This is a genomic window from Pseudomonas sp. ITEM 17296 (genome assembly GCF_028895205.1).
GTDB lineage: Bacteria > Pseudomonadota > Gammaproteobacteria > Pseudomonadales > Pseudomonadaceae > Aquipseudomonas > Aquipseudomonas kermanshahensis.
In genome coordinates this window covers 1-54,654 of the sequence record NZ_WJRS01000021.1, presented here as the reverse complement: position 1 = coordinate 54,654, position 54,654 = coordinate 1, and the positions used below count along the sequence as shown (strand labels likewise).

The window sequence follows — 54,654 nt, the reverse complement described above, 5'->3', positions numbered from 1 at the left end:
CCGCCTGTTTCTCGCCCATATGCCCAATGAATACCTGGGCACCCTGTACCTGGACGTCGACACCTACGCCTTCGGCAGCCGCTTCCTCGACCGCGCCGGCATCACCCTGTTCAACGGCTTCGCCCGCAGCCTGGTGCTGACCGGGATCCTGCTGGCGCTGTTCTACATGATGCTGACCAAACCGCTGGTGACCGTGATTGGCGCGCTCAGCGGCAGCGACCCACGCAAGCCGCGGCAAACCCGGCTGGAATGCCCCCATGGCCACGAACACGACGAGATCGGCGTGCTGGTCAAAGTCGCCAACCAGCAGTTCATCAGCATGGCCACCGAGATCGAGCAGCGGCGTAACGCCGAAAACCGCCTGACCCAGTACCTGAACGAGCTGGAAGACATCGTGTCGGCGCGCACCGACCAGCTCAAGGCCAGCAACAGCAGCTTGAGCCTGTCCAACCAAGAGCTCGAAGAAGCCCGGCGCCGGGCCCTGGACATGGCCCAGGCGCGCGCGGCCTTCCTGGCCAACATGAGCCACGAGATCCGCACCCCGCTCAACGGCATGCTCGGCATGATCGCCCTGGCCTTGGACAGCCCGCTGCCCAGCGAGCAGCGCCAACAGATGACCATCGCCCACGACTCAGGCAAGGTACTGGTGGAGCTGCTGAACGATATTCTCGACCTGTCCAAGTTCGATGCCGGCCAGCTGGAGCTCGAACGCATTGCCTTCGACATGGGCTCGATGGTCGAGGACACCGCCAACCTGCTGTCGCAGAACACCGCGCAAAGCGTCGAGCTGACCTGCCTGATCGCCCGCGACTTCCCCAGCAGCGTGCTCGGCGACCCGACACGGGTGCGCCAGATCGTCAGCAACCTGTTGTCCAACGCGCTCAAGTTCACCCGCTTCGGCCGCGTCGACATCCGCTTGGTGACGATTGTCGGCGGAGTGCGCCTGGAAGTGCGCGATACCGGCATCGGCATCCCCGAGGAGGCGCAGGCGCGGATTTTCCAGCCCTTCACCCAGGCTGGCGCTGGCATCACCCGCCAGTACGGCGGCACCGGCCTGGGCCTGGCACTGACGCGCAACCTGTGCAAGGCGATGCAGGGGCACCTGCATATCCAGTCCGAACCAGGCTTTGGCAGCCGCTTCAGCGCAGAGCTGCCACTGGCCGTGCACACTGAAGCCATCCCGCCGGCGCCGCTGCAGGGCCGCGTGGTGGCCCTGAGCGATGCCAGCAGCGGGCTGCATGAGCTGCTGCAAGACCTGCTGCCCGCCTGGGGCCTGGCGTACCAACGCCACGACAGCAGCGCAGGCCTGCACACTGCGACGTTCGACCTGCTGATCACCGACGACCTGGAGCACCTGCTGGCGCTGCGCCCTGCACTGAAAACGCCCATCCTGCTGGTGACGGCCTACGGCAATTTCCTGCCCAATGAGCAATCCATCAACCTTGCGCCGCTGCATCAACTGGCCCGGCCACTGGCGCGCAATGCGCTGTACCAGACGCTACGGCGCATCCTGCAAGGCCACGAGCCCGAGCACCCGCTGGCCAACCCGCACACCTCCCCGGAAGAAGGCCGTGCACGGATTCTGCTGGTGGAGGACAACCCGGTGAACCAACTGGTGGCCAAGGGCATGCTGGCCAAGCTCGGCTGCCAGGTACAGCTGGCCACCCAGGGCGCCGAGGCCCTGGCGTGGCTAGAACAAGAGGATTTCGACCTGGTGCTGATGGACTGCAACATGCCGGTGATGGACGGCTACGAAGCCAGCCGGCGTATCCGCCAGAGCGGCCGCTGGCCAGACTTGCCGATCGTCGCGCTCACCGCCAATGCCATGCCCGAAGAGCGCGAACGCTGCCGGGCGGCGGGCATGAACGACTACCTGGCCAAGCCGTTCCGCCGCGAAGAGCTGCTGGCGCTGGTCGAGCACTGGGTGCCGATCAGCGGCTGAGCAGGCGCTCGATGTCTGCTTCCAGTGCCTGCGGTTTGGTGGTCGGCGCATAGCGCGTGACCTGGCCACTGGCAGGGTCTACCAGGAACTTGGTGAAGTTCCACTTGATCTTCTGGCTGCCCAGCAGGCCGGGGGCGCGCTGTTTGAGCTCGACGAACAGCGGGTGAGCACCCGGCCCATTGACCTCGACCTTGCGAAACAGCGGGAAGCTCACGCCGAAATTGCGCTCGCAAAACTGCGCGATGTCCCGCGCTTCGCCCGGCTCTTGCTTGCCAAACTGGTTGCAAGGGAAGCCCAGCACCACCAGGCCGCGCTCGCGGTAGGCCTGCCACAACTGCTCCAGGCCTTTGTATTGCGGGGTAAAGCCGCACTGGCTGGCGGTGTTGACCACCAACAGGACTTTGCCTGGGAAGTCACCGAGCTTCTTGTGCTCGCCCCCCAGGGTCACGCAGGGGATGTCCAGCATCGATCCAGCCATGTTCAGGCTCCGGTCAGTCACGTGGTCGAAGGTCGATGCACACCGAGTTGATGCAATAGCGCAGGCCGGTCGGGGGTGGCCCGTCGGGGAACACGTGGCCCAGGTGCGCATCGCAGCGGGCGCAGGTGACTTCGGTGCGGATCATGCCGTGGGTGGTGTCGCGAATCTCGATCATCGCGCTGTCTTCGATCGGCGCGTAGAAGCTCGGCCAGCCGCAGCCAGAATCGAACTTGGTTTGCGCATCGAACAGCGGCAGGCCGCAGCAGATGCAATGGTAGATACCATCACGACGCTCGCTGTTGTACTTGCCGCTGAACGGCCGCTCGGTGCCTTTGAGGCGGCACACCTGGTACTGCTCGGGGTCGAGCATCGACCGCCATTGTTCAAGTGTCTTCTCGATCTTTTGCATGTAGGGACCTCGACAGGCTTAATTTCACCCCGCGCCGTCTTTTCCGTAACGCGGGTGGCACGTATATTAGTTGGCTTCGTGTGCCAGGCGTTCAGTCTGGCACCCGCTTCCTGCCCTTTCAAACCTTTCGAAAGGGCGCGGTGCGTATTCTCAACCGGGACCCCATCATGCAGTTCAGCAAATCGAACAAGCTCGCCAATGTCTGCTACGACATTCGCGGCCCAGTGCTCAAGCACGCCAAACGCCTGGAGGAGGAAGGCCACCGCATCCTCAAGCTGAACATCGGCAACCCGGCGCCGTTTGGCTTCGAGGCGCCGGACGAAATCCTCCAGGATGTGATCCGCAACCTGCCCACCGCGCAGGGCTACAGCGACTCCAAAGGGCTGTTCAGCGCGCGCAAGGCGGTGATGCAGTACTGCCAGCAGAAGGAAATCGAAGGCGTCACCATCGAGGACATCTACCTCGGTAACGGCGTGTCCGAGCTGATCGTCATGTCGATGCAGGCGCTGCTCAACAACGGCGACGAAGTGCTGATCCCGGCCCCCGACTACCCGCTGTGGACCGCCGCAGTGAGCCTGGCTGGCGGCAAGCCGGTGCACTACCTGTGCGACGAACAGGCCGACTGGTTCCCTGACCTTGAAGACATCAAGGCCAAGATCACCCCGAACACCAAGGCCCTGGTGATCATCAACCCGAACAACCCGACCGGCGCGGTGTACTCCGAGGAGCTGCTGCTGGGCATGCTGGAGCTGGCGCGCCAGCACAACCTGGTGGTGTTCTCCGACGAGATATACGACAAGATCCTCTACGACGAAGCCGTGCACATCAGCACCGCCTCGCTGGCCCCCGACCTGCTGTGCCTGACCTTCAACGGCCTGTCCAAGTCGTACCGGGTGGCGGGTTTCCGTTCCGGCTGGCTGATCATCTCGGGGCCCAAGCACCACGCCCAGAGCTACATCGAAGGCATCGACATGCTGGCCAACATGCGCCTGTGCGCCAACGTGCCGGCCCAGCATGCCATCCAGACCGCCCTGGGCGGCTACCAGAGCATCAACGACCTGGTGCTGCCACAAGGCCGCCTGCTGGAGCAGCGCAACCGCACCTACGAGCTGCTCAACGACATCCCGGGCGTGAGCTGCGTGAAGCCGATGGGCGCGCTGTATGCGTTCCCGCGGATCGACCCGAAGGTCTGCCCGATCCTCAATGACGAGAAGTTCGCGCTAGACCTGCTGCTGTCGGAAAAACTGCTGATCGTGCAAGGTACAGCGTTCAACTGGCCATGGCCGGACCACTTCCGCGTGGTGACCTTGCCGCGGGTGGACGACCTGGAAGCGGCGATCGGGCGGATCGGGAATTTCCTGCGGACTTATTCGCAGTAACTGAAGGCCTCTTCGCAGCACAAGGCTGCTCCTACAGGTGTATGCGTTCTCCTGTAGGAGCAGCCTTGCGCTGCGAATGGGCTGCAAAGCAGCCCCAAATGTTTCTTACATCCTGCAACGCTCTACCTCACAGCCCCCACCGCATCCTCTGCCATACTCCGCCGTACACAGTTTGAAATAGTCGCCCGATTGAATCGGCACGGCTTGCACCTTATATACCCCGCAGTAAGCAACACACTCATCCGTCAGGAGAACGTAACAACCATGATGCGCATTCTGTTGTTTGTAGCCACCAACCTCGCGGTGGTGCTGGTTGCAAGCATTACCCTGAGCCTGTTCGGTTTCAACGGGTTCATGGCCGCCAACGGGGTCGACCTCAACCTCAGCAGCCTGCTGGTGTTCTGCGCCGTGTTCGGCTTTGCCGGCTCCCTTGTCTCGCTGTTCATCTCCAAGTGGATGGCGAAGATGACCACCGGCACCCAGATCATCTCGCAGCCGCGCACCCGCCACGAACAGTGGCTGCTGCAAACGGTCGAGGAGCTGTCGCGCGAGGCCGGCATCAAGATGCCCGAAGTGGGTATCTTCCCGGCCTACGAGGCCAACGCCTTCGCCACCGGCTGGAACCGCAACGACGCCCTGGTAGCGGTGTCCCAGGGTCTGCTGGAGCGTTTCTCGCCCGATGAAGTGCGTGCCGTGCTGGCCCACGAGATCGGCCACGTGGCCAACGGTGACATGGTCACCCTGGCGCTGGTGCAGGGCGTGGTGAACACCTTCGTGATGTTCTTTGCCCGCATCATCGGCAACTTCGTCGACAAGGTCATCTTCAAGAACGAAGAAGGCCAGGGTATTGCCTACTACGTCGCGACCATCGTTGCCGAGCTGATCCTGGGCATCCTGGCCAGCATGATCGTCATGTGGTTCTCGCGCCGCCGCGAGTACCGTGCCGACGAAGCCGGCGCACAACTGGCCGGCACAGCCGCGATGATCGGCGCCCTGCAGCGCCTGCGTGTGGAGCAAGGCCTGCCAGTCCATATGCCGGACACCATGAAGGCCTTTGGCATCAATGGCGGCCTCAAGCACGGCCTGGCCGGGCTGCTGATGAGCCACCCGCCGCTGGAAGACCGTATCGAGGCGCTGCGCCGTCGCGGTTGATCCACCCGGCAAAAACAAGAAAGGGCGACTTCGGTCGCCCTTTTTTGTGGGTGGTCCCCTTCAGAGGCCTATGCGATACACCCGCTCCAGCAGGCTGGTAGCACCGGCCTGGGCAAATTTCGGGCTCTGCTCGATGATTTCCAGCACCTCCAGCGGCTCCACCTGCCGACCGGCAAACCCGTGCCGCACCTCATCATCGGCCACCGAAAACGGCGGGCCAGCCAACAGCGCCTGGTCATAATCCAGCGTTACCAACAGCCCTTGGCTCCCCGCTGGCAGCACGTCAGCCAACAGCCGCATGTAGTGCAGGCGCATCTCGGGCGGTAAAGCAATCAACGCCGCACGGTCATAGAACCCCGCGCAATCGGCCACATCCTGGGCCTGCAAGGCAAAGAAGTCCCCGCACCACAGCTCTACCTCGGCGCTGCGCCAAACCTCGAACGCGCCCTTCTGCGTAACCTCTGCCTCAAGCCCGTGCTCTTGGAAAAAGCCCTCCACTGCCCGCCGCGACAGCTCCACCCCCAGCACCCGATGCCCCTGCCCTGCCAGCCAGGCCAGGTCCAGGCTCTTGCCACACAACGGCACCAGCACACGGCTGCCAGCCGGCAGCGCCAGCGCTGGCCAGTGCGCTTGCAGGTAGGGGTTGACCTGCGCTTGATGGAAGCCGATCTGGTTGTCGGCCCATCGTTTGTGCCAGAACGCTGGCTCCATGGTTGCTCCTGTACTTATCAAGCGCTTCGATACATAGCGCAGAAAACTTGGTTTGGATTTCGATCGGTAACTGATCGAAGATGACTGCATCTTAACCCTCAGGACATCGCCATGCTGCCCAGCCTGTTCATTTCCCATGGTTCCCCCATGCTTGCCCTGCAGCCAGGCGCCAGCGGGCCGGCCCTCGCCGGGTTGGCCAACGCCCTGCCGCAACCCAAGGCGATCGTGGTGGTGTCGGCGCACTGGGAAAGCCGTGAGCTGCTGGTGACCGGCAGCCAGCAGCCCGAGACCTGGCACGACTTCCACGGCTTCCCCCAGGCGCTGTATGCCGTGCAGTACCCGGCACCGGGTGCCCCTGCGCTGGCCGAGCAGGTGTGCGCGTTGCTGGGCGCTGCCGGCTTGCCGGCGCGCACCGATGCGCACCGGCCGTTCGACCATGGCGCCTGGGTGCCGTTATCGCTGATGTACCCGGGCGCCAATATCCCGGTGCTCCAGGTGTCGCTGCCCAGTCAGCTGGGGCCTGCCTTGCAGCTCAAGGTTGGCCAGGCACTGGCTGGGTTGCGCGCGCAGGGGGTACTGCTGGTGGGCTCGGGGAGCATTACCCATAACCTGGGCGAACTGGACTGGCACGCCGGGCCGGACGTGATCGAGCCTTGGGCGCTGGCGTTTCGGGATTGGGTGGTGGCGCGGCTGCAGGAGGATGACCGGGAGGCGCTGGTGGGTTACCGGCAAGCGGCACCGTTTGCGGTGCGCAACCATCCCAGTGATGAGCATTTGCTACCGCTGTTTTTTGCCCTCGGGGCTGGGGGCACGTTCGGCATCGTCCACCAGGGGTTCACCTTGGGCGCACTGGGGATGGATATCTACAGGTTCGACTGAAACACAGATCCCCTGTAGGAGCAGCCTTGTGCTGCGAAGAGGCCGGTGCAAGCAGCGAGCATTCACTGTGGTTGCACTGGCCTCTTCGCAGCACAAGGCTGCTCCTACACGGGCCTTGTGCGCTTCACCCAGGCAAAAAAAATCCCCAGCTCAGGCCGGGGATTTTTTTATTACGCCAGGATCAATCTTCGCGGTAGCGACGCAGCTTCAGCTGCTTGCCAGCCACGCGGGTGTCCTTGAGCTTGGACAGCAGACGCTCCAGGCCATCTTCCGGCAGCTCGACCAGGCTGAAGCTGTCGCGTACCTGGATACGGCCGATAGCGTCACGGGCCAGGCCGCCTTCGTTGAGGATCGCACCCAACAGGTTCTTGGCAGCGATGCCGTCACGGGCACCCAGGGCAGTACGGCAACGCACACGGCCTTCAGCCAGCGGCATTGGCGCACGACGCTCACGGTCACCACGGTCACTGCGCTCGCCACGCTCGGCACGCTCACCGGTACGCTCACGCGGTGCACCAACGCCCGGTACCAGCGGCTGCTCGCGCTCTACGGCAGCCAGGTCCAGCGCCTGACCATTGGTGGCTTTGCGCAGCAAGGCCGAAGCCAGGGCACGCGGGCTGCAACCCAGGTCGGTGGTCAGACGGTCGAGCAGGTCGCCATGGCTGGCTTCCGATTCGGCCACCAGCGGCGCCAGGCTCGAGGTCAGTTTCTTGATGCGAGCATCCAGAACGGCCTGGGCATTCGGCAGGCGTGCTTCGGCCACTTTCTGCCCGGTAACACGCTCGATCACTTGCAGCATGCGGCGCTCACGCGGGGTGACCAGCAGCAGTGCACGGCCTTCGCGACCGGCACGGCCGGTACGGCCGATACGGTGAACGTAGGACTCTGGGTCGTACGGCATGTCAACGTTGAACACGTGCGTGATGCGCGGTACGTCCAGACCACGGGCAGCGACGTCGGTGGCGACGACGATGTCCAGGCGGCCATCCTTGAGCGAGTCGATAACGCGCTCACGCTGGTTCTGGGCGATGTCGCCGTTCAGCGCAGCAGCCTTGTAGCCCTTGGCTTCCAGCGCGGCGGCCAGGTCCAGGGTGGCTTGCTTGGTACGCACGAAGGCGATCAGCGCGTCGAACTCTTCAACTTCCAGCAGACGCAGAACAGCCGGGATCTTCTGGTCGGCATGGACCATCAGGTGAGCCTGGTCGATCGCGGTAACGGTCTGGGTCTTGCTCTGGATCTTGACGTGCTTGGGTTCACGCAGGTGACGTTCGGCGATCGAGCGGATCGACGACGGCAGGGTTGCGGAGAACAGAACGGTCTGACGGCTAGCTGGGATTGCGTCGAAGATTACTTCGAGGTCATCCATGAAGCCCAGCTTGAGCATCTCGTCGGCTTCGTCCAGTACCAGGTACTGTACGGTCGACAGGACTTTTTCGTCACGACGCAGGTGGTCGCACAGACGGCCTGGGGTAGCGACGACGATTTGCGCGCCGTTACGGATGGCACGCAGCTGTGGGCCCATCGGGGCACCACCGTAAACAGCGACCACGTTAACGCCCGGCATCTGCTTGGCGTAGGTTTCGAAAGCGGTAGCAACTTGCAGCGCCAACTCACGGGTTGGCGCCAGGATCAGGGCTTGCGGTTCGCGCTTGCTCACGTCGATCTTGTTGAGGATCGGCAGGGCGAAGGCAGCGGTCTTGCCGGTGCCAGTCTGCGCCTGGCCGATCATGTCGTGACCGGCGAGGATGATCGGGATCGACTGATGCTGAATGGCGGACGGCTCTTCATAGCCGGTAGCCAGTACAGCAGCAACAATATTCGGATTGAGATCGAGAGCGGCGAATCCGCCGGTTTCCTGGGTCATGGGTCTGCCTCTAGGTGCATCCGCAAAGACCCATGCTCCAAAGCTGCACATGCCTTGAAAGACCAGAAGGTCACCCAGGCAGCTTTGGCGGCGGGGATTTGCGAAAACGATTGAAAAAGAAAAACTTGGGAAGGTCCGCCTAGCGGACGTGCAGCCGAAGCTGGACTCGGAGGATTTGCACCACCTGATTTTGAGGTCCGCTAAAAGACCGGCGCGTACTATACCCGAATTAACGGGTTACGTGAGGAAAATTTTCGGTAGACCGGAGCCACCACGTAGCCACTAGCGACGACGGGCTGAATCGTTAATTCACATCCCCTTGTAGGAGCAGCCTTGCGCTGCGAAGAGGCCATTGCAGGCAGCGTAAATTCTTGCTGCTTTCACCGGCCTCTTCGCAGCACAAGGCTGCTCCTACAAGGGGATGTCATCTGCTCAGGTAGCAGGCCGAATTTCTTTGATCAGCCCGTCAAGGCTATACCCCAACTGCGGCGCCAGCGCCTCGGCCCGCGCCCGCAGCCCTTGCATGTCCAGCGTTTGCTCAAGGTCCGCCGGCACCAAGAGGATCACGTTGCCCTCCTTCACCGGCAACTCCCAATAATGCCGGTGGTACAAGCCGCGCAGCAGCGCCGCGCCCAGCGGCCTGCCGTCATCACTGGCCCACTGGTTGATCACCAGCCAACCCCCAGGGTTGAGCTGCTTCTGGCAGTTGTTCAGAAATCCCCAGGCCAAATGCCCGACACCCGGGCCAAAGTCGGTGTACAGGTCGACGAAGACCAGGTCGGCCTTTTCTGCGCTGGGCAGCAACTCGATGGCATCGCCCACCCGCACATACAGGCGCGGGTCATCGTCCAGGCCCAGGTATTCCATGGCCAGGCGCGGCACGTCTGGGCGCAGCTCGATGGCTTCGATATCGTCCAGCGGCAGAAACTTCATGCAGGCCTGGGTCAGCGTGCCGGCGCCCAGGCCCAGAAACAGCGCACTCTCGGGCTGCGCGTGGCACAAGGCGCCGACCAGCATGGCGCGGGTGTAGTCATATTCCAGCCAGCTGGGGTCGGCGGTGAATACGCAGCTCTGCTCGATCGCGTCGCCGAATTCGAGAAAACGGTAGTCGTCCACCTCGTACACGCTGATGACGCCAAAGGCATCTTCGACCCGTGCCAGTAGCCGCTCTTCCCGTTCCGCCGTCATGTTCGCCACTCGCCCGTGCAAAAACGCGCATTGTCCGCCAACACCCCCGATGCAACAAGCGCGGCGGCAACTGTTACCATGACGCAAAGCCTACAACCCACAAGATCGAGCCCGAAATGAACGCACCGTGGAGCCCTGACACCTGGCGTGCCCTGCCTATCCAACAGCAACCGACCTACCCCGACGCCGCGCACCTGCTCAAGGTCGAACAGACCTTGGCCAGCTACCCGCCGCTGGTGTTCGCGGGTGAGGCCCGCGAGCTGCGCCGGCAGTTCGCCGAAGTCACCGAAGGCCGCGCGTTCCTGTTGCAGGGCGGCGATTGCGCCGAGAGCTTTGCCGAGTTTTCCGCCGCGAAGATCCGCGACACGTTCAAGGTGCTGCTGCAGATGGCCATCGTCATGACCTTTGCTGCCGGCTGCCCGGTGGTCAAGGTCGGGCGCATGGCCGGGCAATTTGCCAAGCCGCGCTCCGCGGGCGACGAGACCATCGGCAACGTCACCCTGCCCGCCTACCGTGGCGATATCGTCAACGGCATCGGCTTTGATGAAAAAAGCCGCATCCCCGACCCGGACCGCCTGCTGCAGGCCTACCACCAGGCCACCGCCAGCCTCAACCTGCTGCGCGCCTTTGCCCAAGGTGGCTTTGCCGACCTGCACCAGGTGCACAAGTGGAACCTGGACTTCATCGCCAACTCGGCGTTGGCCGACAAGTACCATCAACTGGCCAACCGTATCGACGAGACCCTGGCCTTCATGCGTGCCTGCGGGCTGGACAGCGCGCCGCAACTGCGCGAGACCAGCTTCTTCACCGCCCACGAAGCGCTGCTGCTCAACTATGAAGAAGCCTTCGTGCGCCAGGACAGCCTGACCGGCGACTACTACGATTGCTCGGCGCACATGCTGTGGATCGGCGACCGCACGCGCCAGCTCGACGGCGCCCATGTCGAGTTCCTGCGCGGCGTGCACAACCCCATCGGGGTCAAGGTCGGCCCCAGCATGAACCCCGAAGAACTGATCCGCCTGATCGACACCCTCAACCCGAGCAACGACCCCGGCCGGCTCAACCTGATCGTGCGCATGGGCGCCAACAAGGTCGGCGACCACCTGCCAGGGTTGATCCGCACTGTCGAGCGCGAGGGGCGCAAGGTGCTGTGGAGCTCCGACCCCATGCACGGCAACACCATCAAGGCCAGCAGCGGCTACAAGACCCGTGACTTTGCGCAGATCCTCGATGAGGTGAAGCAGTTCTTCCAGGTGCACCAGGCCGAAGGCAGCCATGCAGGCGGGATTCACATCGAGATGACCGGGCAGAACGTTACCGAATGCATCGGCGGCGCCCGCCCGATCACCGAAGACGGCCTGTCGGACCGTTACCACACCCACTGCGACCCACGCATGAATGCCGATCAGTCGCTGGAACTGGCGTTTCTGATTGCCGAAACCCTCAAGCAGGTGCGCCGCTAAACCGCCGCACCTACAAAAAACGGCCTATTTGCGCAGCGGATCATCCCAGAAGTGCCGCTCGGCTTCTTGTTGGATATCCGCCCGGCTCAAGCCCAGGTCGTGCAATGTCGCATCGCTGAGGCTGGCCAGCTCCTGGCGCTGACGGTACAGCTCCCACCAACGCGCCGGGCGCTGCAGGGCTGCGTGCCACAGGTGGTTCAGGGAAACGGCAGGTTGCTGGATGCTGCTGACATGACCTTTCATCGTGAAGCCCTCCGTGTTGATGGCTCCAGTCTCGCGCCGGGCTTAAGATCAATCCAACGAATGTTTCTGATGCCATGCATCTCGGAGATTGATGCAATGTCCCAGTATCAAAGCCTTGATGCCGACGTATTGCGCACCTTCGTCGCCATTGCCGAGCAAGGCGGTTTCACCCGCGCCGGCGAGGTGGTCAACCGCACCCAGTCGGCGGTCAGCATGCAAATGAAACGCCTGGAGGAAGACATCCTGCAGCGCCAGCTGTTCGAGCGCGAGGGCCGCCAGGTACGCCTCACCGCTGAAGGGCAGGTACTGCTTGGCTATGCCCGGCGCATCCTCAAGCTGCACGGCGAAGTGTTCAATACCTTGCGCATGCCGCATATGGTCGGGGTTGTACGCATCGGCACACCCGACGATTACGCCATGCGCTTTCTGCCGACCATCCTGTCGAGTTTTGCCCAGGCTTACCCGCTGGTGCAGGTGGAGGTGCATTGCGATTCGTCAAAGCAATTGATGCTGCGCCAGGACCTGGACCTGACCATCGTCACCCGCGAACCGGGCAACGAAGTCGGCCAGCTGTTGCGCCAGGAACGGCTGGTGTGGGCTGCCGCCGAAGGGTTTTGCCCGCAGGAGCAACGGCCCATGCCGGTGGCGCTGTTCAACACCGACTGCTTTTGCCGCGCCTGGACCTGCAATGCGCTAGAAGCGCAAGGCATCGACTACCGCATTGCCTACACCAGCCCAAGCCTGGCGGCGATCTTTGCCATCGTCACTGCCGGGTTGGCGGTGACGGCACAGTTGCAGAGCCTGATCGGCGGCAACATACGGATTTTGGGCGAGAGCGACGGGCTGCCGCAGTTACCGGTGGCCAATGTGATGCTGGTGCGCAGCACGCAGCACCCGTCCCCGATCACCGATTGCATGGCCGATTACATCGTCGAAGGGTTCAAATAGATCAGTGGCAGCCATAGCTTTGTGTAGGAGCAGCCTTGTGCTGCGAAAAGGCCAGTGATTTCAGCGACATTTTGCGCTGCTTGGACGGGCCTCTTCGCAGCGCAAGGCTGCTCCTACAGGGAGACGGCTGCTGCATGTGCGCTTAAAGCTCAAACCCCAACATCACCGCACACACCACCAGAAACGCACAAAACATCGCCCGCAACACTTTCTCTGGCAAGGCATGCGCCAACCTCACCCCCCAGCTGATGCTGAGCAGCCCACCGACCGCCAAGGGGATCCCTACCCCCCAGTCAACACTCTGGTGCACGCCATAGGTCAACAGGGTAACCGTCGTACTGGGCGCCGCCAATGCCAGCGACAACCCCTGCGCCACCACCTGCGTGGTCCCGAACACACTGGTCAGAATAGGCGTGGCAACCACCGCGCCCCCTACCCCGAACAACCCACCCATGGTGCCGGCAAAACTGCCCAGCACGCCCAGCCACGGCCAGGCGTAACGCAGTTCAGGGCTGGGCGGCGCGACCTTGAGGAACATCCGCGTCACGTTCCACACCGCCAGCGCCACCAGAAAGCCGACAAAACCCAGCCGCATGGACTGGGCATCGATGCCCACCGCCCAAATCGACCCCAGCCAGGCGAACAGGAAACTGCACAGTGCCAACGGCAGCGCATGGCGCAGCTCGATGCGGTTGCGCTGGTGGTAGCGCCACAGCGCCAGCAACACATTCGGCACCACCATCACCAACGCAGTGCCCTGCGCCAGCTGTTGGTCCAAGCCGAACAACACCCCCAGCGCCGGGATTGCTATCAACCCGCCGCCAATGCCGAACAAACCACCCATGGTGCCCAGGGCAGCGCCCAACGCGATATACAACAACCACTCGATCATCAGGGCCTCTGCGCCTCTCGCTTGCAATGGTGAGCATGCTACCGAGTCGGGGCTGGTGGGGAAACGCACAGCAGCGCACAATGGCTGTGCGTTTTATGCAAAGCCGAGCCACCATGAACCCCGATATCCTCACCGACCAACTCAGCCTGTTTCTCGACGTGCTGGAAACCGGCAGTTTCTCTGCCGCCGCGCGGCGCCACCCGTTGACGCCGTCGGCCGTTGCCCGGCGCATCGACAACCTCGAAAGCGCCGTGGGCAGCCGGCTGTTCACCCGCAGCACCCACGCGGTGCGTGCCACCCCGGCCGGCAACGCCTTTGCCGAACGCGCACGACGCATCATCGAGGAGCTGCGCCTGGCCCGCGCCGAAGCCGTCTCATTGAGCAGTGCCCCGGAAGGCCTCATCCGCATCGACGCCCCCGCCGCGTTTGGCCGCCGCCACCTCGCCCCAGCCATCGCCGACTTCCTCGTGGCCTACCCCGGGCTTGACGTGCACCTGCGCCTGATCGACAGCTTCGTCGACTTGCAAGGCAGCCACCTCGGCGAAGTCGACCTGGTGTTGCGTGCAGGCCCCCTGGCCGATACGCGCCTGGTCGCCACACCGCTGGCCTACATGGTCCGCATCGCCTGCGCCAGCCCGGCCTACCTGGCCAGCCGAGGCGTACCGGCGTGCCCCAGCGAGTTGCCTGCGCACGACGGCCTCGACTGGGACGGCCTGGCGCCGCCGTTTGCCTGGCGCTTCAGCGTGGCCGGCCAGGCCCGCCTGTACCGGCCATCGCGCATGCGCATGGCCGCCAATAACGCCGAAACCCTGCTGTTCGGCGCCCTCGCGGGTTTGGGCATTGCCCACCTGCCCACCTGGCTGATCAGCGACTACCTGCTGCGCGGCGAACTGGTCCCGCTGTTTTGCGAAGGTGGCCTGCCAGCCGCCGAGTCCAGTGGCATTTATGCGTTACGCCTGGCACATGAAACGAACTCTCGCAGCCGTTTACTGCTCGAATTTCTCAAGAGCCGTTTCAGCCCCATTCCACCCTGGGACCTGGCTCTGCGCAGTGAACTGCGCTGGCAATGAACGCACTAATGATCAGCGTGCTAGATTTCCCCATTGATTATTCCAAGGACCTGCATGAACGCCGACACCCAAGCCTCCTGTGACGAGCTGCTGCTGGACAACCAGGTCTGCTTCGCCCTGCATTCGACCTCGTTGCTGATGACCAAGGTCTACAAGCCGCTGCTGCAAGCGCTGGGCCTGACCTACCCGCAGTACCTGGCCATGCTGGTGCTGTGGGAGCGGGATGGCCTGACCGTGGGCGAGATCAGCCAGCACCTGCTCACCGACCCTGGCTCGCTGACCCCGCTGCTCAAGCGCCTGGAAAGCGAAGGCCTGCTCAAGCGCACCCGCAGCCGCGAAGACGAACGGGTGGTACTGGTGCAACTGACAGACAAGGGCCGTGATTTGCAACAACAGGCCAAACAGGTGCCCCCGTGCATCCTCAAGGCCAGCGGGCGCAGCCTGGAACGCCTGAAACAGCTGCAAGCCGACCTGCTCGAACTGCGCGACAACCTGCAGAAAAACCTCTGAGCGCTATGCTGTGTGATGGCCGTTCGGATGAACGGTGATGATTTATCTTGCGCGCAAACTAATTGCGCGCTAATTTAAATCCCACACCTACCCAGCGCCGCCGCCACCCGGTTGCGCACAGCACATTAGCGAGGCTCAAGATGCAAAAGGTCACTCCGCTGTACATCGCAGAAGCCACCTCCACTGGCGGGCGCGACGGTAAATCCCGCTCCAGCGACGGCAAGCTGGAAGTCAAGCTGAGCACCCCCAAGGAACTGGGCGGCGCGGGCGGTGACGGCACCAACCCTGAACAGATGTTCGCGGCCGGCTACTCGGCCTGCTTCATCGGCGCACTGAAATTTGTCGCCGGGCAAGAGAAAAAAGCCCTGCCGGCCGATGCCTCGATCACTGCAAACGTGGGCATTGGCCAGATCCCGGGTGGTTTCGGCCTGGACATCGACCTGCACATCAACCTGCCGGGCCTGGCCCAGGCCGATGCCGAAGGTTTGGTGGAGAAGGCGCACAAGGTCTGCCCTTACTCCAACGCCACCCGCGGCAATGTGGATGTAAGGCTGCACGTGACGGTCTGAATGCAGGCATAAAAAAACCCGGCCGAGGCCGGGTTTTTTGTGCGCATCACAAGAAGAATTACTTCTTGGAACGGCCTTTGAAGCTGTTGTCGCGAGTGTCGATGTCGATCCACTCGTCGATCTGGATGAAGTCGGCAACCGAGATCTCGGTACCGTTTGCCAGCTTGGCAGGCTTCATCACTTTGCCGGAGGTGTCACCACGAGCGGCGTTCTCGGTGTAGACAACTTTACGGCTGATGGTGGTCGGCAGTTCAACCGATACCAGGCGGCCTTCGAAGAAGACGGCTTCGCAGATGTCTTCCATGCCTTCTTCGATGTACGGCAGAACGGCGTCGATGTCTTCGGCGTTCAGTTCGTACATGGTGTAGTCGGTGGTGTCCATGAAGGTGTACGAGTCACCGCTGATGAACGACAGGGTCGCTTCTTTGCGATCCAGGATCACGTCGTCCAGCTTGTCGTCCGCACCGTAGACGGTTTCGGTCTTGTAGCCGGTCAGCAGGTTCTTCAGCTTGGTTTTCATGATCGCGCTGTTACGGCCCGATTTGGTGAACTCAGCTTTTTGAACCAGCCACGGGTCGTTGTCGATCCGCAGTACGGTACCGGGTTTCAGTTCTTTACCAGTTTTCATTACGAAGTATCCGAATCTGGATGGATTTATAAAAATCGAGGCCGCATATCATAGCCAATTTCGGTAAAACTGTACCAGCGTCATGGCAAGGTCCGGCCGAGTGGCCTGCCGGGCCGCCCAATCTCGGGCATGCTGCTGCAGTTCTGGCCAGTGCCGCTGGGCCGCTTGCCACGCCTGGCCGACGTCATGGTCCATGTTCCAGGCACGCCACAACGCAACCAGTGCGTCAGCGGCATCGTCTGACAGGCCTTGTCGATAATGCGCAAGGAACGCTTCGAGTTTTTCCCAGTGGGCGTTCTCGTCCTGCACGTAGATGTGCCACAGCATCGGCCGCCCGGCCCACTGCGCACGCACGAACGAGTCTTCGCCGCGCACGGCATTGAAGTCGCAGGCCCACAGCAGGCGATCATAATCGTCCTGGCTGACGAACGGCAAAATTTGCACCGTCAGCGACCCGCGCAGGCGCACATCGCCCACCGCCAGCCCCGGCTCGCCCAACCAATGGGCGACGTCAGCCAGGATGCGCCCTTGCGGTACCAGCAGGTGGGTCGGCTGGGTATCTGCTGCCAACGCATCCAGCCAGTTGCCCAGCTGGGTGTTCTCATAGGCGAACAGCGAGATCAGCCGCGCTTGCGCCTCTGGGTGTACACCCAGGCGCTGCAAGAACGCCTGCCGGGCTTCGGCAGATTGCGCGAAAGCTTCGCGCCGCGCCAGCAAGTCGCCCTCACGCAACAGGCCACCGGTTTTCTCGGTAAAGCCTGGGAAGAAGAACACTTTGCGCAAGCCGTTGGGCTGGGGCGACGGCAAACCGTGGCAACCCTCAACCCAGTCCTCGGCGCTGAGGTAGTCGAGGTTCAGCCACAGCGGCGGCTTGGGCTGCGCACGCATGGCCTCGACATAGTGCGCCGGCAGCTGGCAGGCGAACGCGCCGATCACCACCTCGGCAGGCTCCACCGGCAGCCACTCGGCAGGCCACTGGCGCACATCGACACCGTGCTGCCATTGTTGCAGCGCCGTGGCATCGGCGCCGGGGCACATCGGCACGAAGGCGTTCAAGTCGTCCACCCACAGGCGCACCGCCAGATCGTGCTCGTCCACCAGTTGCCGCGCCAGGCGCCAGGTGACGCCGATGTCGCCATAATTGTCGACGACGGTGCAAAAGATGTCCCAGGTGGCCTTCATGTGCCCTCCCCCTCATGGTGCCCAAAACCGCGAATTCTGCGGATTAATTGCCGTGGACAAAAGCACCCACAGGTAAAATTCGCCGACAGCGTGCGACAATGCACCTCGAACTGCCCTGCCAGGAGGCTGCCATGCCCCGCCACCGTGAACTGAAAATCACCCTCAAGCCGTTGCAACTGATCCTCTGCGTGGCCTTTGGCCTGTGGCTGGGCGCCGTGGCCATCGCCATGAGCCTGTGGTTGGCGTTTCAGCTGTGGCCAGAGCAGGTGCAGCCGGTCGCCCAGGCCGTGGCCCCTGCCCGCAGCCAACCCGCCGCGCCGCCACCGGTAGATGCCCAGGGCGAAATGTTCGAGCGCTACAAGGACATACTGCACCAGCAGCAACTGCAACAGGCCGCCGAGGCTGCCCAAGGCAACCCTCGCAACCTCAACAGCCCCAAGTGCCAGTTCTGGCTGCAACAGAACCGCACCGCCCCCACCGAAAAAAGCCAGGCCCATGTGCTGGAGTTCTGTTACTGAAGATGGACAAGCCCCTGCTACTCACGCGCATCGTCGCGACCCTCGAACATGACGTTGACGTGCTGAGCCGCGCCGCGCAGACCGCGTACGAAGCCGCCACCGCGGAAGAGAACATCGCCGAAAACAAGTATGACACCTTGGGCCTTGAAGCTTCGTACCTGGCCACCGGCCAGGCGCGGCGTACTGCCGAGATTCGCCAGGCGTTGCAGATTTACCAGCAACTGCTGTTGCGTGACTACGACCCTGCGCGTGGCGTGCAGGTGAGCAACCTGGTGACCCTTGAGGACGAGGATGGCCAGCAACGTAGGTTGTTTCTCGGGCCTGAGGCGGCCGGGTTGAAAGTGGGTGAAGGGGATGAACTGGTGACCGTGATCACACCGCGCTCGCCGCTGGGGCAGCAGCTGGTGGGCAAGCGGGTGGATGACGAGGTGAGCTTGGGGGCGCAGGTATTCTTCATTGTTGATGTTGCCTGACCCGGCCTCTTCGCGGGTAAACCCGCTCCCACAGGATCACTGCAGGCCTGAAATCTGTGCCCAGGTATTGCGCCATCCCTGTGGGAGCGGGTTTACCCGCGAAGAGGCCGGGTCAGGCAGCATCAATCTAAAGGCCCTGCAGCGCATCGAACTGCCCCGCCAACCCCTGCTGCGCAAACTGCTCCACGACAAAATCGATAAACGCCCGCGTCTTCCCGGGCAACAATTTGTGCTGGGCGTAATACACGCTGATATGCCCATCGTCCACATACCAATCCGGCAATACCCGCCGCAGCCGCCCGGCCTGCAGGTAAGGCACGGCAAACGGCAGACTCACCAAGGCAACCCCCAACCCCTGCTGCGCCACCGCGCAGGCCGCATCCGAATCGCTCATGGTCATTGCTTGGCGCAGCACCAACGGCTGCTGCTCCTGCCAGCGACTGGTCAGCGGCCAGGAGCGCACCCGGCCGGTCTGCGGTGAGCGAATCAGAATGCCGGCGTGGCGCTGCAGCGCCTGCGGGTCCTCGATCGGCGCCTGTTGGTCCAGATACGTAGGTGATGCCACCAGCACCCGATGCGCCGGCGTCAGCTTGCGCGCCACCACCCCCGGCGGCAAATCAAAACCGCCACCGATAGCAGCATCGAAGCCTTGGCCGATCAGGTCGACCTGGCGATTGTCAAAATGCCAATCCGGGGTAATCGCCGGGTAACGGCGCAAGAATTCTCCCAACAGGGGTAACACGTACAACCGCCCGAACACCGTGCCCATGCTGACCCGCAGCAGCCCGGCTGGCTGGCCTTCGGCACTGGCCAGGTTAGCCACGGCGTACTGGATGGTACGAAAGCTGTCACTCACTTCACCCAGAAAACGCTGGCCTGCTTCGGTCAAGGTCAGCTTGCGGGTACTACGCTGGAACAGTCGCACGCCCAACCGGGCTTCCAGCTGAGCCACATGCTTGCCCACTGCGGCGGGGGTCAGGCTCAAGCGGCGAGCGGCCTCGGCGAAGCTGCCGACCTCGGCGCTGCGGATAAAGCATTCGAGGGCGTTGAACGACTCCACGGCCATGATTAACAACCAAAGGTTTACTCTGCTAATAGTGATTGCCATCTTATCAGCAGGTAATTAGCCACCGATACTGCGCCCATCCAAGGCATTCGGCCTTGCTTCCCAGCAGGAGATCAGCATGTCCAAACAACTTCCACTCGACGGTAAGGTAGCCCTGGTCCAGGGCGGCTCCCGCGGCATTGGTGCGGCCATCGTGCGCCGCCTGGCCCGCGACGGTGCTCGGGTTGCCTTCACCTACGTCAGCTCCGCCGGCCCGGCAGAACAGCTGGCCCAGGAAATCATCGGCAACGGCGGCCAAGCCCTAGCCCTGCGCGCCGACAGCGCCGACGCCGCCGCCGTGCAATTGGCGGTGGATGACACCGCGAAGGCCTTTGGTGGGCTGGACATTCTGGTGAACAACGCCGGCGTGCTGACGGTGGCGCCGATCGCCGAGTTCGACCTGGGGGACTTCGACCGCATGCTGGCGGTGAACGTGCGCAGTGTGTTCGTCGCCAGCCAAGCGGCCGTGCGCTACATGGGCCAGGGCGGGCGCATCATCAACATCGGCAGCACCAACGCCGAGCGCATGCCCTTTGCCGGTGGCGCCCCCTACGCCATGAGCAAGTCGGCGTTGGTGGGCCTGACCCGCGGCATGGCACGCGACCTCGGCCCCCAGGGCATCACCGTCAACAACGTGCAGCCCGGCCCGGTAGACACCGACATGAACCCGGCCAGCGGTGAGTTTGCCGACAGCCTGATACCGCTGATGGCCATTGGGCGCTATGGGCAGGTGGATGAGATTGCCAGCTTCGTGGCCTACCTGGCGGGGCCAGAGGCGGGGTACATCACTGGGGCCAGTTTGACGGCGGATGGTGGGTTTGCGGCTTGAGGTGGGGGCGGTTCTAGGTGTCTGCCTTGGCATTATTAGCGCCTGGGAGATCGAGCGCCGCCCGCGCGGCGCTTCGCAGCACAAGGCTGCTCCTACATCTGTTTCGGGCCAATTATTCCTGTGACATGGGCGCGCGACCTTTTTGGTGCCCGCCTCCTGTAGGAGCAGCCTTGTGCTGCGAAGCGCCGCGCGAGCGGCGCCTAAAACTCCCCGTCAAACCCTCAACGCCCCTAGAATACAGCTCCCTGCCCCCCGAGATCCCCATGAACGCCCCCACCCTCAGTCGCGCCCTGATCCTGCTGATGGCCACCGCCACCGGCCTGGCCGTGGCCAGCAACTACTACGCGCAACCGTTGCTGCACAGCATCGCCCTGCAGTTCGGCCTGAGCACCGCCGGCGCCGGCAGCATCGTCATCGCCGCCCAGCTCAGCTATGGCGCTGGCCTGTTGCTGCTGGCGCCCCTGGGCGACCTGTTCGAGCAACGCCGCCTGATCACGGTGATGACCGCCATTTCGACCCTCGGCCTGGTCATCAGCGCCTGCGCACCGAGCCTGCCGTGGTTGCTGCTCGGCACCGCACTGACCGGCCTGTTCTCGGTGGTGGCGCAAATCCTGGTGCCGATGGCGGCGAACCTGAGTGAGCCGCATCAGCGCGGGCGTGCAGTGGGCACACTGATGAGCGGCCTGTTGCTGGGCATTCTGCTGGCGCGTACGGCGGCCGGTTTCATGGCGGAGCTGGGTGGCTGGCGCAGCATCTATGTGCTGGCCGCAGTACTGATGGCCATCACCGCTCTGGCCCTTTACCGCAGCTTGCCGCAGCACCACAGCCATGCCGGCTTGAAGTACCCAGCCTTGATCGGCTCGGTGTTCCGCCTGTTCATCGAAGAGCCCGTGCTGCGCTTGCGCTCGCTGCTGGGCTTGCTGGCGTTCAGCCTGTTCGCGCTGTTCTGGACACCACTGGCCTTCCTGCTGGCGCAAGAGCCCTACCACTACTCGGACGCCGTGATCGGCCTGTTCGGCCTGGCAGGCGCGGCGGGGGCGCTGTCGGCCAACTGGGCCGGGCGCCTGGCCGACCGAGGCAAGGGGGCGTTGGGCACCACAGTGGGGCTGATCGTACTGCTGCTGTCGTGGGTGCCGCTTGGCTTTGCCGAGTACTCGCTGCTGGCGTTGCTGCTGGGGGTATTGATGCTCGACCTGGCCGTGCAGCTGGTACACGTGAGCAACCAGAACGCGGTGATCGCGCTGCGGCCAGAGGCGCGCACACGGCTGAATGCAGGCTATATCACCTGCTACTTCATCGGCGGTGCGCTGGGGTCGTTGCTGGGGACGCAGTTGTTCCAGCGTCAGGGCTGGATGGGCATCGTCGTGGCCGGCTTGGTGATCGGTACACTGGCGCTGCTGGCCTGGGCGCTGGCCGAGCGCAAGCGCATCAGCCGCGACATTGCAACGCACTACCCTCCGTCGCCTGAGCGTTGACTGCCTGCCCCGGGAGGGCTCAAGTAAGCGCTGGACAATGCCCCCTCCCTGAAGGACGACTTTATGACAAGACTCACGGTTCGATCCGGCGATTTCTTGCAAGGTGAAGGCGAGTATCGCAATGGATCGCTCACACTCAAGACCCCGCGCAGCCCCTCGCCTGGCGAGCGGATCTCACTTGCACGCATCAGTGACCTCAAGCTGTCCAGTTTGGAGTCCAGCCGCAGCCTGGGTACCGCCCTTGGCTGGGGTGTAGCTGGGGCCTTGGTGGCCGGGCCGGTGGGGCTGCTGGCCGGGCTCTGGCTTGGTGGCAAGGAAGAAGAAGCCACCTTCCTCGCCACCTTCAAGGACGGGCGCAAACTGCTGGCCGTTACCGATGGCAAGACCTGGTCGAAGATCGACGACAGCTGGCGCCAGCACAAGCGCCCGGCCAGCAACGACTGAATATCGCGCGGGCCTGATCGTCCAATGTTGAAGGCGGCTGTTAAGATGCCGCCTTTTTCATGGCCTGTGCCGGCCTCTTCGCGGGGCAAGCCCGCTCCCACAGAGATTGCAGCTTGCCTGAAGTTGGAGCAAATCTGTGGGAGCGGGCTTGCCCCGCGAAGAGGCCGGCACTGGTGTCGCGTATCCAGGAGCCTCCGCATGCCCCCGCTTCGCCCCCGCCTGCCCCTGAGCTTGCTCAGCCTGGGCCTGGCCCTGCATTGCCCTCATTTGCTTGCCGAAGACAGCATCGTGCTGGACCCGCTGCGGGTCTCCGACAGCTATGGCAACGACGGCTACCAGGTGCGCGAAGCCTCGGTGGGTGGCTTCCAGGCCGCGCCGCTGCTCGACACCCCAGCCTCGGTCAGCGTGTTCAGCCAGCAATTGCTGGAGGACCGCCAGGTGCGCAAGCTCAGCGAAGTGCTGCAAAGCGACGCCTCGGTGGGGGAAAGCTATGCACCCATCGGCTATTACGAAAACTTCAACGTGCGCGGCTTCGAACTGAATGCCGCCAGCAGCTACCGGATCAATGGCCAGACTATCGCCGGCGAGCAGAACGTTGCCCTGGAAAACAAACAGCAAGTGGAGTTGCTCAAGGGCTTGTCCGGGCTGCAAAGCGGCGTTTCGGAACCGGGCGGCCTAATCAATTACGTGACCAAGCGCGCCGAAGACGTGCGCAGCGTGACGGTATCGACCAACGAACAAGGCGAACGTTACCTGGCCACCGACCTGGGCGGCTGGTTCGGCAGCGAGCGGCAGTTCGGCCTGCGCGCCAACCTGGCCCATGAAGACATCCGCAGCTATGTCGACCATGCCGATGGCAAGCGCGACTTCGCCTCGTTGGCCTTCGACTGGCAGATCAACCCGGATGCCACGCTGCAGTTGGACGCCGAGTACCAGCACCGCGAACAACGCTCGGTGCCTGGTTACCAGTTGCTCGGCGGCACCGAGGTGCCACACGGTATCGACCCGCATGATCGCCTGGCCTATCAGCAGTGGGCCAAGCCGGTGCAGAACGATTCGCTGAACCTGGGCGGGCGTTTCGAGTACCGCTTCAACGAGGCCTGGACTGGCACGTTGAGTGCGTCGCGCAGCAAGGTGGTGATCGACGATTACAGTGCGTTTGCCTGGGGCTCGAGCGAGGGGGCGTTTTTCGGCAGCAATGGCGACTACGACATTTATGACTACCGCAGCCCGGATGACACCCGCCGCACCGACGAGGCACAGGCCACGCTCAACGGCCGCTTCGATGCCCTGGGCGTAGGGCACGACCTGACAATCGGCACCAGCGCGCAACGCCGCACGGTGGATCAACGCCCCTATTACAACGAATGGCTGGGTACCGGCAATATCTACACCGGTGCGCCAGCAGTCGACCCGTCTGACAAGCCGATCGGCGCCAGCGAGCGGCGCCTGGACAGCCGCCAGTACGGCCTGTTCGTGAGTGATCGCATCAGCTTCAACGAGCAGTGGCAAACCGTGATCGGCGCTCGCGAAGTGCGCCTGGACGAGCAGACCTGGGACGAGACCGGTGTTGCCGGGCGCCACACTCGCCAGTACCAGTTGCTGCCCAATGCTGCGCTCATCTACAAGCCACGCCCTGACACCACGCTGTACGCCAGCTATGCCAAAGGCCTGTCGGCTGGCGGTACCGCACCGTGGTTTGCCAGCAACGCGGCTGAAATCCTCGCCCCCACCCTCTCACGCCAGCTGGAGTTGGGCATCAAGCGTGACTGGCAAGGCATCAGCTTCAGTGCCGCACTGTTTCAGATCCGCCAGGCGTATCAATACGCACGCCCCGATGGCCAAGGCACCTTCACCTATGTCCAGCAAGGCCAACAGAAAAACACCGGCCTGGAGCTGGGCGCCAGTGGCTGGGTGACCTCGAACCTGCAAGTGCAGGCGAGTGCCGCAGCCATTCGCGCACGGGTAAAAAACAGCGGGACCGAGGACTACGAAGGGCATCAGGCAATCAATGTGCCCAAACTGCGTGCGGCGCTGCAGGCCGAATACAGCCTGCCGGTACCAGGCCTGGCGCTGCTGGGCGGTGCGCGCTACAGCGCCAGCAAATATGCCAGCCAGGCGGGTAATGTCGAGGTGGGCGGTTATACCGTGTTCGACGTCGGCAGCCGCTACCGCACCCGCATTGGGGGGTATGACACGGTGCTGCGGTTGACCGTGGATAACGTGTTCGACAAGCGCTACTGGCGCGATGTGGGGGATTACCTGGGGGACAACTACCTGTTCCAGGGTGCGCCGCGGACGGCACGGTTGTCGGCGTCTGTAAGTTTCTGAAACCCTGCGCACTGCCTTTGTGTAGGAGCGGCCTTGCGTCGCGAAAGGGCTGCGAAGCAGCCCCAGCAATATGTGCGGCGACGCTGAAACCTGGGGCTGCTTTGCAGCCCTTTCGCGACGCAAGGCCGCTCCTACAGGGACCGCCATCACCTGACAGGTGGGCAGCCAAAAACAAAAAGCCCCCGAGCTTTTCAGCGCGGGGGCTTTTGTAGAATGTGGCGGTGAAGAAGGGATTTGAACCCTTGATACGATTTCTCGTATACACACTTTCCAGGCGTGCTCCTTCGACCACTCGGACACTTCACCGTTTTCTCTTCAAGCCTTTCAGCCTGTCGAGGCGCGCTAATTTAGTGGAAGGCCTTTCCTTTGGCAAGCATTTTTTTCAAATTTTTCATGCATTTGCATTTGAGGCCCGGTAAACGCTGACCGGCCAGTCAGCCTTGCTGCTTTACCTGGCCCACGGCGCTGGGTAACGTCGTCGCCACGCCAACAAAAGGACTCTGCCATGAGCGAGCTGATTACCTACCACGCCGAAGACGGCATCGCCACCCTGACCCTGAACAACGGCAAGGTCAACGCCATCTCGCCGGATGTCATCACCGCCTTCAACGCCGCCCTCGACCGCGCCGAACAGGAACGTGCCGTGGTGATCATCACCGGGCAGCCGGGCATTCTGTCTGGCGGCTACGACCTCAAGGTCATGACCAGTGGCCCCAAGGAGGCGATAGGCCTGGTTACCGCCGGCTCCAACCTCGCCCGCCGCCTGCTGTCGCACCCGTTCCCGGTGATCGTCGCCTGCCCCGGTAATGCCGTGGCCAAAGGGGCCTTCCTGCTGCTGTCGGCCGACTACCGCATTGGTGTCGACGGGCCCTACAAAGTCTGCCTGAACGAAGTACAAATCGGCATGACCATGCACCATGCCGGCATCGAACTGGGCCGCGACCGCCTGCGCCGCTCGGCCTTCCACCGCTCGGTGATCAACGCCGAGATCTTCGACCCGCAAGGCGCACTGGACGCCGGCTTCCTCGACAAGGTGGTGCCGGCCGAGCAACTGCACGAGGCGGCCCTGGCTGCGGCCCGTGAACTGAAGAAGCTGAACATGCTGGCGCACAAAAACACCAAGCTGAAGGTGCGCAAGGGCCTGCTGGAGGCTCTGGACAAGGCTATCGAGCTGGATCAGAGCCACATGGGCTAACCCTGCAGGTCGACAGACTCACCCCAGGTTTGCCTCTTTGAGTGCACAGTCGTACACTGGAATGCGACTATCTGGTGTGAGTCATCCCATGCTTTATTCGTTGCGCATGCTCCTGCTGGCCCTGCATTTTCTGGTGGTTGGCGCTGTAGGCCTGATTATCGGCCTGTGCCGCCCCTTCAACCCCGACAACAGCCGGGTATTTGCCCGGCTTTACAGCGTGCCGGCCGCCTGGCTGATGCGCGTCAAGGTCAAGGCCGAAGTCGGCCCATTGTTCGATCACCCGCCCGGTTGCGTCATCATCGCCAACCATCAGTCCAACTTCGACCTGTTCCTCATTGGCCAGGCAGTGCCGCCGCGCACCGTGGCCATTGGCAAGAAAAGCCTGGGCTGGATCCCGTTGTTCGGCCAGCTGTTCTGGCTGGGCGGCAACGTGCTGATCGACCGCAAGAATGCCTACCAAGCGCGCAAGGCGCTGCAAAAGACCACGCGGGTGCTGCAGGACGATACATCGATCTGGATATTCCCCGAGGGCACCCGCAACCCGGCAGACCACCTGCTGGCGTTCAAGAAAGGCGCCTTTCACATGGCCATCGAAGCCGGTGTACCAATCGTGCCGGTGTGCGTCAGCCGCTATGCCCGGCGTTTGAACCTGAACAGCTGGCGGCAGCGGACGGTGATCGTGCGCTCGCTGCCGCCGATTGCCACGGCGGGCTTGAGCCAGCGCGACATCCCCGCCCTGGTCGAACAGTGCCGCAGCCAGATGCAGCAGTGCATCGACCGCATGGAAGATGAACTCGCACGCCGCTAGGTTGCCCTCTGGGCCCTTACAGCCCAAGCTGTAAGGGTGTTCAATCGAATAAGTGGACAACCATGGGTCGAGTCGTGGCGTCGGCGGTGTACAGCGCCGGCAGAAAGGTCACTAACATCAGCATCGACGAAGGCAGCGAATGGGCGCGCAAGCCCGGCCACTTCGTCTGGATCGGCCTCGAAGAGCCCAACGCCGAGGAGTTGGCCAACCTGCAGCGGCAGTTCAACCTGCACGAGCTGGCCATTGAAGACGCGCTGGAAAAGCACAGCCGGCCCAAGCTTGAAACCTTCGGTGATGCGCTGTTCATCGTCACCTATTCGCCGGTACGGCATGAAGGCAAGCTGGAGTTCATCGAAACCCATATCTTTGCTGGCAATGGCTACATCATCACCTGCCGCAACGGCCACTCGAAATCCTACGCCCTGGTGCGCCAACGCTGCGAAGCACGGCCGCTGCTGCTGGAGCATGGCGAGGACTTCGTGCTGTATGCGCTGCTCGACTTCGTGACCGAGAACTACCAGCCGGTCAGCGAGGCGATCCATGGCGAAATCGAAGAACTGGAACAGAGCGTGCTGGGCGGTTCGCTGCAAGAGGATGACATCCGCCGCCTGCACAGCCTGCGGCGCGACATCTTGCGCCTGCGCCGGTACGTGGCGCCGATGCTGGAGGTGAGCGAAGAACTGCAGCGCCTGAGCTTTCCGTTCATCGACAAGAACATGCGACCGTATTTTCGCGATGTGCAGATTCATGTCACGCGGCAGATGGAAGACCTGGTCAGCATTCGCGATATTGCCAGCCAGACCATCGAGATCGGCATGTTGCTGGAGTCGTCGCGCCAAAGCATCGTGCAACGCAAGTTCGCGGCCTGGGCGGCGATTCTGGCCTTCCCTACGGCGATTGCCGGGATTTATGGGATGAACTTTCAGAACATGCCGGAGCTGGCGTGGCAGTACGGGTACTTTGGTGTGCTGGGGGTGATTGGGTTGGGGTGTGCGGGGTTGTATGCCAGCTTCAAGAAGTCGGGTTGGCTTTGAGATGTTGGGGCCGCTGTGCGGCCCATCGCAGGCAAGCCAGCTCCTACAGGTACAGCGCTGATGTTGGGGCCGCTGTGCGGCCCATCGCAGGCAAGCCAGCTCCTACAGGTACAGCGCTGATGTTGGGGCCGCTGTGCGGCCCCGGGCTATCACGCCACGCTGTCTTTACTCACCGACTGCCCAATGAACCGCAACATCCACTCGCCCACCAGGTCGCCCTGGTGCTCGGTGGCCAGGCTGGCAATGGCCTTGTGGTACACCTCATCCCCCAACGACGTCTGCCGCGCATCCAGCAACGCCCGGGAGTAGTCATGCACGAACTCCGGGTGCCCTTGGAAGCACAGCACCTGGTCACGAATGTGGTAGGCGGCGTTGGGGCAGAAGTCGCTGGAGGCAATTACGGTCGCGCCTTCCGGCAGCTCGGTGACCTGGTCCTGGTGGCTGATCAGCAGGGTCAGCTCGGAAACCTCCGGGTCCATCCAGGGCGCATGCGCCGCCAGTGAATAACGGTGGATGCCCACACCCCAGCCCTTCTCGGCGCGCTCGGCCTTACCACCCAGGGTCAAGGCCAGCAGTTGATGGCCAAAACACACGCCCAGCAGCTTCTCGCCCCGTGCGTAGAGTTTCAACAAGTAAGCCTTGAGCGTCTGGATCCAGGGATCGGAACCGAACGAATCGGCCTTGCTGCCCGTCACAAGGTAGGCATCGAACACTTCATGGTCGGCGGGATAGTCGCCGTTCATCACGTTGTACACACGAAACTCGGCGGCGATCGGCTGACGCGAGAACAGCTGCTCGAACATCCTGCCATAGCCGTGGTACTGCGCCGTCAACTCCGGTCGCAGGACATCGGTTTCCAGGATGCAGATGCGTAACGACATAGAAATAGTCCTGAACGACATGGGTGGGAATCTGCTGTAGAGACTGCCGCGAAAGGCACGTACAAGCAAGTAGGCCGCACTGACGAACGGTCATATTTTGCCCACGTGTCGTTTGCAGTAACGCCACTGTCTAGCGAGAGCATGCCAGCCCGCTGGCCATTGGCCTCATAACCCAATGAAATTAAACAACCTTACAATTAGAACAAAGGGTTCTCAAACATGGATGACGCACACCCTACTGTTGGTTGTATATCGACTTTCAAGAGGCAAGCAGAACAGGCGTCAACTTACGCCACTGCGATCGACCCGAAACGCGACAGGGAAGCCAACGGGTATTCAGGAATAACAACAAGAAGGCGGTCCGCCATGTTCAGACAATCGAAAATACGCCAAGCAGGGCTCATTCTCTTCGCCACGACTCTACTGCTGATACTGCCGAACCTGACACGTTTGTTCGGCTGACGGTGGCTGTGGCGTCAACAGGCAGCGCGCATGTAACCTGCCGGCCTTGAAGGTCGGAGATTCCCCATGCGCCACTGCCTTGCCCTACTCGCCCTGCTTTTGAGCCTGCCAGTGTCGGCTGCGCAGCTGCACCTTGAGCTGGGCGACACCTCGCGCCAGTGGAGCAGCGCCGAGCTGCTTGCCCACCCGCAGGCGCGCGACATCAGCATCGAGCAGGACGTTTCCTATAAGCGCCCCATGCAGTATCGCGCCGTCCCCTTGGCTGTGCTGCTGCAGGGTGTGGGTGCGAACGACCACCTGCAAGCCGTCGCGCTGGATGGTTTTGCTGCCGAAATGCCTGCCGCGCCGCTGCTGCAGCAAGGGCCGGCGCGTGCCTGGCTGGCCGTCGAAGACCCGGCCAAACCGTGGCCCGCGCTGGGCAAAGGCAAGCCGAGCGCCGGGCCGTTCTACCTGGTCTGGACGGCACCGCAGGCCAGCGGCATCCGCCCGGAGCAGTGGCCGTTCCAGATCGCCAGCATCCGCCGCCTGGCCTCGGTGGAGCAGCGTTTTCCGGCACTGCTGCCAGACCCGAAGCTCCCGGCCGATGACCCGGTGCGCCAGGGGTTTGCGTTGTTCCAGCAGAACTGCCTGGCCTGCCACCGCCTCAATGGCGCGGGTGATGCCCAGTTTGGGCCGGACTTGAACCTGCCGCACAACCCTACCGAGTACTTCCAGCCGGCATTTTTGCGCAAGCTGATCCGTGACCCGCAAAGCCTTCGAACGTGGCCGCAGGCGAAGATGCCGGGGTTTACAGAGGCTGTGTTGAGCGAGCAGGAGTTGGATGCGCTACTGGCTTATCTGGGGCATATGGCGGGGCGTAAGCCCTGAGAGGTTGGGGCCGCTTGGCGGCCCTTCGCGGCACAAGGCCGCTCCTACAGGGAGGTGCATAAGCCTGTGGAGCGGCAGTGGGTGAGTCAGGGTCAGGCGCACAGTCGCTCTTGCTTGACGCCCCATCCTTCGACCTCGCCACCGTACGGTGAAACGAGTTGCTCGAACGTTTCTTCGAAGTCGCCAATCCCTCCATAAGTGGCATACATGACCTTGCTCAGTTCAAGGTGCCAGGCGCCGTCTTTGCGTTCGCGTACCTGGGCGTTGAGGGACTCGCCACGAAATTGCCCGGCTGCCCGTCGCGCGCCGGCTTCATCAGGGAATACTGCGTAGAACTCGATGGGGTGGATGCGGGTGAAGTCAAAACCGCCAGCTTTCATCTGGCGCAGGACATTGCTGCTGATATCGTCGTTCTGGCTGCTCATGAATCGTCCTCCTGCAATGCAATGGATAGACTTTCCGGGCACTACGTACCTGCCGGCGGTGCCGGGCAGATCGAGTTGTATAGAGCTGATGCAAGACGCGAATGTTATGGGTGCCGACCCGCAGAATAGGCCGGCACCTGGGTCCAGCGTAGTGCCTGCGTGGGCACCACGTCAACGCAAGCTTCAGGACGCTTCCTGGATACGGGTGATGGTTACGCCATTTTGCTCTTTGAGCCAGCGCGCCGTGGGGGATGGTGCACGGTCCTGGAAGTCGTTGAGGTCCAATTCATCCATGACCGGAAACAAGTGCGAGCGAATGGCACGGGCCGCGTCTTCTTCGCTGGGGCAATGTTCAGCCCGCAGCCGCAATGACGTCGGTTCGCCTTTCTGGTCGGCAAAGATGACTTCCCACTCTTTCATGGAACGAGCCCTCGATCTGAAGAACGCCGGGTGTGTGGCGCCTGTATAGCTTGACCTTGGGCGGGGGGATTTGTTCAGTTGGCAGGGCTTTGCGGTGGTCCTTCAATTGGCAGGGTTTTGCGGTGGCCCTTCAATTGGCAGGGTTTTGCGGTGGCCCTTGTAGGAGCAGCCTTGTGCTGCGAAGAGGCCAGTGTAAACACCAAAAATCTACGGTGCTTTCACTGGCCTCTTCGCAGCACAAGGCTGCTCCTACAGCGGACGCGGCAGCCGGCGATGATAGACACGGCAGCCGGCGATGACAGGCGCGCGTGCCGGGGACAGCGGACACGCCTGACGGGGACACTAGGCGCGCCTGCCGGGACAGCGGGCGCGCCTGCTGGGGGTTACTTCGGCGTGCCGTGCACGACGCCAGCGGTGTTGTCCAAGAGGCTCTTGGTCGCCGTCTGGATGTACGCTTCAAGCTTTTTCAGCATTTCCGGCTGGTCCGGGCTTTCGATCAGCTCGGCCTTGAACTCGCTGCCCAGCTGGTAGCGGTACATACGCGGGCTCATGTCCTTGGACTCGATGAGGATGCGGTCACCCTGCACCAAACCCACGATCTGCTCGCTGCCCGACGGCTTGATCATGCCCACGCCCTGGTCGCCCTCAGGCAGGTTGAGCAGGTCGCGGCCCCAGCACTGATGACGGGTCTGGCCACCCAGACGGCCCATGATGGTCGGCACGATGTCGACCTGGGTACCGACGGTGTGGTCGACCGCACCGAACTTCTCCTGGATGCCCGGGGCAATCAGCAGCAGCGGTACGTTGAAGCGGCCCAGGTCCAATTCTGTGACCTGCTGGTGGTTGCCGAAGCCGTGGTCGCCGACGATGACGAACAGGGTCTCCTTGAAGTACGGCTCTTTGCGCGCCTTCTCGAAGAACTGGCCCAACGCCCAGTCGGAATAACGCATGGCCGTCAGGTGCTCGTCCAGGCGGCCCTGGCCGGTCACAGGCGCCACTGGCAGGTCCTTGGGCAACGCGTACGGCGTGTGGTTGGACAAGGTCTGCAGCAGCGCATAGATCGGCTTCTTGCCGTCGTGCTTGGCCAGCTCCTCAGCGCCACGGTCGAACATGTCCTGGTCGGACACACCCCAGGTCGGGTCGGAGAACACCGGGTTGACGAAGTCATTGCGGCCAATGAACGTGGTCATGCCTTGGTTGCCGAAGAAACCGGACTGGTTGTCCCAGGCGAAGTCACCGTTGTAGACGTACACGTCGTCGTAATCGCGGGCGCTGAGCAATGCCGGCAGGCCCGACAGCTTGTGCCCGCCTTCCGGGGTCTGCATCAGGTATTCGAAGCCTGGCAGGTTGGGGAAGCAGGCCATGGTGGCGAACATGCCCTGGTGGGTATGGGTGCCGTTGGAGAAGAAGCGGTCGAACAGCAACCCTTCCTTGGCCAGTTTGTCGAAGTACGGGGTGATGTTGTTAGGGCTGCCCAGGGCGCCCACCGAGTGGCCGGCGAAGCTCTCCATGAGGATCACCACGACGTTCTTGATCGGCAGGGTACGGTCGGCCGGTGGCACGAAGTCACGGCGGATCGCGGCTTCGTCGGCGTCGACCAGGGTGTCGTGGGCGGTCAGCAGTTGCTCACGCACGGTCTGCGTGGCCAGCGGCTGGTCCAGCACCGGCTTCCAGATGTTGGCGCGGTCTTCGCCGAAGCGGCTCTTGGCAGCATCGATCAACGTCAGGGTGCCGTTCAGGCCCAGCTGGTTGACGAAGTTGGAGTCGGTGGTGAAGGCATCACCCCAACGCATCGGCGGGCCCTGGCGCAGGGTGCCACGGGCGGCGACCACGGCCACCAGCAGGATCACCATGAACACCGCCAGGCGGTTGTACCACGGCGCTACGCTGCGCTGCGGGGTGGCGCCGGTCGGCTGGCCGCCGCGCGTCATGCGGTCGACACCCTTGAACAGCAGGCTCAGCAGCAAGGTGCCAATGACCCAGGCCAACAGGTAACGGACCACCGGGAAGCCGTACCAGAGCATGCTCATGACGGTCTTGGGGTCTTCCTTGATGTACTGGAACACCAGGCCGTTGAGGCGCTGGTGGAACTCGCGGTAGAAGTCCATCTCCATCAGGCCGAGGAACATCACCACGCTGGAGGCGAGGGTCAGCCACAGCCGGAACACGCCACGCCGGGCCATGGCCCAAGGGCTGAGAATGGCCAACAGCAGCGGAATGCTGATGTACACCACCACCCGCAGGTCGAAGCGCAACCCGTTCAGGAAGCCTTCAGCGACAGTCGCATAGGGCGTATCGCCGATCATGTCGCTGTTGTAGACCAACAGCGCCAGGCGCACGAGGCTGAGCATCAGCATGATGACCAGGCCGCTGAGCAGCGTGTAGGCCAGGTGGGATTTCAGGGTCGGCGCGAACGACGCTCGCGCGCCCTGTTTCAAGGCATCCGTGTTAGCCATGAATGGGAAAGTCCTAGGATTGCGGGTTTGCGGAGATGGCGAAGGTTAATACCAACGCAGCATTGTGCGGGTGCGGATTCTGTTTAAACCAATGTGAAAATTTTGTCACGGCCGCATTTCTGCTTATGTCCGCTATCAGATCCGCACATTGCCCCTAGGCCCGGCAATTGCCCAGATCACCAGCCCTATCACCGGCAGCAGCGCGATCAGCAGAATCCACAACACCTTGATGCCCACTTCGCTGCCACTTTTGATCACATTGAGGATCGCCCAGATATCCAGAGCCAGAATGATCAGGCCAACCAGGCTATTGAATGTAGACCCCATGCCGCTACTCCCTTGCAAAGACGTTGCAGCACAGCATAGCCAGCTATCACGTCGATAGAAGGGAATCCTTGGCCGATCGTGCAGGTCCTTGCTTAGACTGCCTGTATTCATTGATTCGAGGTTCGCATGCCCCCAGCCCATTCCGAAACCGCCACCCCACCCTCGCTGCTGAGCGCCTGGCGGCAACAGGTGCTGACTACCCCCTGGCTCAGCGCCGGCCTGGGGTTGAGCCTGCTGGCGGTGATCGTGCTGCTGGCGGCAAGCCTGTGGAACGCGGTCAACGGCGACCATGCCGACAACCTGCACCTGGCGCTGCTGGGCGGTTTGTCCGGCTTTGGCGCCACCGCCCTGGGCGCGGTACTGGCGGTGGTGCTGCGTGATGTGAGTGCGCGCACCCAGGATGTGATGCTCGGCTTTGCCGCTGGCATGATGCTGGCCGCCAGTTCGTTTTCGTTGATTCTGCCGGGCTTGGATGCCGCCCGCGAGATCACCGGCAACGGCCCGGCGGCGGCGTTTACCGTGGTGCTGGGCATGGGCCTTGGGGTATTGCTGATGCTGGGCCTGGACCGCTTCACCCCACACGAGCACGAGAGCACCGGCCCTTGCGGCCCAGAGGCAGAGCGCATCAACCGGGTGTGGCTGTTCGTGTTGGCGATTACCCTGCACAACCTGCCCGAAGGCATGGCGATTGGGGTGAGTTTCGCCAATGGCGACATGAACATCGGCCTGCCGCTGACCAGCGCGATCGCCATCCAGGACATCCCTGAAGGCCTGGCCGTGGCCTTGGCGTTGCGCGCCACGGGGCTGTCGAACATGAAGGCGGCGTTGGTGGCGGTGGGTTCAGGGCTGATGGAGCCGCTGGGTGCGGTAATCGGCCTGGGGATTTCCACCGGTTTTGCCTTGGCCTACCCGATAAGCATGGGGTTGGCGGCGGGGGCGATGATTTTTGTGGTGTCCCACGAGGTGATTCCCGAGACCCATCGCAATGGCCACCAGACGGCGGCGACCCTGGGGTTGATGGGTGGGTTTGGGGTGATGATGTTTCTGGATACAGCACTGGGCTGAAGACTTTGGTTGCCTGTACCGGCCTCTTCGCGGGCAAGTCGGACCGCCGCACCGCCGCTCCCACAGGATCACCACAGCTCAGAAGCCAGTGGTATTCCTGTGGGAGCGGCGGTGCGGCGGTCCGACTTGCCCCGCGAAGAGGCCGGTCCAGCCAACCGACAACTCAGACGTGAACCGCGACCTTCAAAGCCTCCAAAGCCGGCTCGGTCTTGATCCCCACCTCAGCCCCCAGCTCCAGCACCCGTGCCAGGTCATGCTGGCCGACCATCACCATCTGCAATTCATCATCCAGCAACTGGCTGAAGTTCAGCAGCACATAACCCCCCGCCTCCTTGTTCAACGCCCCCATCTGCACCTGGATGCGATTGAGCGCGGTCAGTGGCTCGGTGCGCGCCAGCTGCTTGGGCTTGAGGGTGAACGGCACGCTCTTGTCGAACGAGTCGGCGATGTTCTGGAACAGGTCCTGATAGCTGTCAGCCTGGAACAGCACGGTGTCCGGCAGGCTGCCCAGCACGATCCACTCCCCCAACGGGATGGGGAAGGTGTCGTCGTAGTTGATGTCTGGGTTGGCCGCCAGGAAGGCGACGGGGTCGGCGTAGGCCTGGGCGGCCTCGTCGGCAATGCGCTCGATGTCTTCATCGCGCATGCAACCGGCGCCGATGAGGGTGATGAGTTCGAGCAATTGGTTTTTCATGAAGGGGGGCCTGCGACCGGTGAAAAGTCGCCAAGGATAGCCGCAAACGCCCCCGAACAGTTAGCCGGCCAGCGCCTGCAGGCGCGCCACGGCGTCTGCCGCGCCCATGGTTTGCGCGGCCATCAGCGCGGTGGCGCCGCGGGCATCCTGGTGTGCCGGGTCGGCACCTTGGGCCAGCAGGTAGTCGAGGATCTCGCTGCGGTTGAACATCGCCGCCAACATCAGCGCGGTGCGCCCGTCCTGCGCGGCGGCATCGACCGGCACCCCATGCTCCAGCAGCAAGCGGATCATGGCCAGGTCGCCTTTGAACGCGGCGCCAGCGATTGGCAGTTGGCCATTGTCATTGGCCATCAATGGGTCGGCGCCGTGCTCAAGCAGCACGCGCACCGCGTCATGGTGGCCGTGGTAGCAGGCCAGCATCAACAAAGTGTCGCCCTTGTGGTTGCGCAGGTTGGCAGGCAGGCCACTGGCAAGCAACCGCTCAAGCATCGGGGCGTCACCTTGGCGGGCGCGTTCGAACACCTGCTCGGCGAAGGCCGCGGTTTCGTCATCGGTCATGGCGGCAGGCGAGGGTTGGACGGTGGACATGTTGAACCTCCTGGCAAAAATGGTTGCCCAAGTCTTTGTCAGGCAAGGCCATGCGGTCAAAGGTTCAGATTCTATCGGGCCGATAGCTGGCGGCGGGCCGTGCAAAATGCACTGTGCAAAATGCACGACCTTGCAGGTTGCACGAAGAGATCCTTACAGCAGCATCGTAAGCCATTGAATTTAAAGGATTTTTAACTTAACCAGTTTCTGGCACGGTCACTGCAACCATCAACTCACGTCTGCCACACAACAGTCAGGAGTTGATATGGACCTCATCCAGGAAAAGTTCGTCTCGGTGTTTTCGGCCTACCAGGTCGCAACCCAGCCCCGCCCCGATGGTGGTGTCTTGCTCACCCTGCGCGCCGCTGATGGCAAGGTTACCCGCCGCGTGTTGACCTACGGCCAACTGCACAGTGCCGAGCAGCTGTCCTGGGCGATCAGCGCCATCCGTCGCGACCTGGCTGAACAGGCCAGCGAGCTGCCGGTGATTTCGATGCTGCAGAGCCAGCAGCGGTTTGCCTTGCCGACCTATCGTTGATTGCCAGCACCGGCCTTTTCGCGGGCAAGTCGGACCGCCGCACCGCCGCTCCCACAGGATTACCACTGACCTGTAGGAGCGGCGGTGCGGCGGTCCGACTTGCTCCGCGAAGAGGCCCGCCCAAGCATTACAACTCGTCGATCCCTAAAAACGCCCGGGCAGTCTCATCCCCGGTCAACCGCGCCTGCATCCCCTGCTCACTGCCAAACAACCGCAACGCCAGGCAGAACGGCGTCTCGCCCAGCTCTACCCAGCGCCGCGTGCCTGCCGGCACCACCAGCTGATCGCCCTTCTCGCACAGCACCGAATACACGAACTCGCCCAACCGCAAACCCACTTGCGCCCGGCCGCTGACCACCGCAAGCACCTCTTCGGCGTCATGCACATGCTCGTCACGTACATCCGCCTGTGACGGGTCCACCCCGTCACGGTTGAGCAGTGTGAAGGCCGCACTGCCGTGGCTGGTCATCAACTGGTCGAGGTGCCCCCTGCAAGCTGCCATCACCTCGTCCTCTGAACTGCCAGGGCGAACCCGCAGCGCAAGCGGGTGATGGGCAAAACGCACGCCCTGCTCGGCCAGTGTCGCGGCAATGTCGTCGTGGTGGGTCAGCAGCTTGTTCGGCAGGCCTGGGCTGGACGGGTGGAAAACGCTGAGGGTACTCATCAGTGGCGGGTCCTGGTCGATTGCGAACAAAGGGCAATGATAACGGCTGCGGCCAAGGCTGCGGCGCTGGCCATACCAAAGGTGAAGGTCGGCCCCAGCAGTTTCCAGCTGTAGCCCGAGTACAAGGCGCCCAGCGCACCGCCGGTGCCAGACAACGCCGCGTACAACGCCTGGCCCTGGCCTTGCTGGCGAGCGCCGAAGCTGGCCTGGACGAACGCGATGCAGGCGGCATGGAAGCAGCCAAAGGTGGCCGCGTGCATCACCTGGGCCAGCACCAGCACCGCCGGGTCATCGGCCAGGTTGCCGAGCAGCAGCCAGCGCAAAGACGCCAGCAGAAAACTGGCCAGCAACACCCGCTGCACGGAAAACCGCGCAAAAATGCGGCTCATGGCCATGAACACCAGCACCTCGGCCACCACCCCCAGCGCCCATAAAAGGCCGATGGCGCTGCGGCTGTAGCCCAGGTGTTCCAGGTGCAGGGTAAGGAAGGTGTAGTACGGCCCATGGCTGAGCTGCATCAGCGCCACGCACGCATAGAACGCGATTACCCCAGGTGCCCGCAGTTGCTGTAAAAAGCCGCCTGCCCCGCTGCGCTCGCCCTGCTCCAGCGGCTGGGCATTGGGCACCCACAGGCTGGCGAGGACGATGCCCGCCATGATCGTCACCAGGGCGACCGGGTAGATGTCCAGGCTGAGCCACTCGAACAAGCGCCCCAAGCCCACCACCGTTAGGATGAAACCGATCGAACCCCACAGGCGGACCTGGCTGTAGCGGGCGGTTTGCCCGTGCAGGTGCGCCAGGGTGATGACTTCGAATTGCGGCAACACCGCGTGCCAGAAGAACGCGTGCAGGGCCATGACCAGCGCCAGCCAGGCGTAGCCCTTGCCGAAGAAGATCAGGGCGAAGCTGGCCAGCGTGCACAAGGCGCCCAGGCGCACAATCAGCAGGCGCTGGCCGGTGCGGTCGCCCAACCAACCCCACAGGTTGGGGGCGACGCAGCGCATCAGCATAGGGATGGCCACCAGCTCGCCGATGCGCGCCGGGGAGAAACCCAAGTGGTCGAAGTACAGCGCCAGGAAGGGGGCTGTGGAGCCCAGCAGGGCGAAGTAGAAGAGGTAGAAGCTGGACAGGCGCCAGTAGGGGATTGGGGGCATGGGGGCTCAGCCAGATTGGTTGTTGCCTGTGCCGGCCTCTTCGCGGGTAAACCCGCTCCCACAGGTTAGGTGCAGGCCCTGAGGGCAGCACAGTACCTGTGGGAGCGGGTTTACCCGCGAAGAGGCCGGCACTGACGAATCAAAGCTGGCCCAGCACCGGAGTACTGACCTTCACGTCGGCATTCTGTGCGCGGTGGCGCAGCAGGTGGTCCATCAGGGCGATGGCCATCATCGCTTCGGCGATCGGCGTGGCGCGGATGCCAACACAGGGGTCATGACGGCCTTTGGTGATCACGTCAACCGGGTTGCCCTCCACATCGATGGAACGGCCCGGCGTGGTGATGCTGGAGGTCGGCTTCAGCGCCAGGTGCGCAACAATCGGCTGGCCCGAGGAAATCCCGCCCAGGATGCCGCCGGCGTTGTTGCTGAGGAACCCTTCCGGGGTCAGCTCGTCACGGTGCTCGGTACCGCGCTGGGCGACACTGGCAAAGCCAGCGCCAATCTCGACGCCCTTGACCGCGTTGATGCTCATCAGCGCATGGGCCAGTTCCGCGTCGAGGCGGTCGAAGATCGGCTCGCCCAGGCCTGGCATCACGCCTTCGGCCACGACGGTGATCTTCGCCCCAACCGAATCCTGGTCGCGGCGCAGTTGGTCCATGTAGGCCTCGAGCTCCGGCACCTTGTCCGGGTCGGGGCTGAAGAAGGCGTTGTGCTCGACCGACTCCCAGGTCTTGAACGGAATCTCGATTGGGCCCAGCTGGCTCATGTAGCCACGCACGGTGATGCCCTGGGTGGCCAGGTACTTCTTGGCGATGGCCCCTGCCGCGACACGCATGGCCGTTTCGCGGGCCGAGCTGCGGCCGCCGCCGCGGTAGTCACGCTCACCGTACTTGTGGTGGTAGGTGTAGTCGGCGTGCGCCGGGCGGAACAGGTCCTTGATCGCCGAGTAGTCCTTGGACTTCTGGTCGGTGTTGCGGATCAGCAGGCCGATCGAGCAGCCGGTGGTGCGGCCTTCGAACACACCGGAGAGGATCTCGACCTCGTCCGGCTCCTGGCGCTGGGTGGTGTGCCGGCTGGTGCCAGGCTTGCGCCGGTCGAGGTCATGCTGCAGGTCGGCCAGGGAGATCTCCAGGCCCGGCGGGCATCCATCGACAATGGCGACCAACGCCGGGCCATGGCTTTCGCCTGCGGTGGTGACAGTGAACAGCTTGCCGTAGGTATTGCCGGACATGGACGCTCCGCGAGTCTGCCTGAGGTGAACGAAAGCGGCAGTATACGGAAAAATACCGAGGGATTGGTTGTCTGTGCGGGCCTCTTCGCGGGTAAACCCGCTCCCACAGGGTGGACCCTAGCCTGAAAGCAGTGATGTTCCTGTGGGAGCGGGTTTACCCGCGAAGAGGCCAGCACAGGCAACTACCCACCGAACCTTCCCACAAACATTGGGTCAAACCGAGATCTCCCCACCGTAGTACCCCATGATGCCGCGCCTCGTCGCCTTGTTGTTCATGCTCTGTGCTGGCCTCGCCCAGGCCGCCTCCCCCACCGTCTTGCAGCGCCCCATCGACCTCGACACCGGCCAGGGCGTGCTGCACGGCAGCCTGCTGCTGCCACAACAGGCCACGCCGCCCCCGGTGGTGTTGATCATCGCGGGCTCCGGCCCCACCGACCGAGACGGCAACAACCCGGCCACGGGGCGTATCGACAACCTCAAGCGGCTGGCCCTGGTGCTGGCCAACGACCACATTGCCAGCGTGCGTTATGACAAGCGCGGCGTGGCCGCGAGCCAGCCGGCCACGCCCGATGAGCGTGACCTCAGCGTCGAGCGCTATGTCGCCGATGTGGTTGCCTGGAGCCACAAGCTCAAGGCCGACCCACGGTTCGGCCCGCTGATTCTGGTGGGCCACAGCGAAGGCGCGCTGATCGCCAGCCTCGCCGCCGAACAGGCAGGTGCCAGCGCGGTGATCACCTTGGCCGGCGTCGGCCGCCCGTTGGCCGACGTACTGCGCGAGCAGCTGGCCCAGCGCCTGCCGCCCGCCCAATTGGCCCGTGGCAGTGACTTGCTCGACCGCCTGCAGGCTGGGCAGACCAGCCTGGATGTGCCCGCGCCGCTGCGCCAGGTGTTCCGCCCCAGCGTGCAGCCGTACCTGATTTCGCTGTTCCGGCAGAACCCGGCGGCGGCGTTCGCGCAATTGCCGATGCCGGCGCTGATCGTCCAGGGCCGCAACGACGTGCAGGTCGACGTAACGGATGCCGAGCGCCTCAAGGCTGCGAAACCGGATGCGCAGCTGGTGCTGATCGATGGCATGAACCACATGCTGCGCATCAGCCCCAAGGCCATGAGCGAACAGCGTGACAGCTACCTCAACCCCGAGCTGCCACTGGCCCGTGAGCTGGGGGAGCGGATCGTTACGTTCATCCAGCATTTGCCATCGGCCTGACCCTCAGGTCTTGGCCGGGGCTGCCGATAGAGTAGATGGCGGCAAGAATTGGGGCCGCTGCGCGGCCCTTTCGCGACGCAAGGCCGCTCCTACACAGGCGATCGCGTACGCTTTTGTAGGAGCGGCCTTGTGTCGCGAAAGGGGCACGCAGTGCCCCCTCTGGCTGCCAGCACGCACATAAGGACAGCCCCCATGACAATTGCCCCCGCCGCCCTAGAGCCGGCCGACGAGCCACAACCCCAGGACGGCGCCGCGCTGCCTTGGGCCGACCTTGCCGCCGAACACTTCCAGCTGTTGCGCCTGGCCCCCTTGCCCACCGACCGCGCCACCGGAGCCCGCCCCCTGCGCTTTGTGCAGTTCGGCTACGCCGAGCGCCACGACAAAGCCCACAGCCTGCTGCGCATGGAAATCCAGCTGCCGGGGCAAAAGGTGCGCAAAGAGCAGAACCACCTGGATATCCGCGTCGACCACGCCGAGCGCCTGGTGCGCATTGGCAGCGACCAGGGCCTGCAGCTGGAACCCCTGAACCGCGGTATCGGCCGCTTCATGCTGGCCCAGGCCGTGCAATGGCTGCAGCGCAGGTGGTCGCATTACCGGGTCGAAGGCATGGCACTGCCGAGCAAGGATGCCCTGAGCGAGGATTCACGCCTGCGCCGGGACCAGTTCTTGCGAGGGGTGGGTATCGAAGTGGAGTACGAAGACCCTCAGCACCTCAAAGGGCGTACCGTTGAAGCCACGGTGGGCCAGCTGAAAGGCGCCTGGAGCAGCGAGCGTCTGCAGCGGGTGGAGATTCTCGATGCGGCCAACCTGCTGCAGCAGGCCGATCAACAGCTGCAGGAATTGGAAGGTCAACTGCGCGAACGTGATGAGCGGGTGGCCAAGTACCGGCGTGAAGATGGCGGGTTGCGCTTTACCATCACCTGCCTGGTGGCATTTGCGATGTTTCAGGCGGGGCTGCTGATCTGGATTGCTACTCGCTGAGACCGTGGCGCCTGCTTCGCGGGTAAACCCGCTCCCACAGGTGCAGCACTGGCCTTGAGAACGGCGCTGTACCTGTGGGAACAACTGGCTTGGGTTGCTTGTTCCGGCCACATCGCGGGTAAACCTGCTCCCACAGGTGCAGCACTGGCCTTGAAAACGGCGCAGTACCTGTGGGAGCGGGTTTACCCGCGATGGGCTGCAAAGCAGCCCCCACTCAAACCCGAGCTTTGAACAGCTCTTGATGCTGCCGGCACTGCTCGGCTGTCAGCATGAACACCCCATGCCCGCCCCGCTCGAACTCCAGCCAGGCAAAATCCACCTCGGGGTACAGCGACTCGACATGCACCTGGCTGTTGCCCACCTCGACAATCAGCAACCCTTTGTCGGTCAGGTGGTCAGCCGCCTCGGCCAACATCCGCCGCACCAGGTCCAGGCCATCGTTACCGCAGGCCAGGCCCAGCTCAGGCTCGTGGTGATACTCGGCCGGCATGTCACCAAAATCTTCGGCATCGACATACGGCGGGTTGGACAGGATCAGGTCAAAGCGCTGCCCTGGCAGGCCATCGAAACCATCGCCCTGCACGGTGTAGACGCGCATGTCCAGGCCGTGACGCTCAATGTTCTGGTTCGCCACTTCAAGGGCATCGAACGACAGGTCGCCCAGCACCACTTCGGCCTCGGGGAACACTTCGGCCGCGACGATGCCGATGCAACCAGACCCGGTGCACAGGTCCAGAATGCGCGCAGGCTCTGACGCCAGCCACGGCTCGAAACGTTTTTCGATCAGCTCGCCAATCGGCGAACGGGGCACCAGCACGCGCTCGTCGACAATGAACGACATGCCGCAGAACCACGCCTCGCCCAGCAGGTAGGCGGTGGGCACGCGTTCTTCGATACGCCGCTTGAGCAGGTGCTGCAGGCGCACGCGTTCGTCGTCCTCGAGCATGCAGTCCAGGTAGCTGTCGGCCACCTCCCATGGCAAGTGCACGGCGCCCAGCACCAGCAGGCGGGCTTCGTCCCAGGCGTTGTCGGCACCGTGGCCGAAGAACAGCTCGCGCTCGTGGAAGCGGCTGACCGCCCAGCGAATGTAGTCGCGCAGCGTGCGCAGACGGGATGTGATCACGGGGGTACTCCTAATTCAGACCGTACAAAAGTCTAACAGCCCAACCCGCACAATTGTTCCTTGGCGTTCCCCAAAGGGTAGCCACAGGCCAGTAACCACGCTGTTTGCGATGTCAACCATTCCCATTGACGCCAAGGCAAGGGACAATAGGTATACAAAAGCCCTTCCAAGGAGCCCTTGATGTCCGTTCCAACCACGATGTTCCGCCTCACTGGCCGCGACTACCCGCCGGCCAAGCTGAGCCACGCCAGCCTGATCATCATCGATGCGCAAAAGGAGTACCTCAGTGGTCCCCTGGCACTGTCGGGCATGGACGAGGCCGTGGCCAACATCGCCCGGTTGCTCGATGCCGCGCGCAAGAGCGGCCGTCCGATCATCCACGTCCGTCACCTGGGCACTGTCGGTGGCCGTTTCGACCCACAAGGCAGCGGTGGCCAGTTCATCCCTGGGCTGGAGCCACACGAAGGCGAAATCGTCATCGAAAAGCGCATGCCTAACGCGTTCAAGAACACCAAGCTGCATGACACCCTGCAGGCGCTGGGCCACCTGGACCTGATCGTCTGCGGTTTCATGAGCCACTCCAGCGTCAGCACCACCGTGCGCCGCGCCAAGGACTATGGTTATCGGTGCACCCTGGTGGAAGACGCCTCGGCGACCCGCGACCTGGCGTTCAAGGACGGGGTCATCCCGGCCGCACAGATTCACCAGTGTGAAATGGCCGTGATGGCCGACAACTTCGCCTGTGTCGCCCCTACCGCCAGCCTGATCTGATTCAGGGCGGGTAACGACCGCCCGGCAGCCGGGCGGAACCCAAAGGGCGAGCGCAGGTCGAATTCCGGATATCCACAGAGGAAATCGGAATGAAGCTCAAAGGCAGTTTCGACGCCAAACGCCTGCGCACGCGCGAACCGCGCAATTGGGGCGCACGCCTGGCTGCCGGCCTGTCCGCCTTGCTGGCAACGCTGGGTGTGCTGCTGGCCATGGCCGGCATCGCCGGCCTGCTGGGCAATTACCCGGCCCTGCAAGAACTCAATGCCAACAAACCGCTGGCCAGCATCCTCACCGGGGCTGGCTTGCTGTTGCTGTGGCTGGGCGTGCGCTTCTGGCGGCGCAGCCGTATTCGCCTGCGTCGCGGGCGGGAATTGAACCTGTCGCCGCACTTGATGAAAAAACACGACTGACTCTTTTGTATCGCCTGTGCGGCCCTCTTCGCGGGTAAACCCGCTCCCACAAGGTTCAGTGTCCGCGCGAAACCTGTGGGAGCGGGTTTACCCGCGAAGAGGCCCGCACAGGCTGCACACAGCCCCACAGTCGCGTAAACTACGCCGCCCACGTGGAGGCATCATGCAAGACGACGACTTTTCCCTGTTCCATGCCGAAGTGCGCGGCGTCAAGCCGATCAAGCACGACCGTGCCGAGGTCGGCAAACCCAAGGCCGACCGCAAGCAGCTGGCCGGCCTGCGGCAGGCGGCTACCGTGCGCAGCGACAAGGCACTGGTGATCGACGGCATGTCCGACCAGTTCGTCATCGACGTTGGCGCCGAAGACGAGCTGATGTGGCGCCGTGACGGCGTGCAGGAAACCCAGCTGCGCAAACTCAAACTCGGCCAGATCGCTTTCGAGGGCAGCCTCGACCTGCACGGCATGACCGTCGAGAAAGCCCGTGAAACACTCTGGGACTTCATCGCCGAGGCCACCAAGCTGGAAGTGCGCTGTGTCCGCGTCACCCACGGCAAGGCCGCGCGCCTCGACGGCAAGCGCCCGATGATCAAGAGTCACGTCAACACCTGGCTGCGCCAGCACCCGCAAGTGCTCGGTTTTGCCTCGTGCAACCCGCGCCATGGCGGCACCGGCGCGGTGTATGTGATGCTTAAACGAACCATGCTCGAAGGACGCGACGAGTAACGCCGCGCTTGCAGCGCCGCCCTTGCCGCCGTACCCTTCGTTTTTGCGATTTTTCCCACAGGTAGATACATGTCCCTGGAACAGAACTACACCGAGATTCTCAGCCAGATCGGCGAGGACGTCTCCCGTGAGGGCCTGCTCGACACGCCCAAGCGGGCTGCAAAGGCCATGAAGTACCTTTGCCGCGGTTATGAGCAGACGCTGGAAGAAGTCACCAACGGCGCGCTGTTCACCTCCGACAACAGCGAGATGGTACTGGTCCGGGACATCGAGCTGTACTCGATGTGCGAGCACCACATGCTGCCCTTCATCGGCAAGGCGCACGTGGCCTACCTGCCCAAGGGCAAGGTGCTGGGCCTGTCGAAGGTGGCACGCATCGTCGACATGTACGCACGTCGCCTGCAGATTCAGGAAAACCTCAGCCGCCAGATCGCCGAAGCGGTCGAGAAGGTAACGGGCGCTGCTGGCGTGGCCGTGGTCATCGAAGCCAAGCACATGTGCATGATGATGCGCGGTGTCGAGAAGCAGAATTCGAGCATGATCACCTCGGTGATGCTGGGCGAATTCCGCGCCAACGCCGCCACCCGCAGTGAGTTCCTCAGCCTGATCAAGTGATTGGCTGGTTACCCTGAGCCGACCCTGCTGGGTCGGCTTTTTCTTTTCAGGAGTTGCCCATGATCGTCAAAGCCCTGCGGGTTGGCCTCGGCCAGCTCATCGTGTTCGGCGACTGGATCAGCCGCCCGGCCAAGCGCAAGCGCGATGCCGCCGCCCAGGCGCGTGTCGAGCAAGCGGCCAGTGGCCTTGCGCTGTACCAGTTCCATGCCTGCCCGTTCTGCGTCAAAACCCGCCGCACCCTGCACCGCTTGAACGTGCCAGTGGCGCTGCGTGACGCCAAGAACGACCCAGAGCATCGCCAGGCGCTGCTGGAAGGCGGTGGCCGCGTGAAAGTGCCATGCCTGCGCATCGAGGAAGAAGGCAAGGTGAGCTGGATGTATGAGTCCAAGGCCATCATTGCCTACCTGGACAAGCGTTTCGCCTGACCTGGCACCGCTTGGGCTGACGTTGTACCTCTTCGGCTGACGTTGTACTTCTCTGGCTGACGTTGTACTTCTCTGGCTGACGTTGTACTTCTTCGGCTGACGTTGTACTTCTTCGGCTGACCTTGTACTTCTTCGGCTGACGTTGTACTTCTTCGGCTGACCTTGTACTTGTAGGAGCAGCCTTGTGCTGCGAAGAGGCCGGTGCAGGCTGAGGATATCTCTGTGGCTTGCACCGGCCTCTTCGCAGCACAAGGCTGCTCCTACAATGAATTGCGCCAGGCAAGGAATTGCGCCAAGGCAAGGAATTGCGCCCGGGCGGGGAATTGCGCCAGGCAAGGAATCGCGCCCGGGCAAGGAATTGCGCCCAGGCGGGGAATCGCGCCCGGGCGGGGAATTGCGCCAGGCAAGGAATTGCGCCCAGGCGGGGAATTGCGCCAGGCAAGGAATCGCGCCCGGGCGGGGAATCGCGCCCGGGCTAGTCGAATAGGCTCAGCCCACCATCGGCACATGCCGCGGATGGCTGGCCACGCGCTCTAACCAGGCCCTGACCGCCGGGTAATCCGCCAGGTCGAACCCACCCTGCTGCGCCACATGGGTGTAGGCATACAACGCCACGTCGGCAATCGAATACTGCTGCCCCACCAGGTACGGCGTCATCTGCAACTGCCGCTCCATCACCTTCAGCGCCTTGTACCCGCCCTTGTGCAGCTTGCGGTACTCCTCCAGCCGATCATCCGGCAACCCCAGGTAAAACTGGATGAACCGCGCCACGGCAATGTACGGCTCATGGCTGTACTGCTCGAAAAACTGCCACTGCAAGACCTGCGTGCGCAACCGCGGCTCAGTGGGCAGGAACTCGCTGCCGTCGGCCAGGAAGTTGAGGATGGCATTGGATTCCCACAGGTACGTGCCGTCTTCCAGCTCCAGCACCGGCACCTTGCCATTGGGGTTCATTGCCAGAAATTCAGGCGTCTCGGTTTCGCCTTTTAGAATATCCACCGGGTGCCACTCATACGGCCGGCCCAGCAGGCTCAGCATCAGCTTGACCTTGTAACAGTTGCCCGACTGGTAATCGCCATAGACCTTGTACATCACCCCTCCCCTCCCATGCAGTTGCGCATTCGTGCCCAATAGTTGGCGACTGTACGGCTAAAAGCAATGGCCGCTGTATGGCAAGGATCAACCTTGCTCGCGTTAGTCTGAAAAAACTGCTTACACCTTTACAAGGATTTTGTTCATGACCGATGCCACTTCCGCACGCCTGCGGCCCCTGGCAGACAGCTCCCCGTCGGCGGTGGTCGCCGGCTTCATTGCCATGCTCACCGGCTATACCAGCTCACTGGTGCTGATGTTTCAGGCCGGCCAGGCGGCCGGGCTGACCACTGCGCAGATTTCGTCCTGGATCTGGGCGCTGTCGATCGGCATGGCGGTGTGCAGCATTGGCCTGTCGCTGCGCTACCGCACGCCGATCACCGTGGCCTGGTCGACCCCCGGCGCTGCGCTGCTGATTACCAGCCTGGGCGGCGTCAGCTATGGCGAGGCCATTGGGGCGTACATCACCTGCGCCGTGCTGGTGCTGATCTGCGGCCTGACCGGCAGCTTCGAGCGCCTGGTCAAACGTATTCCGGCCTCGCTGGCTTCGGCGCTGCTGGCGGGTATCTTGTTCAAGATCGGCAGCGAGATCTTTGTCGCCGCGCAGCACCGCACCGTGCTGGTACTGGGCATGTTCTTCAGCTACCTGCTGGTCAAGCGCCTGTCGCCGCGTTACTGCGTGCTGGCCGCGTTGCTGGTCGGTACGGCGCTGTCTGGTGCCCTTGGCCTGCTGGACTTCAGCGGCTTCCGCCTGGAAGTGGCCACCCCGGTGTGGACCACGCCGAGCTTCTCGCTGGGGGCGACCATCAGCATTGGGATTCCGCTGTTCGTGGTGGCGATGACCTCGCAGAACATGCCCGGCGTGGCCGTGCTGCGGGCAGATGGCTACCAGGTGCCGGCTTCACCATTGATTTCGGCGACCGGGTTTGCCTCGTTGCTGCTGGCACCGTTTGGCTCGCACGGGGTGAACCTGGCAGCGATCAGCGCAGCGATCTGCACCGGGCCACATGCCCATGAAGACCCGAGCAAGCGCTATACCGCGGCGGTGTGGTGCGGGATTTTCTATGGCATTGCCGGGGTGTTCGGGGCAACGTTGGCGGCGCTGTTTGCGGCGTTGCCGAAAGAGCTGGTGCTGTCGATTGCGGCCTTGGCGTTGTTTGGCTCGATCATGAACGGGCTGACCGTGGCCATGGGCGAGGCGCGCGAGCGTGAGGCGGCGTTGATTACCTTTATGGTGACGGCGTCGGGGTTGACGCTGTTCTCAATCGGGTCGGCGTTCTGGGGGATTGTGGCGGGGGTTTTGACGTTGATGATTTTGAATCCGCGTAGGGTATGACGGGAGATCGGCGTCGGGGTTGAGATCGAGCGCCGCCCGCGCGGCGCATCGCGAGCAACGCTCGCTCCTACGTTTGTTTCGGGCCAGTTATTCCTGGGGCAAACGCGCGCGACCGCCTTGGCGCATGGCGCGATATCGCGTCGAACAAACAAGGTGGTCGCGTGCGCCTGTCACAGGCGTTATTGGCCAAAAACAAACGTAGGAGCGAGCGTTGCTCGCGATGCGCCGCGCGGGCGGCGCTCGATCTCAATACCGACACACCTGCCCCGCCAAGCACCTACAACCTGAAATGCCCCACCATCCCCTTCAAGTCCGTGCCCAACTGCGCCAGTTCGACACTCGACCTGGCATTGTCCTGCATCGCCAACGCCGCCTGATCGGCACTGCCGCGGATCTGCGTAACGCTGCGGCTGATCTCTTCGGCCACCGAGCTCTGCTGCTCGGCCGCGGCGGCAATCTGCTGGTTCATCTGCTGGATCATTGAAACCGCCGAGGCAATGCTGCCCAGCGCACTTTCAGTCTGCAACACATCCGCCACCGCCAAACGCACTAGCTCGGTACTGCCGCGGATCTGCGCCACCGACTGCTGGGCGTTGCCGCGCAAGCTCCCCACCAGGGTCTCGATCTGCTCGGTCGATTGCCGGGTACGCCGGGCCAAGGCCCGCACCTCATCGGCCACCACCGCAAAACCTCGCCCCTGCTCGCCCGCACGCGCCGCTTCGATCGCGGCATTGAGCGCCAGCAGGTTGGTCTGCTCGGCGACGCTCTTGATCACTTCCAGCACATCACCAATGGTGTGGATCTCGGCACTGAGGCTGTCGATGCCGGCACTGGCCGTCTCGGCAGCCGACGCCAACTGCTCGATACGCTGCATGCTTTGACGCACCACCACTTGCCCAGACTCGACCTTGTCATCGGCAGACTGGGCCGCCTGCGCCGCTTCCTCGGCATTGCGCGCCACATCGTGCACGGTGGCCGTCATCTGCTGCATGGCGGTGGCCACCTGTTCGGTCTCCTCCTTCTGGCTGCCCACCTCGCGGTTGGTCTGCTCGGTCACCGCCGACAGCGCCTGCGCACTGCCGGCCAGTTGCTCAATACCCTGCTGCAGCCCGCTGACAATGCCCGACAGCCCGGCCGCCATCTGCTGCATGGCCTGCATCAACTGCCCCACCTCGTCGCGGCGCGGCGCTTCTGCTTCCAGGCTCAACTCGCCCGCGGCAATGCGCTGGGCACGGGCGATGACGCGCTTGAGCGGCCCGACCACCGCACGGGTGATCAGCCAGGCAGCCAGCACACCCACCAACAGCGCCAGCCCCGTGGCCAGGGCGATGGCCAGGGCATTGCGCGACAACTCACCTTGCAGGGCCTGCTCCTGCGCCAGGTAGGCCTGGTCGACCCGGCCGGTGACCTGCTCGGCGCGCGCCTGCAGCTGCGCCTTCAGGCCCTGCTCCTTGGCCAGCAGGTCGGTGTATTCGTTGAGTTTGTCGGAGAAACTGCCGATGTGCCCAGCCACTTCGCCCAGCACACTCTGGTACCCGGCATCACTGACGGCGGCCTTGAGCTGCTCGACCAGGCTTGCGGCTTCGAGGGTCTGGGCGATGCGCGTCTGGCCCGCGCCTTCTTCACCCTTGCGGCTCTTGTCCAGGCGCACGCGGGCTTCGTCCATTGCTTGCAGCATCAGCCGCGACACCTGCGCCACCTGCGCGGCCTGCTCCAGAAACTCGCCGCCCTGCTGGCCCTGGGATTGTTTGAGGGTGTAGGTGCCGTCGTCGGCCAGCCCGGCCTGCAGCACATCCAGGTTGTTGGCCACGCTGGACACCGACCAACTGGCCATGTCCAGCGCCAGCTCCTTGGCCTGCACCGCTTCGACAAAGGCCTCGAACGCCTGGCCATAGGCGCTTAGCTCAGCCTCGGCCGCCGCCAGCGCCGGCAAGCCACGGGCACGTTCGGCCAAGCCCTGCAGGCCCGTGCGCAAGGCCTCGGCCTGCTTGATGTCGGAACTCATGGCAAAGGTTTGTTCGTGCTGGCGCAACCTGAGCAGGTCGGTATTGACCTGGGCCAGCTGGCGCAAGCCGTCGAAGCGCTGGCCCACGCTGTGCAGCGCGGCGATGCCGATGGCCGCCACCGCCAGCGTCAACAACAGCACCAAGGTAAAGCCCAGGCCGAGCTTGCGGGCCATGCCCAGGTTGGCCAGAACACCGTGCTTGGTCGCGCCCATCGCCGATTCCCCTTCACCTTGTCAGGTTTTGCCGAAGGCCAAGCGTGGCAACGATACCCGTGCACTCACAAGGGCCTGACGCCAGAATAGTGTCAAATAGCTATGAGCGTGTCGCTTTCAGTGTGCTGGAGGTCGCCCTGCGTGTTTGAAGAAGGCCTGGGCGCGGGAATCCTGCCCGTAAGCGACATTGATGCGCAGCCAATCGCTGGTCGCACCCTGGTAATCGAAGGCGCTGCCAGGGGTGAGCAGCACCGCATGCTCCAGGGCCAGCCGCTCCAGGCTGGCAACGTCACGCCCGGGTACCCGCGCCCACACGAACATACCGCCGTAAGGCTCACAGAACACCTCCCACCCTGCCTGCTCCAACTGCCCGAGCAACTTGGCCATGTGCAGGCCCAGGCGTACCCGCAGGCGTTGCACGCTTTTGCGGTAGCTGCCGTTGGCAAGCATCTGCCCCACCACCTGCTCGGCGAAGCGCGACGTGCCGATGCCACTGACCATCTTCAGCTCGGCCAGCCGCGCCAGCAGGGCCGGGTCAGCGACCAAGTAGCCGACCCGCAGCGAGCTGCTGAGGGTTTTGGAAAAGCTGGCCATGTAGATGACCCGCTGTTCGCTGTCCAACGTGGCCAGGCGCGTGGCCGGGCCTTCCTGGAAGTCGGCGTAGATATCGTCTTCGATGATGCGCAGGTCGTGCTCGCGGGCCAGCTCCAGCAGGCGGTAGGCAACCTTGGGGGTCAGGCTGGTGCCGGTCGGGTTGTGGTACAGGCTGTTGATGAACAGGCATCGCGGGCGGTGTTCGGCCAGCAAGCGCTCCAGCGCCGCCAGGTCTGGGCCTTCGGCCAGGCGGGGCACGGGCAACATGCGCACCTGGTGCTGGCGCAGCAGGTTGTACAGGTTGTAGTAACCGGGGTTTTCCACCAGCACCGTATCGCCAGGGCGCAGCAAGGTGCGCACCAGCAGGTCGAGGCCATGGCTGGCGCCTTGGGTGGTGAGGATGCGTTCGGGGCCGGCGGCGATGCCCTGGCGCGCCAGGCGCTTGTGCAGTTGCTGACGCAGGCTGGCCAGGCCCAGCGGTGGGCAGTAGTCGAACAGGTCCTGCGGGTTGCCGCGGCTGACCTGGCGCACCGCCTGGGCCAGCTCGGTGGCCGCACGCCAGCTGTTGGGCAACCAGCCACAGCCGAGTTTGAGCAGCTCGTCATGGCCCTCGCGAAACTGCCGCCAGTGGCCATCGCCAGCCTCGCCCCAAGGCAAGCCATCGTCCGCCTCGCCCACCGGTTTGCGCTCGGCGACGAAAAAGCCGGTGCCATGCCGCGCCTCCAGCCAGCCGCTGGCGACCAGGCGATCATAGGCCTCGATCACACAAGACGCGCTGACCGCCTGGCTGCGCGCCAACGCACGGATCGACGGCAGACGGGCGCCGGGGCGCAGGCGTTGGTGGCCGATCCAGGTTTGCAGGTGGTCGGTGAGTTGCTGCACCAAGGGCGTGGTGCTGGTGCGGTCTAGAGGGAAGTGCATGGCAAGTGTTCGCAGGTTTTGAGCGAACAGTTAAGCATAAATGGGGTGGCGGTGTGTCTGGTTGCGGAGGCTGATTGGAATCATTGTTGCCACACCAACACGGCCCTCACATCGCACGCGATTCGGGTAGGAGCACGCTGTACCTGTGGGAGCGGGCTTGCCCCGCGAAGAGGCCGGTGACAACACAGAAAATCTTGATTGTTTTCACTGGCCTCTTCGCAGCACAGGGCTGCTCCTACCCGGATTTTTCACAGCCCATTGAACCGCGCGCTGTACCTGTGGGAGCGGGCTTGCCCCGCGAAGAGGCCGGTGACAACACCGGAAATCTTGGCTGCTTGCACTGGCCTCTTCGCAGCACAAGGCTGCTCCTACACAGGTTTTCACAGCCCATTGAACCGCGCGCTGTACTTGTGGGAGCGGGCTTGCCCCGCGAAGAGGCCGGTGACAACACCGGAAATCTTGACTGCTGCCACTGGCCTCTTCGCAGCACAAGGCTGCTCCTACCCGGATTTTTTCACAGCCCATTGAACCGCGCGCTGTACCTGTGGGAGCGGGCTTGCCCGCGAAGAGGCCGGCACTGCCCTTTAAAAAACCAGGATCTTACCCATGCCCCGCGCCCCCGCCAGACTGGCCTTCGCCCTGTGCCTGATCACCCTCGCCGTCAACCTCCAGGCCCCGCTCTACATCACCTACGCCGACCTTTCTGGTCAGGGAGCCGCCGCCACCGCCGTGGCCTTCTCCGGCTACGTGCTGGGCGTACTCCCGGTACTCCTGGCCCTCGGCGGGCTGGCCGACCGGGTTGGCCGCCGCCCGATGATCATCGCCGCGCTGATCCTGTCGATGATCGCCACCGTGCTCATGCTACTCGCCCCCAGCCTGCAAACCCTTGGCCTGGCGCGGCTGTTCCTGGGCCTGGGCACCGGCCTTGCCTCGGCCACGGCAACCGCCTACATGGGCGAGCTGATGGGCAGTGACGGCAGCCCCCGTGCCGCCAACTGGGTCACCGCCAGCACCTCACTGGGCTTTGGCCTGGGCGCCGCGCTTACCAGCCTGTTCCTGCTGCGCGGCCCGAGCCTGACCCCAGGCAGCTTCCACCTGCAGCTGCTGCTCGCCGCCGTTGCCCTGGTGCTGGTCTGGCGCCTGCCCGACCCGCGCCCGACACAGCGCAGCGCCATGCTACGGCTGCCGTGCTACCCCCGCGGCAGCGTTGCCTACGGCCTGGCCATCTTGCTGGCCTGGGCCTGCGTTGGCTTGGTCATCGCCCTGCTGCCGGGGATTTTGCGACAGCATGGCTTGAGTGCCTGGTCGGGGTTTTCGACCTTCTGCGTGATCAGCTGCGGCTTGTTGTTCCAGCCGATGGCACGTCGCCTGTCGAGCCTCAAGGCCACGCTGCTGGGGCTGCTGATTCTGCCGTGCAGTTACGCGGTGCTGGCCTGGGGGGCCGATGCTGGGCGACTGGGGGCCGTGTTGCTGGGCGCGGTGGCGGCCAGCAGTGCGTGTTACGGGTTTATCTACCTGGGCGGGTTGGCGGCGGTGAACCAACTGGCCGGCACAGAAAAAACCCGGGCCAGTGCCGGGTTCTTCTTGCTGGCGTACCTGGGCTTCAGCTTGCCGGTGATCTTTACCGGGTTGCTGAGCGACCGCTTGGGGTCACGGACGGCCTTGCTGGTGTTTGGTGGGGTGCTGCTGCTGGGGTGCGTGCTGGTTGGGTTGGCGTTGTGGTTGTCTGCGCGGACTGCTGCAGCGCAAAGCCCGCAGCCCCAAGTACGCAGCTGACCCTTGTAGGAGCGGCCTTGCGTCGCGAAAGGGCCGCGGAGCGGCCCCACGATTTCAGCGTTTTGGCAAAGGATGCTGGGGCCGCTCTGCGGCCCTTTCGCGACGCAAGGCCGCTCCTACAAAAAAAGATTACACGCCCCGGACTTGTCAGATCGCCGTAGCCCCACCATCCACTGTCAGGCTGTGCCCCGTGGTGAAGGCTGCCCCATCGCTGCACAGGTACAGCACCGCACTGGCAATCTCCTCCACCTTGCCGATGCGCCCCACCGGGTGCATCGCCGCCGCGAATTCCGCCTTGCGCGGGTCCGCTTCATAGGCACGGCGGAACATGTCGGTATCGATCACCGCCGGGCACACCGCGTTAACCCGGATGCCCTTCTTCGCATACTCGATGGCCGCCGACTTGGTCAGGCCGATGACCGCGTGCTTGGAGGCACTGTAGATGCTCATCTTCGGCGCCGCCCCCAGGCCCGCCACCGACGCAGTATTGACGATCGCCCCACCGCCCTGGGCCAGCAGCAATGGCAACTGATACTTCATGCACAGCCACACCCCTTTGACGTTGACGCCCATGATGGCGTCGAACTGCGCCTCGCTGCCCTCGGCCAAGCGGCCCTGCTCGATCTCGATACCGGCATTGTTGTAGGCATAGTCCAAGCGGCCATAGGCGGCGATGAGCTGCTCATGCAGCTGGCGCACATCCGCCTCCCGAGTGACGTCGCAGGCGATGAACATCGCGTCACCGCCCGCCTCGTGAATCAACGCCACCGTGGCCTCACCGCCGACTGGGTCGAGGTCGGCCACCACCACCTTCAAGCCTTCACGGGCGAAGGCCAGCGCCGTTGCCCGGCCAATACCTGCGGCGCCACCGGTGACCAGGGCTACCTGGCCGGAAAAGGTCATGCTCATCGTTTGCTCCTGGTTGTTGTTAGGGTTGCATCAGGGCCGCTAGGTGCAGGGCTGGAGAGGG

55 protein-coding genes, 1 tRNA gene and 1 pseudogene (1 of these 57 only partly in view) are annotated in these 54,654 nt (G+C 63.4%); 30 read left to right on the top strand and 27 right to left on the bottom strand.

Annotated elements, in window-relative coordinates; all coding sequences use genetic code 11:
* Positions 1–1,942, top strand: the 3' portion of a protein-coding gene (locus GIB19_RS20785) for a hybrid sensor histidine kinase/response regulator (protein ID WP_274887846.1). Its footprint begins 416 nt before the window's first position; only the last 1,942 of its 2,358 coding nucleotides appear in the window; the start codon falls outside the window, past its left edge; the stop codon is at positions 1,940–1,942.
* On the opposite strand, the gene GIB19_RS20780 is transcribed toward GIB19_RS20785, so the two are convergent.
* The gene (locus GIB19_RS20780; RefSeq protein WP_027596051.1) at positions 1,932–2,420 is read right to left on the bottom strand and encodes a glutathione peroxidase; all 489 of its coding nucleotides are present in this window, start codon (positions 2,418–2,420) and stop codon (positions 1,932–1,934) included. The two genes, GIB19_RS20785 and GIB19_RS20780, sit on opposite strands and share 11 nt — an antisense overlap.
* A 13-nt stretch (positions 2,421–2,433) precedes the next feature.
* Positions 2,434–2,829 (bottom strand): peptide-methionine (R)-S-oxide reductase MsrB, encoded by a 396-nt coding sequence (msrB, locus tag GIB19_RS20775; RefSeq protein ID WP_274887845.1) that lies wholly within the window; start codon positions 2,827–2,829, stop codon positions 2,434–2,436.
* Positions 2,830–2,996: 167 nt separating this feature from the next.
* On the opposite strand from msrB, the gene GIB19_RS20770 reads away from it, so the two are divergent.
* Both GIB19_RS20770 and htpX read left to right on the top strand, forming a co-directional pair.
* On the top strand, positions 2,997–4,208 hold the full coding sequence (locus GIB19_RS20770) for a pyridoxal phosphate-dependent aminotransferase (protein ID WP_274887844.1): 1,212 nt from the start codon (positions 2,997–2,999) through the stop codon (positions 4,206–4,208).
* A gap of 264 nt (positions 4,209–4,472) precedes the next feature.
* Positions 4,473–5,360 (top strand): protease HtpX, encoded by an 888-nt coding sequence (gene htpX, locus GIB19_RS20765; RefSeq protein WP_003259721.1) that lies wholly within the window; start codon positions 4,473–4,475, stop codon positions 5,358–5,360.
* Between the two features lie 60 nt (positions 5,361–5,420).
* On the opposite strand, the gene GIB19_RS20760 is transcribed toward htpX, so the two are convergent.
* Positions 5,421–6,071 carry a thiopurine S-methyltransferase gene (locus GIB19_RS20760; RefSeq protein WP_274887843.1) on the bottom strand — a complete coding sequence of 217 codons (651 nt, stop codon included), beginning with the start codon at positions 6,069–6,071 and terminating at the stop codon, positions 5,421–5,423.
* A gap of 111 nt (positions 6,072–6,182) precedes the next feature.
* Here GIB19_RS20760 and GIB19_RS20755 point away from each other — a divergent pair, with 111 nt between their 5' ends.
* Entirely contained in the window at positions 6,183–6,950 is a 768-nt protein-coding gene (locus GIB19_RS20755; RefSeq protein WP_099428599.1) for a DODA-type extradiol aromatic ring-opening family dioxygenase, read from the top strand.
* A gap of 181 nt (positions 6,951–7,131) precedes the next feature.
* Here the strand turns inward: GIB19_RS20755 and GIB19_RS20750 are convergent, their stop codons facing one another.
* Complete coding sequence (locus tag GIB19_RS20750; RefSeq protein ID WP_027596046.1) at positions 7,132–8,814, bottom strand: DEAD/DEAH box helicase; 1,683 nt, start codon at positions 8,812–8,814, stop codon at positions 7,132–7,134.
* Between the two features lie 432 nt (positions 8,815–9,246).
* Positions 9,247–10,002 carry a spermidine synthase gene (locus GIB19_RS20745; protein ID WP_274887842.1) on the bottom strand — a complete coding sequence of 252 codons (756 nt, stop codon included), beginning with the start codon at positions 10,000–10,002 and terminating at the stop codon, positions 9,247–9,249.
* A 116-nt stretch (positions 10,003–10,118) separates the two neighbouring features.
* Between GIB19_RS20745 and GIB19_RS20740 the strand changes: the two genes are divergently transcribed.
* Positions 10,119–11,465: a class II 3-deoxy-7-phosphoheptulonate synthase gene (locus GIB19_RS20740; RefSeq protein WP_274887841.1), complete on the top strand. Its 1,347-nt coding sequence runs from the start codon at positions 10,119–10,121 to the stop codon at positions 11,463–11,465.
* Between the two features lie 24 nt (positions 11,466–11,489).
* Here the strand turns inward: GIB19_RS20740 and GIB19_RS20735 are convergent, their stop codons facing one another.
* Complete coding sequence (locus tag GIB19_RS20735) at positions 11,490–11,708, bottom strand: DUF1127 domain-containing protein (RefSeq protein ID WP_274887840.1); 219 nt, start codon at positions 11,706–11,708, stop codon at positions 11,490–11,492.
* Between the two features lie 96 nt (positions 11,709–11,804).
* Here GIB19_RS20735 and GIB19_RS20730 point away from each other — a divergent pair, with 96 nt between their 5' ends.
* The gene (locus GIB19_RS20730; protein ID WP_027596042.1) at positions 11,805–12,656 is read left to right on the top strand and encodes a LysR substrate-binding domain-containing protein; all 852 of its coding nucleotides are present in this window, start codon (positions 11,805–11,807) and stop codon (positions 12,654–12,656) included.
* Between the two features lie 142 nt (positions 12,657–12,798).
* Here GIB19_RS20730 and GIB19_RS20725 read toward each other — a convergent pair whose 3' ends face one another.
* A complete protein-coding gene (locus GIB19_RS20725) occupies positions 12,799–13,548 on the bottom strand; it encodes a sulfite exporter TauE/SafE family protein (protein ID WP_274887839.1) in 750 nt (249 codons plus the stop codon).
* 113 nt (positions 13,549–13,661) lie between these two features.
* On the opposite strand from GIB19_RS20725, the gene GIB19_RS20720 reads away from it, so the two are divergent.
* The 3 genes from GIB19_RS20720 to GIB19_RS20710 all read left to right on the top strand — a co-directional run bounded on the left by GIB19_RS20720 (position 13,662) and on the right by GIB19_RS20710 (position 15,697).
* Entirely contained in the window at positions 13,662–14,618 is a 957-nt protein-coding gene (locus tag GIB19_RS20720) for a LysR family transcriptional regulator (protein ID WP_027596040.1), read from the top strand.
* 54 nt (positions 14,619–14,672) lie between these two features.
* A complete protein-coding gene (locus tag GIB19_RS20715) occupies positions 14,673–15,128 on the top strand; it encodes a MarR family winged helix-turn-helix transcriptional regulator (RefSeq protein WP_027596039.1) in 456 nt (151 codons plus the stop codon).
* 140 nt (positions 15,129–15,268) lie between these two features.
* Positions 15,269–15,697, top strand: coding sequence for an organic hydroperoxide resistance protein (locus GIB19_RS20710; RefSeq protein ID WP_027596038.1), 429 nt, complete (start codon positions 15,269–15,271; stop codon positions 15,695–15,697).
* Between the two features lie 58 nt (positions 15,698–15,755).
* Here the strand turns inward: GIB19_RS20710 and efp are convergent, their stop codons facing one another.
* Positions 15,756–16,325: an elongation factor P gene (efp, locus tag GIB19_RS20705; protein ID WP_099428595.1), complete on the bottom strand. Its 570-nt coding sequence runs from the start codon at positions 16,323–16,325 to the stop codon at positions 15,756–15,758.
* A gap of 48 nt (positions 16,326–16,373) precedes the next feature.
* Complete coding sequence (gene earP / locus GIB19_RS20700) at positions 16,374–17,507, bottom strand: elongation factor P maturation arginine rhamnosyltransferase EarP (protein WP_274887838.1); 1,134 nt, start codon at positions 17,505–17,507, stop codon at positions 16,374–16,376.
* 131 nt (positions 17,508–17,638) lie between these two features.
* Between earP and GIB19_RS20695 the strand changes: the two genes are divergently transcribed.
* Together GIB19_RS20695 and GIB19_RS20690 are read left to right on the top strand one after the other, a co-directional pair.
* Entirely contained in the window at positions 17,639–18,025 is a 387-nt protein-coding gene (locus GIB19_RS20695; RefSeq protein ID WP_274887837.1) for a hypothetical protein, read from the top strand.
* Between the two features lie 2 nt (positions 18,026–18,027).
* On the top strand, positions 18,028–18,498 hold the full coding sequence (locus GIB19_RS20690) for a GreA/GreB family elongation factor (RefSeq protein ID WP_238216129.1): 471 nt from the start codon (positions 18,028–18,030) through the stop codon (positions 18,496–18,498).
* Between the two features lie 127 nt (positions 18,499–18,625).
* On the opposite strand, the gene GIB19_RS20685 is transcribed toward GIB19_RS20690, so the two are convergent.
* Positions 18,626–19,564: a LysR family transcriptional regulator gene (locus GIB19_RS20685; protein ID WP_274887836.1), complete on the bottom strand. Its 939-nt coding sequence runs from the start codon at positions 19,562–19,564 to the stop codon at positions 18,626–18,628.
* Between the two features lie 118 nt (positions 19,565–19,682).
* On the opposite strand from GIB19_RS20685, the gene GIB19_RS20680 reads away from it, so the two are divergent.
* From GIB19_RS20680 to GIB19_RS20665, 4 genes are all read left to right on the top strand, one after another.
* The gene (locus tag GIB19_RS20680) at positions 19,683–20,432 is read left to right on the top strand and encodes a 3-oxoacyl-ACP reductase family protein (protein WP_085273713.1); all 750 of its coding nucleotides are present in this window, start codon (positions 19,683–19,685) and stop codon (positions 20,430–20,432) included.
* Between the two features lie 263 nt (positions 20,433–20,695).
* Positions 20,696–21,907, top strand: coding sequence for an MFS transporter (locus GIB19_RS20675; protein WP_099453274.1), 1,212 nt, complete (start codon positions 20,696–20,698; stop codon positions 21,905–21,907).
* 63 nt (positions 21,908–21,970) lie between these two features.
* Positions 21,971–22,351, top strand: coding sequence for a hypothetical protein (locus GIB19_RS20670; RefSeq protein WP_027596030.1), 381 nt, complete (start codon positions 21,971–21,973; stop codon positions 22,349–22,351).
* A gap of 198 nt (positions 22,352–22,549) precedes the next feature.
* Positions 22,550–24,682 carry a TonB-dependent siderophore receptor gene (locus GIB19_RS20665; protein ID WP_274887835.1) on the top strand — a complete coding sequence of 711 codons (2,133 nt, stop codon included), beginning with the start codon at positions 22,550–22,552 and terminating at the stop codon, positions 24,680–24,682.
* 216 nt (positions 24,683–24,898) lie between these two features.
* On the opposite strand, the gene GIB19_RS20660 is transcribed toward GIB19_RS20665, so the two are convergent.
* Positions 24,899–24,988: transfer RNA gene (locus GIB19_RS20660), tRNA-Ser, on the bottom strand.
* A 199-nt stretch (positions 24,989–25,187) separates the two neighbouring features.
* On the opposite strand from GIB19_RS20660, the gene GIB19_RS20655 reads away from it, so the two are divergent.
* The 3 genes from GIB19_RS20655 (at position 25,188) to GIB19_RS20645 (ending at position 27,719) form a co-directional block, all read left to right on the top strand.
* On the top strand, positions 25,188–25,877 hold the full coding sequence (locus tag GIB19_RS20655) for a crotonase/enoyl-CoA hydratase family protein (protein WP_274887834.1): 690 nt from the start codon (positions 25,188–25,190) through the stop codon (positions 25,875–25,877).
* A gap of 88 nt (positions 25,878–25,965) precedes the next feature.
* Positions 25,966–26,685 (top strand): lysophospholipid acyltransferase family protein, encoded by a 720-nt coding sequence (locus GIB19_RS20650; RefSeq protein ID WP_027596027.1) that lies wholly within the window; start codon positions 25,966–25,968, stop codon positions 26,683–26,685.
* A 62-nt stretch (positions 26,686–26,747) separates the two neighbouring features.
* Positions 26,748–27,719 carry a magnesium and cobalt transport protein CorA gene (locus GIB19_RS20645; RefSeq protein ID WP_099428589.1) on the top strand — a complete coding sequence of 324 codons (972 nt, stop codon included), beginning with the start codon at positions 26,748–26,750 and terminating at the stop codon, positions 27,717–27,719.
* Positions 27,720–27,868: 149 nt separating this feature from the next.
* On the opposite strand, the gene GIB19_RS20640 is transcribed toward GIB19_RS20645, so the two are convergent.
* Entirely contained in the window at positions 27,869–28,600 is a 732-nt protein-coding gene (locus GIB19_RS20640; RefSeq protein ID WP_099428588.1) for an amidotransferase, read from the bottom strand.
* A gap of 528 nt (positions 28,601–29,128) precedes the next feature.
* Here GIB19_RS20640 and GIB19_RS20635 point away from each other — a divergent pair.
* Entirely contained in the window at positions 29,129–29,929 is an 801-nt protein-coding gene (locus GIB19_RS20635) for a cytochrome c (RefSeq protein WP_274887833.1), read from the top strand.
* A gap of 92 nt (positions 29,930–30,021) precedes the next feature.
* On the opposite strand, the gene GIB19_RS20630 is transcribed toward GIB19_RS20635, so the two are convergent.
* From GIB19_RS20630 to GIB19_RS20615, 4 genes are all read right to left on the bottom strand, one after another.
* Positions 30,022–30,354, bottom strand: a complete 333-nt coding sequence (locus GIB19_RS20630; protein WP_027596023.1) for a ribonuclease E inhibitor RraB — start codon at positions 30,352–30,354, stop codon at positions 30,022–30,024.
* Between the two features lie 183 nt (positions 30,355–30,537).
* A complete protein-coding gene (locus GIB19_RS20625) occupies positions 30,538–30,774 on the bottom strand; it encodes a hypothetical protein (RefSeq protein WP_099428586.1) in 237 nt (78 codons plus the stop codon).
* A 383-nt stretch (positions 30,775–31,157) separates the two neighbouring features.
* The gene (locus tag GIB19_RS20620; RefSeq protein ID WP_274887832.1) at positions 31,158–33,230 is read right to left on the bottom strand and encodes an LTA synthase family protein; all 2,073 of its coding nucleotides are present in this window, start codon (positions 33,228–33,230) and stop codon (positions 31,158–31,160) included.
* Positions 33,231–33,365: 135 nt separating this feature from the next.
* Positions 33,366–33,557 carry a PLDc N-terminal domain-containing protein gene (locus GIB19_RS20615; protein WP_027596020.1) on the bottom strand — a complete coding sequence of 64 codons (192 nt, stop codon included), beginning with the start codon at positions 33,555–33,557 and terminating at the stop codon, positions 33,366–33,368.
* 126 nt (positions 33,558–33,683) lie between these two features.
* Between GIB19_RS20615 and GIB19_RS20610 the strand changes: the two genes are divergently transcribed.
* Positions 33,684–34,622, top strand: coding sequence for a ZIP family metal transporter (locus GIB19_RS20610; RefSeq protein WP_027596019.1), 939 nt, complete (start codon positions 33,684–33,686; stop codon positions 34,620–34,622).
* Between the two features lie 163 nt (positions 34,623–34,785).
* Here the strand turns inward: GIB19_RS20610 and GIB19_RS20605 are convergent, their stop codons facing one another.
* Both GIB19_RS20605 and GIB19_RS20600 read right to left on the bottom strand, forming a co-directional pair.
* Entirely contained in the window at positions 34,786–35,316 is a 531-nt protein-coding gene (locus GIB19_RS20605; protein WP_027596018.1) for a hypothetical protein, read from the bottom strand.
* A 60-nt stretch (positions 35,317–35,376) separates the two neighbouring features.
* Complete coding sequence (locus tag GIB19_RS20600; RefSeq protein ID WP_027596017.1) at positions 35,377–35,904, bottom strand: ankyrin repeat domain-containing protein; 528 nt, start codon at positions 35,902–35,904, stop codon at positions 35,377–35,379.
* Between the two features lie 265 nt (positions 35,905–36,169).
* Here GIB19_RS20600 and GIB19_RS20595 point away from each other — a divergent pair, with 265 nt between their 5' ends.
* Complete coding sequence (locus GIB19_RS20595) at positions 36,170–36,442, top strand: DUF3509 domain-containing protein (protein ID WP_027596016.1); 273 nt, start codon at positions 36,170–36,172, stop codon at positions 36,440–36,442.
* A 127-nt stretch (positions 36,443–36,569) separates the two neighbouring features.
* Here GIB19_RS20595 and GIB19_RS20590 read toward each other — a convergent pair whose 3' ends face one another.
* From GIB19_RS20590 to aroC, 3 genes are all read right to left on the bottom strand, one after another.
* A complete protein-coding gene (locus GIB19_RS20590; protein WP_099428584.1) occupies positions 36,570–37,106 on the bottom strand; it encodes an oxidase in 537 nt (178 codons plus the stop codon).
* On the bottom strand, positions 37,106–38,260 hold the full coding sequence (locus GIB19_RS20585; RefSeq protein ID WP_099428583.1) for an MFS transporter: 1,155 nt from the start codon (positions 38,258–38,260) through the stop codon (positions 37,106–37,108). The genes GIB19_RS20590 and GIB19_RS20585 overlap by 1 nt, the downstream gene beginning before the upstream one ends.
* 139 nt (positions 38,261–38,399) lie before the next feature.
* Positions 38,400–39,491, bottom strand: coding sequence for a chorismate synthase (gene aroC, locus GIB19_RS20580; protein WP_027596013.1), 1,092 nt, complete (start codon positions 39,489–39,491; stop codon positions 38,400–38,402).
* A gap of 244 nt (positions 39,492–39,735) precedes the next feature.
* On the opposite strand from aroC, the gene GIB19_RS20575 reads away from it, so the two are divergent.
* Positions 39,736–40,698 (top strand): alpha/beta hydrolase, encoded by a 963-nt coding sequence (locus tag GIB19_RS20575; protein ID WP_027596012.1) that lies wholly within the window; start codon positions 39,736–39,738, stop codon positions 40,696–40,698.
* Positions 40,699–40,890: 192 nt separating this feature from the next.
* Positions 40,891–41,679 (top strand): hypothetical protein, encoded by a 789-nt coding sequence (locus GIB19_RS20570; RefSeq protein WP_099428580.1) that lies wholly within the window; start codon positions 40,891–40,893, stop codon positions 41,677–41,679.
* 214 nt (positions 41,680–41,893) lie between these two features.
* On the opposite strand, the gene prmB is transcribed toward GIB19_RS20570, so the two are convergent.
* Entirely contained in the window at positions 41,894–42,802 is a 909-nt protein-coding gene (gene prmB / locus GIB19_RS20565) for a 50S ribosomal protein L3 N(5)-glutamine methyltransferase (protein ID WP_027596010.1), read from the bottom strand.
* Positions 42,803–42,982: 180 nt separating this feature from the next.
* Between prmB and GIB19_RS20560 the strand changes: the two genes are divergently transcribed.
* The 5 genes from GIB19_RS20560 to GIB19_RS20540 all read left to right on the top strand — a co-directional run bounded on the left by GIB19_RS20560 (position 42,983) and on the right by GIB19_RS20540 (position 45,747).
* Positions 42,983–43,573, top strand: coding sequence for a cysteine hydrolase family protein (locus GIB19_RS20560; RefSeq protein ID WP_027596009.1), 591 nt, complete (start codon positions 42,983–42,985; stop codon positions 43,571–43,573).
* A gap of 89 nt (positions 43,574–43,662) precedes the next feature.
* On the top strand, positions 43,663–43,983 hold the full coding sequence (locus GIB19_RS20555) for a hypothetical protein (RefSeq protein WP_027596008.1): 321 nt from the start codon (positions 43,663–43,665) through the stop codon (positions 43,981–43,983).
* Between the two features lie 163 nt (positions 43,984–44,146).
* Positions 44,147–44,707, top strand: a complete 561-nt coding sequence (locus tag GIB19_RS20550) for a Smr/MutS family protein (protein WP_027596007.1) — start codon at positions 44,147–44,149, stop codon at positions 44,705–44,707.
* Between the two features lie 69 nt (positions 44,708–44,776).
* Positions 44,777–45,322: a GTP cyclohydrolase I FolE gene (gene folE, locus GIB19_RS20545; RefSeq protein WP_027596006.1), complete on the top strand. Its 546-nt coding sequence runs from the start codon at positions 44,777–44,779 to the stop codon at positions 45,320–45,322.
* 59 nt (positions 45,323–45,381) lie between these two features.
* Complete coding sequence (locus GIB19_RS20540; protein WP_238216108.1) at positions 45,382–45,747, top strand: glutaredoxin family protein; 366 nt, start codon at positions 45,382–45,384, stop codon at positions 45,745–45,747.
* Between the two features lie 489 nt (positions 45,748–46,236).
* Here GIB19_RS20540 and GIB19_RS20535 read toward each other — a convergent pair whose 3' ends face one another.
* Entirely contained in the window at positions 46,237–46,839 is a 603-nt protein-coding gene (locus GIB19_RS20535; protein ID WP_099428578.1) for a glutathione S-transferase family protein, read from the bottom strand.
* Between the two features lie 145 nt (positions 46,840–46,984).
* Here GIB19_RS20535 and GIB19_RS20530 point away from each other — a divergent pair, with 145 nt between their 5' ends.
* Positions 46,985–48,175, top strand: a complete 1,191-nt coding sequence (locus GIB19_RS20530; protein WP_099428577.1) for a benzoate/H(+) symporter BenE family transporter — start codon at positions 46,985–46,987, stop codon at positions 48,173–48,175.
* Between the two features lie 277 nt (positions 48,176–48,452).
* On the opposite strand, the gene GIB19_RS28510 is transcribed toward GIB19_RS20530, so the two are convergent.
* From GIB19_RS28510 to GIB19_RS20520, 3 genes and pseudogenes are all read right to left on the bottom strand, one after another.
* Positions 48,453–49,316, bottom strand: a complete 864-nt coding sequence (locus GIB19_RS28510; protein ID WP_371098508.1) for a methyl-accepting chemotaxis protein — start codon at positions 49,314–49,316, stop codon at positions 48,453–48,455.
* A pseudogene (locus GIB19_RS28505) lies at positions 49,314–49,841 on the bottom strand (HAMP domain-containing protein); the annotation flags it as partial. The pseudogene GIB19_RS28505 and the gene GIB19_RS28510, both read right to left, overlap by 3 nt.
* Before the next feature lie 669 nt (positions 49,842–50,510).
* Positions 50,511–51,908, bottom strand: coding sequence for an aminotransferase-like domain-containing protein (locus GIB19_RS20520; protein ID WP_274887828.1), 1,398 nt, complete (start codon positions 51,906–51,908; stop codon positions 50,511–50,513).
* A 606-nt stretch (positions 51,909–52,514) separates the two neighbouring features.
* On the opposite strand from GIB19_RS20520, the gene GIB19_RS20515 reads away from it, so the two are divergent.
* Entirely contained in the window at positions 52,515–53,684 is a 1,170-nt protein-coding gene (locus GIB19_RS20515; RefSeq protein ID WP_274887827.1) for an MFS transporter, read from the top strand.
* Positions 53,685–53,831: 147 nt separating this feature from the next.
* Here GIB19_RS20515 and GIB19_RS20510 read toward each other — a convergent pair whose 3' ends face one another.
* A complete protein-coding gene (locus GIB19_RS20510) occupies positions 53,832–54,593 on the bottom strand; it encodes an SDR family oxidoreductase (protein WP_186679476.1) in 762 nt (253 codons plus the stop codon).
* Between the last annotated feature and the right edge of the window lie 61 nt (positions 54,594–54,654).

Coding starts and splice junctions, on each gene's coding strand:
- GIB19_RS20780 (WP_027596051.1), bottom strand. CDS start 2,420: ATGGCTGGATCGATGCTGGACATCCCCTGCGTGACCCTGGGGGGCGAG.
- msrB (WP_274887845.1), bottom strand. CDS start 2,829: ATGCAAAAGATCGAGAAGACACTTGAACAATGGCGGTCGATGCTCGAC.
- GIB19_RS20770 (WP_274887844.1), top strand. CDS start 2,997: ATGCAGTTCAGCAAATCGAACAAGCTCGCCAATGTCTGCTACGACATT.
- htpX (WP_003259721.1), top strand. CDS start 4,473: ATGATGCGCATTCTGTTGTTTGTAGCCACCAACCTCGCGGTGGTGCTG.
- GIB19_RS20760 (WP_274887843.1), bottom strand. CDS start 6,071: ATGGAGCCAGCGTTCTGGCACAAACGATGGGCCGACAACCAGATCGGC.
- GIB19_RS20755 (WP_099428599.1), top strand. CDS start 6,183: ATGCTGCCCAGCCTGTTCATTTCCCATGGTTCCCCCATGCTTGCCCTG.
- GIB19_RS20750 (WP_027596046.1), bottom strand. CDS start 8,814: ATGACCCAGGAAACCGGCGGATTCGCCGCTCTCGATCTCAATCCGAAT.
- GIB19_RS20745 (WP_274887842.1), bottom strand. CDS start 10,002: ATGACGGCGGAACGGGAAGAGCGGCTACTGGCACGGGTCGAAGATGCC.
- GIB19_RS20740 (WP_274887841.1), top strand. CDS start 10,119: ATGAACGCACCGTGGAGCCCTGACACCTGGCGTGCCCTGCCTATCCAA.
- GIB19_RS20735 (WP_274887840.1), bottom strand. CDS start 11,708: ATGAAAGGTCATGTCAGCAGCATCCAGCAACCTGCCGTTTCCCTGAAC.
- GIB19_RS20730 (WP_027596042.1), top strand. CDS start 11,805: ATGTCCCAGTATCAAAGCCTTGATGCCGACGTATTGCGCACCTTCGTC.
- GIB19_RS20725 (WP_274887839.1), bottom strand. CDS start 13,548: ATGATCGAGTGGTTGTTGTATATCGCGTTGGGCGCTGCCCTGGGCACC.
- GIB19_RS20720 (WP_027596040.1), top strand. CDS start 13,662: ATGAACCCCGATATCCTCACCGACCAACTCAGCCTGTTTCTCGACGTG.
- GIB19_RS20715 (WP_027596039.1), top strand. CDS start 14,673: ATGAACGCCGACACCCAAGCCTCCTGTGACGAGCTGCTGCTGGACAAC.
- GIB19_RS20710 (WP_027596038.1), top strand. CDS start 15,269: ATGCAAAAGGTCACTCCGCTGTACATCGCAGAAGCCACCTCCACTGGC.
- efp (WP_099428595.1), bottom strand. CDS start 16,325: ATGAAAACTGGTAAAGAACTGAAACCCGGTACCGTACTGCGGATCGAC.
- earP (WP_274887838.1), bottom strand. CDS start 17,507: ATGAAGGCCACCTGGGACATCTTTTGCACCGTCGTCGACAATTATGGC.
- GIB19_RS20695 (WP_274887837.1), top strand. CDS start 17,639: ATGCCCCGCCACCGTGAACTGAAAATCACCCTCAAGCCGTTGCAACTG.
- GIB19_RS20690 (WP_238216129.1), top strand. CDS start 18,028: ATGGACAAGCCCCTGCTACTCACGCGCATCGTCGCGACCCTCGAACAT.
- GIB19_RS20685 (WP_274887836.1), bottom strand. CDS start 19,564: ATGGCCGTGGAGTCGTTCAACGCCCTCGAATGCTTTATCCGCAGCGCC.
- GIB19_RS20680 (WP_085273713.1), top strand. CDS start 19,683: ATGTCCAAACAACTTCCACTCGACGGTAAGGTAGCCCTGGTCCAGGGC.
- GIB19_RS20675 (WP_099453274.1), top strand. CDS start 20,696: ATGAACGCCCCCACCCTCAGTCGCGCCCTGATCCTGCTGATGGCCACC.
- GIB19_RS20670 (WP_027596030.1), top strand. CDS start 21,971: ATGACAAGACTCACGGTTCGATCCGGCGATTTCTTGCAAGGTGAAGGC.
- GIB19_RS20665 (WP_274887835.1), top strand. CDS start 22,550: ATGCCCCCGCTTCGCCCCCGCCTGCCCCTGAGCTTGCTCAGCCTGGGC.
- GIB19_RS20655 (WP_274887834.1), top strand. CDS start 25,188: ATGAGCGAGCTGATTACCTACCACGCCGAAGACGGCATCGCCACCCTG.
- GIB19_RS20650 (WP_027596027.1), top strand. CDS start 25,966: ATGCTTTATTCGTTGCGCATGCTCCTGCTGGCCCTGCATTTTCTGGTG.
- GIB19_RS20645 (WP_099428589.1), top strand. CDS start 26,748: ATGGGTCGAGTCGTGGCGTCGGCGGTGTACAGCGCCGGCAGAAAGGTC.
- GIB19_RS20640 (WP_099428588.1), bottom strand. CDS start 28,600: ATGTCGTTACGCATCTGCATCCTGGAAACCGATGTCCTGCGACCGGAG.
- GIB19_RS20635 (WP_274887833.1), top strand. CDS start 29,129: ATGCGCCACTGCCTTGCCCTACTCGCCCTGCTTTTGAGCCTGCCAGTG.
- GIB19_RS20630 (WP_027596023.1), bottom strand. CDS start 30,354: ATGAGCAGCCAGAACGACGATATCAGCAGCAATGTCCTGCGCCAGATG.
- GIB19_RS20625 (WP_099428586.1), bottom strand. CDS start 30,774: ATGAAAGAGTGGGAAGTCATCTTTGCCGACCAGAAAGGCGAACCGACG.
- GIB19_RS20620 (WP_274887832.1), bottom strand. CDS start 33,230: ATGGCTAACACGGATGCCTTGAAACAGGGCGCGCGAGCGTCGTTCGCG.
- GIB19_RS20615 (WP_027596020.1), bottom strand. CDS start 33,557: ATGGGGTCTACATTCAATAGCCTGGTTGGCCTGATCATTCTGGCTCTG.
- GIB19_RS20610 (WP_027596019.1), top strand. CDS start 33,684: ATGCCCCCAGCCCATTCCGAAACCGCCACCCCACCCTCGCTGCTGAGC.
- GIB19_RS20605 (WP_027596018.1), bottom strand. CDS start 35,316: ATGAAAAACCAATTGCTCGAACTCATCACCCTCATCGGCGCCGGTTGC.
- GIB19_RS20600 (WP_027596017.1), bottom strand. CDS start 35,904: ATGTCCACCGTCCAACCCTCGCCTGCCGCCATGACCGATGACGAAACC.
- GIB19_RS20595 (WP_027596016.1), top strand. CDS start 36,170: ATGGACCTCATCCAGGAAAAGTTCGTCTCGGTGTTTTCGGCCTACCAG.
- GIB19_RS20590 (WP_099428584.1), bottom strand. CDS start 37,106: ATGAGTACCCTCAGCGTTTTCCACCCGTCCAGCCCAGGCCTGCCGAAC.
- GIB19_RS20585 (WP_099428583.1), bottom strand. CDS start 38,260: ATGCCCCCAATCCCCTACTGGCGCCTGTCCAGCTTCTACCTCTTCTAC.
- aroC (WP_027596013.1), bottom strand. CDS start 39,491: ATGTCCGGCAATACCTACGGCAAGCTGTTCACTGTCACCACCGCAGGC.
- GIB19_RS20575 (WP_027596012.1), top strand. CDS start 39,736: ATGATGCCGCGCCTCGTCGCCTTGTTGTTCATGCTCTGTGCTGGCCTC.
- GIB19_RS20570 (WP_099428580.1), top strand. CDS start 40,891: ATGACAATTGCCCCCGCCGCCCTAGAGCCGGCCGACGAGCCACAACCC.
- GIB19_RS20560 (WP_027596009.1), top strand. CDS start 42,983: ATGTCCGTTCCAACCACGATGTTCCGCCTCACTGGCCGCGACTACCCG.
- GIB19_RS20555 (WP_027596008.1), top strand. CDS start 43,663: ATGAAGCTCAAAGGCAGTTTCGACGCCAAACGCCTGCGCACGCGCGAA.
- GIB19_RS20550 (WP_027596007.1), top strand. CDS start 44,147: ATGCAAGACGACGACTTTTCCCTGTTCCATGCCGAAGTGCGCGGCGTC.
- folE (WP_027596006.1), top strand. CDS start 44,777: ATGTCCCTGGAACAGAACTACACCGAGATTCTCAGCCAGATCGGCGAG.
- GIB19_RS20540 (WP_238216108.1), top strand. CDS start 45,382: ATGATCGTCAAAGCCCTGCGGGTTGGCCTCGGCCAGCTCATCGTGTTC.
- GIB19_RS20535 (WP_099428578.1), bottom strand. CDS start 46,839: ATGTACAAGGTCTATGGCGATTACCAGTCGGGCAACTGTTACAAGGTC.
- GIB19_RS20530 (WP_099428577.1), top strand. CDS start 46,985: ATGACCGATGCCACTTCCGCACGCCTGCGGCCCCTGGCAGACAGCTCC.
- GIB19_RS28510 (WP_371098508.1), bottom strand. CDS start 49,316: ATGGCGGCCGGGCTGTCGGGCATTGTCAGCGGGCTGCAGCAGGGTATT.
- GIB19_RS20520 (WP_274887828.1), bottom strand. CDS start 51,908: ATGCACTTCCCTCTAGACCGCACCAGCACCACGCCCTTGGTGCAGCAA.
- GIB19_RS20515 (WP_274887827.1), top strand. CDS start 52,515: ATGCCCCGCGCCCCCGCCAGACTGGCCTTCGCCCTGTGCCTGATCACC.
- GIB19_RS20510 (WP_186679476.1), bottom strand. CDS start 54,593: ATGAGCATGACCTTTTCCGGCCAGGTAGCCCTGGTCACCGGTGGCGCC.